Raw genomic sequence first — 53,719 nt, 5'->3', positions numbered from 1 at the left:
TCCACCGCCTATATCGACGAACCCGCCGTCAAACCGCTCTGCGACGACGAGGACGACATCGAGATCCTCAACCGGCTGGAGGCGCTGACATCGGCACGGCTGAGCCCGCTGGCGCTACCGGCCGGCGTCAACCCGGCAGAGCTTCTCAACGATAGCTTCGGCTATGGCTGGTCGCTGATCAACGCCGCCTTCTGCCATGCGCGCCCGCCGGGCAACCGCTTCAACACCGAGGATCGCGGCGCCTGGTATTGCGCCTTCGGCGACACCGCGCTCGAAACCTGCCAGGCCGAGATCGTCTATCACCGCACCCGGGCGCTGGTCGATGCCGGCATCTTCGAGGACATCGGCGCCTACCGCGAACTGATCGCCGGCTTCACCTGCCGCTTCCACGATGCGCGCGGCGAAACGGGGGCTGCCTATCTCGGTCCCGACCCTGCCCTCGCATACCCCGCCGGCCAGGCGCTTGCAGCCACTATCTACGCCGAAGGCGGCAACGGCCTGATCTACCCGTCCGCCCGCCATCTCCAGGGCGAGTGCATCGCCGTCTTCCGCCCCGCCGTCATCCAGAACATCCGCCAGGGCCGCACCATCACCTTCGAGTGGAAGGGCACGCCGGAGCCGACGATCCGTCGGGAAGACTGAGGGTGCCGCAGCAGTGCTGCGGGAGCAAAGTCATGTGTGATGCGGAAGAATCTAAATCCACCGACTGCCAAAAAACGTCCTCATTCCGGCCTTGTGCCGGAATCCAGCCAGCCCAAACCCTTGGGCTGAAAGGTCTTTTGACCCGACCGACGTCAGGTCGCTGGATTCGGGCACAGGCCGGAATGAGGGAGGCTGAGTCGCGCGCTCCGCCCTGAGCGGAATGGTCCGTCAGAACCAATCACTCAGAACCGGGGTTCGGAAGCACGTCAAAACGCCATCAACCCGTCCGGTTGGAAGGCCGGGAACGCACGCGACATCGATAAGCAAATACGCCATGCCCCTGCCCGCGTCCCCTTCGCCGGGGTGCCGTTACTGAGCGGCCTGGCAGGCCCTCAGCGCCTTGAAGGCAGCGTCGGTTCCAGCCAGCTTTACGACGATGGGATTGCCGCCTGCGGGCGTAATCGTCACCGCCGTCTTCTTGGCCAGGTCGTAGATGAAGTCAGGATTGTTGACCCAGACAAACGCGCCGCGATAGCCGTCTATGGCCTGACCCTTCGCCTCGCCACTGAATTTCTGGCCATCGACATCGAACAGGACCGCAAGCTTCTCGTTGGCTGCAACGTTGGCGTCAGCTTTTGTGTAGAGCGCCATGTAGCCACGCAGCGCCGCCGTTGCATCGATGCCCATCTGAACTTGCGTGCCGTCTGCGTTTGATTTCGTGATCAAGCATCCCGGTCCCATATTCTCCTTGACGAGAATGTCCCAACCGGCTTCCGAGCCGTATTTACTCTGGGCCATAGCACCCGTTGCAACGAGGGCGGTGAAAGCCACTGTCAGTCCAATTGCAATCTGCGTTTTCATAGCAATCTCCTTCTGGTTAGCAGGAATTACCAAGCCAAGCGCGGAGGACGCCGTCGATGAGGGCGCACGACAGGGTGCGCTAGAACGGCTTCAACACGAGTTTGCGAGCGAGAACAGAGACTGCAACTGCGGCTTTCTAATGGAAGCGAGAGAAATACTGTCGGCATTGCCGCCTGGATTGCACCAGCCATGAAATAATGCCGTGGATTAACCGTTCATTAAACTTGGAATCACCGGAAAGTTGATAACGTGAACGTGGCGGCGTGCTCTCGGGCATTGCCGCCAAACGCAGAATACGCAGGCAACCCTAGGGCGTTCGGCAACGAACGCCCTTTGCGTTTTTCAGTCGGAAGGGCTGAGCAACGAGGCCCGACGGGATGACCTGTGCCGCGGACCGCGATACCTCAGTGCATCGGCAACCAGCGCGAAGGCGGGTGAGGTCTGGCGCCGGCTTGGGTAGTAGAGATGGTAGCCGGCAAAAGGCGGGCACCAGTCTTTAAGCACCTGCACCAGCCGACCCGAGGTAAGATATGCTGCCACGGCATCCTCCGGCAGATAGGCGAGCCCCAACCCGCCAAGCGCCGCGCTCAATCTCAGCGCGATAGTGTTGAAGACGAGCTGGCCCTCAACCCGCACCTTCACCTCACGCCCGTCCTTTTCGAACTCCCAGGCATAGATGCCGCCATGGGTCGGCAGGCGCAGGTTGATGCAATTGTGCTCCGTCAGGTCCTGCGGCATCAGCGGCATTTTTCGCGTGGCGAAATAGGATGGCGCGCCGACCACCGCCATGCGCATGTCGGGCCCGATGCGCACGGCGATCATGTCTTTGGCCACCTGCTCGCCAAGGCGCACGCCGGCGTCGTAGCGCTCGGAAACGATATCGGTCAGGCCATAGTCGACGATCACCTCGACATGCACATCCGGATACTCGGGCAACAGCCGTTGCAGCGCCGGCCAGAGGATGCGGTCGGCGGCATGCTCGCCGGCGGTAATGCGGATCGTGCCCGCCGGCTTGTCGCGAAATTCGCTGAGGGCTGCCAGTTCCCGGTCGATCTCGTCCAGGCGCGGGCCGATCGACAACAGCAGCCGCTCGCCGGCCTCGGTCGGCGACACGCTGCGCGTCGTGCGCGTCAAAAGCCGCAAGCCCAGCCGCGCCTCGAGCCCGCGGATCGTGTAGCTCAGTGCCGATTGCGAGACCCCGAGCTGCGCTGCCGCCTTGGTAAAGCTGCGTTCCCGTGCGACAGCAAGGAAGGCGATGAGGTCATTGATCGGCTGGCGCGGCATTCATGAATTTCCCTCATAAGATCTTGCGATATTTACCACCTAATTCTGATCAATCCCACACGCTAAATTGCCTTGAAGATAGCAACGACGTCAGGGCCGACCACGGCGGCGTCGTCATTTGCAAAGGATCGACGCCATGAACATCAAACGCAGCGGCTCAGCGCCCTCGGCCAGAGGGCCGGCGGATTATTTTTCCGGCACCGTGCGCATCGATGCCCCCTTCAACGGCTCGGCTCCTGCGCGCGTCGGTGGCGCCACCGTCACCTTCGAGCCCGGCGCGCGCACCGCCTGGCACACTCACCCGCTCGGCCAGACGCTCATCGTCCTATCTGGCCTCGGCCGCGCCCAGCGCGAAGGCGGGCCGGTCGAGGAGATCCGCCCTGGCGATATCGTCTGGTTCGAACCGGGCGAGAAACACTGGCACGGCGCCTCGCCGGCGTCCGCCATGACCCATATCGCGATTGCCGAGGCCCTCGACGGCAAGGTCGTCGACTGGCTGGAGAAGGTCAGCGACACGGACTACGGGGCCGAAATCAAGGCCGGCTGATCGCCAGCCGGTGGCGCCCCCTCGCCGACCCGATCGCGCGCGCCATCTCTGCTCCAACGGCATCATCATTCGAGACAGGAAAACCTCTCATGGAAAAGCGCACACTCGGCAAAAGCGGCCTTGAAGTCTCGGCCCTCGGCCTCGGCTGCATGGGCCTCAGCTACGGCTATGGCCCGGCCACGGAAAAAGAGGCGGCCATTACCCTCATCCGCACCGCCTTCGAGCGCGGTGTCACCTTCTTCGACACCGCCGAGGCCTATGGCCCCTATAGCAACGAAGAGCTGCTCGGCGAGGCACTCGGCCCCATCCGCAACAAGGTGGTGATTGCCACCAAGTTCGGCTTCGACTTTGACAGCCAAGGTGGCCAGAGCGGCATGAACAGCCGGCCGGATCAGATCCGCAAGGTCGCCGATGCGGCGCTGAAGCGCCTGAAGACCGACGTGATCGACCTGTTCTACCAGCATCGCGTCGACCCCAATGTGCCGATCGAGGACGTGGCAGGCACCGTGCAGCGGCTCATCAGCGAGGGCAAGGTCAGGCATTTCGGCCTTTCCGAAGCCGGCGCCGAGACCATCCGCAAGGCGCACGCGGAACAGCCGGTTGCAGTGCTGCAGAGCGAGTATTCGCTGTGGTGGCGCGAGCCGGAGGCTGAAATCCTGCCGCTGCTCGAAGAACTCGGCATCGGCTTCGTGCCCTTCAGCCCGCTCGGCAAGGGGTTCCTCACCGGCGCCATCAAGGCCGACACCACCTTCGATGCCAAGGATTTCCGCAATGTCGTGCCGCGCTTCACGCCGGAAGCCCGCAAGACCAACCAGGCGCTGGTCGATCTCCTGGGTCAGATCGCAGCCCGCAAGGAAACAACGCCAGCACAGGTCGCGCTCGCCTGGCTTTTGGCGCAAAAGCCCTGGATCGTGCCGATCCCCGGCACCACCAAGCTGCACCGGCTCGAGGAAAACATTGGCGCTGCGGCCGTGAGGCTGACATCAGGCGATCTCGGCGAAATCGACAGTGCACTTGCCGAGGTCACCATCGAGGGCGACCGCTATCCCGCCCACCTGCAGGCGCGCGTCGGTCGCTGATCCCGGTTGCCGGAGGCGGCAAGGTCGTTCTCGCGGCAAAGCGAACGTCCGGTCCGACGGCCCGATCCTGATCAAGCTCGGCCGGCTGCATGACACATGACACGGCCGGCGCGATGCGCCGGCCGTTGATATCCCCAGGAGCAGTGTAGAAAGGCGCAGCCTTACCGCGGTGCCAGTCTTTCCAGCTCGTTCAGCCGCTTCATCGCCGCCTGCTGCTGCAGCAGACTATAGTTGATGCCGCTGGCGTTCAACGTGCTGCCTGTCTGGAAGGGATACTGATCGAAATCCTGGAAGAACTCCTTGATCTTGCCCTGAATCGGCACCAGCAGCCACATGTTGCGGCCGAGGAACTCCATCGCACCGCCCCCTTCCTTCATTCCCTTCTCATAGGGGTCCATGCGCAAGTTGGTGATCATGGCCCAACTGGTTACCTCACGGGTCGCCGTTGCGATGTTACCTTCGCTGGATTGGGCGAAAGCGAGTTTCCAGTCATTCCAGCGGATGGCATTCAGGTTTCCGCCCTGGTCGAAATAGTAGACCGACTCCCGTGGCGGCGCTTTTGCCTCGCCCTTGAGCAGTTCCGTCAGGTCGAAGCCGTCGAGATGCACCTTGAACGTCTTGGTGCCTGCCTGGAACCCTTCCTTCATCTGGCCCTTGACGTCGGAAATGCCGGCAGCCGTCGCAAAGGTCGGAAGCCAATCCATCAACGTCACCGGTTCGTTGATCTGCGTGCCCGGCTTTACCACGCCCGGCCAGCGCACCATCATCGGAATGCGGAAGCCGCCTTCCCAGGTCGTGCCCTTTTCGCCGTGGAACATCGTCATCGCGCCATCCGGCCACAGCGCCAGCTCGGCACCGTTGTCGGTGGTGTAGAGCACGATGGTGTTGTCGGCGATGCCGAGATCGTCGAGCTGCTGAAGCAGTTGGCCGACATGGCCGTCATGCTCGGCCATGCCGTCGGCATGGATGCCCTTGCCGGTCTTGCCCATCGAGTCCGGCTTCAGGTGGGTGAACACGTGCATGCGCGTCGAGTTGAACCAGCAGAAGAACGGCTTGTCGGCCTTGGCCTGCCGGTCGATGTAATCCTTGGCGGCAGCAAGAAATTCTTCATCGATGGTTTCCATGCGCTTGGTATTGAGTGCGCCGGTATCCTCGATCTTGCCGTCCGCGTTGGACTTGATGACACCGCGCGGGCCGTACTTCTTCTTGAACTCGGTATCCTTCGGATAGAAGTAGCCCTCCGGCTCTTCCTCGGCATTGAGGTGATAGAGATTGCCGAAGAATTCGTCGAAGCCGTGATTGGTCGGCAGATGCTGGTCCTGGTCGCCCAGATGGTTCTTGCCGAACTGGCCGGTGGCGTAGCCCTTCGACTTCAGCACATCGGCAATCGTCGGCATCCAGTCCTGAATGCCATGCGGGTCGCCCGGCATGCCGATGGTCAGAAGCCCGGTGCGGAACGGTTCCTGGCCGAGGATGAACGAGGCGCGACCGGCCGTGCAGCTCTGCTGCCCATAGGAGTCCGTGAAGATAGCCCCCTGGGCGGCGATGCGGTCGATATTGGGCGTGCGATAGCCCATGAGGCCCATGGTGTAGGCGCTGATCTGCGGAATGCCGATGTCGTCGCCGAAGATGACGAGGATGTTCGGCGGCTTGCCGCTGCCGGCGGCAGGCTGCTGCTGCGCCTTTGCCGTGTTCAGCGGCGTGGCTGCGCCTGCCATGGTCGCGGCCGCAAGGATAGTGCCGCCGAGAAGCAGGCTGCGACGATCCACGTCGATAGAAGGAATGGTATCGTTGCTGGATGGCTTATCGACATTCTGAACCATGCTCATCGTCTCCTGTTCGTGAGGACTGCAATAGTCGATTGCTCTGAAACGCCTCTATGAGAACCTTCTTGAAATTGTCGCGGGAACTGCCTGAGACCGCCTTCGCAATTGCCGGCTTTCTCGTTGCTGACCGATCACCGACCGCACGCGAAAAAACTACCACGCGAGCGCGCCCGCTCAGGAGTACGTAACAGTTACGTAGCGCCGATTAACTGTCGAGATCGCCTTGCGTCGCAGTGCCGCAGGCCCATAGGCGGCGGCGATGCGGTTGCGCCACGCATGGGGCCGTGGCGAACATCACGTTCTCATGGCCACGCGCAATGTTGCCGCAACCCGGATGGGCGATGTCTCCATCGTCATTTCAAACCGGGTTTCAGACTTGCCATTGAAAGCGAGGCCGCGACCAAGAGGACGTGAATGCCGATATCCCTGCTGCCGGCCGAGGCTGTCGAAGCTGATGCCATCCGCAATCTGACGGTCGATGAAAGCCAGATGGATTTCATCGCCAGCAATGACGAATCTCTGGAAGAACTGACGGAGCGCCCGGAATGCGTCGGCTTTGCCATCATGGCCGAGGGCCAGCCCGTCGGCTTTGCCATGTACGCGCTCGACCCTGATGACGGCAACCACTGGATCTACCGCCTGATGATCGACGCCCGCCATCAGGGCAAGGGGTTTGGCCGCAAGGCACTGGCCGCCTTGGTCGAGACGATGGCAGCCATCCCCGGATGCAACGCGATCTATCTCGGCGTCTACCCGGACAACACTCGCGCCCGCGCGCTTTATCAGCGCGTCGGCTTTCGCGAGACGGGCCAGATCATCGGCGGAGAAACCGTGCTCCGTCTCGGCCTTGCCGGCAGCAACGCCTGGATGAGCCCTAGAGATCCGCGATTCGATGAAGGCGTCAGCTACAACCTCCAGTAAGCCAAAGTGGACAATGTGAGATTTTGCCGCACGCCGGAAATCAGCAAATATGAAGCAATTATAATACATTGAAACACGAATGGATACAAAGCTTTACAAGCGCGCATTGCCGACGGAGAAAATTCACATAACTTGAAGTTGTGTGCTGTGATAAATTTGTGACAGCAACCCTGATCACTGCTTGCTAGAAGCGTGCACCGCATAAGTGGTGCAAGATTCTACGGAGCATTGACATGTCGCATAAGCTTATCCTTTCAGCCGCCATCCTGGCCGCGCTCGCAGCACCGGCCGTCGCAGCCGACGCCGTTGCGGATATCGCGCCCGCTCCGGAAGCGCAGGCAGCCGAGGCATTCACCTGGACCGGCGGTTACCTCGGCGTTCAGGGCGGCGGCGGCTGGCTGGACGGCAAGTTCAGTGTCCCGGGCGCAAGCGTCAACGAAGACTTCAACGGCGGCCTCATCAGCGGCTTCGTCGGCTACAACTACCAGTTCGGCGATTGGGTCATCGGCGCTGAAGGCGATCTGACCTACAACTGGAACGACAACAAGTACGACATCTTCGGCACCGACGTGAAGGTCGGCACCGACCTCGCCGGCTCGGTCCGCGCACGCGCCGGTTACGCCCTCGACAACGCGCTCATCTACACCACCGCCGGCTGGACCGCGACGAGCGGCTACATCGAAGTCCCGGGCATCGGCGACGTCGACCGCACCTTCAGCGGCTACACCGTCGGCGCCGGCGTTGACTACGCCTTCACCAACAACATCTTCGCCCGCGCCGAATACCGCTTCAACGACTTCGGCAGCAAGACGATCGAAGACGTCAAGGTCGACCTCGACCAGCACCAGTTCACCGTCGGTATCGGCGTGAAGTTCTAATCCTGCCCCACCGAAAGCCTTTTTGGCCTTTGGCTCGCGCCGCGTCTCCCTCCGAGACGCGGCGTTTTTCTTGCTGTTTGCGCAAAGAGCAGAGCTTTTCGTGAAAATGCCCGGTCTCGACAGCAGGTCAGGCCGATGCCACTGTTCCGCAGCGGACTACCTGTTGCTGTCCAGGCGCTTGGAAGCGGTGCCGAAATTCCCCAGCTGATACACGGCAATGCCTTCTGCCCCGAACGTAAAGGTGCTGAAGGATTGTTTCTCAACGTCCTCAAGCCACCCAAGCGGCGCGATGCCGATGGTGACGTGCGGATTGAACTTGTCGCCAGTCTGGTTCGGAACAAACGTTTCCACATACTTGAACAGTTGCGGGTCAAACGGCGTTCCTGTTGTGTCGGGCATGAAGGCTGATGCGCCGCCGCCCGTCCGCGCGAAGCGATTGACCGCATCTATCACGGCCCCCTGCAGCGACTTCAGCTCGTCGGACGGCTCCACGACGATCCCCGCGAGACCAATTTTGCCGGAAGGTATGTGATAGAGGCCGGTTGCCGTCATGTGCATCGCGGCAGGGTTGAATTTCGACCTGACCTGCTCGACTGCAGCAAGCAACGAGCCCAAATCGCTCTCGGCGACGAAACGTTGGACGAGCGTGATATGAGGGGCGTGTTCGTCGTCCAGCTCAAAACCCTCCGGACTTTGCTCGCGCATCCTCGCATTCCAGTCGGCTGCCCTTTCCAGCATCACGCCATCTGGCTGCAACAGCACATCGATCGCGATGAGGCGGTCTTCAGATCGCCCCGGCATCGCCATCAGCGAAATGACGGCGGCCAGAAAGAGAGAGCGAGTCAAGCTCATTGGAACATCCTCCTGCGATCACGGCACGATCGCCAGACCGGCGCGCAACTGTCGTCGCTGGCCGCGATGGCCGCTTCCGGCGCGTCTTCCGAACGTAACCAGAATGGCCACGCCAAAGGATGCGGTCAAGCGACAATGGCTCGCGGCATCTGCCGTGCATTCCGGACAAGCCGCGTTGTCAAAGAGCAGACTGCTGCATAATTTAGTGCCTATCAGCCCTGGCGTCATTTTTCACGCGAGGGCCACGGCGGCAGCTCACTCCACACCACATCTATGAATTGCAATCCCGATTTCTCCACGCTATCCCAGTGCCATGGAACAGCTCATCGAAATCGCAAACACGCGCATCCTGCAATGCGCCGACGAAGGCACACCGCTCAGGGCAGCAGGCGACGCCAATGATTTTCTTGGCGATGCCTGGGCCCACACGGCCGATATGCTCGCGATCCCGGTCGCACGCCTCGGCCCGGATTTTCTCGATCTCAGTACCCGCGTTGCCGGCGAGGTTTTCCAGAAGTTCGTCAACTACCGTATGAAATGCGCCATCGTCGGCGACATCTCTGTAGCGCTCGAAGGCAGCAAGGCGCTGCGCGACTTCGTGCGCGAAACCAACAAGGGCAACGCCCTCTGGTTCGTGCGGGATTTCGACGAACTTCGAATCAAGCTCGCAGGCGCAGCCTGATCGCTCCGCCCGACCGATCAAGGCGGAACAATCTCGGCGCCGCGACCTTCGATCTGCAGACCTTGCCGCCGGCGATTACAGTGGCGCGCTTTGCGGAACGCCAGCCATCATGCCGCAACACCGGCTATTCGAACTTCTCGGTGCTGTCAGCCTTGCCCTTCACCCAGTACCCCGATGCCTTGATCCAGGAGATCGGATAGCCCCGTTCCTCGGTCAGATGCGCGCGGATCGCCCGCGTCACTGTCGCTTCGGCCGCAACCCAGATGAAGGTGTTCGGCTCGATGACGACGGAGCGCAGGACGGCGAGAAGCGCGGCAGCATCCGTCGCCTGATGCAGCGGGCGATAGGCCCAGTGGCATGTGAGCTCGGCCTTCGTGTCGAACGCCTGTTGCTCGGCGGCGTCGGTGATCGCAGTGATGCTGGTGATGCGGGCGCCTGCGCCAGCCTCCTCGATGCGTCGGCCGATTGCCGGCAGCGCCGTCTCGTCGCCGATCAGGAGCCAGCGCTCGACATTGGAAATGACGGCCGAACCGCGCGGCCCGGCAATGTTCAAGGCGTCGCCCGGGCGGGCGTTCATCGCCCACTCGGTGATCGGCCCGGCCTCGTGCAAGGCAAAATCGATCACCAGCGTGCGGGCGGCAGTGTCGTAGCGGCGCGGCGTGTAATCCCGCCGCTCCTCGGTGCCGTCGGCCGCCGGCACCAGGATCTTGACGTGATCATCGGCCCCAAGGCTGACGAAGTCGGCAAGGTCATCGCCCGCAAGCGTGATGCGCAGCATGCCGGGCGTAATGCGCTCAGCCTCGGTGACCACAAGCGAACGTCGCTTGAGCTCATGGCGCACGCGCTCGATCCGGGGGAGCGTTGCATTGTCAGCGGAGGTGTTAAGGGTATCCATCGGTATCCTTTGGGGGCTCGTAGATCTCGATCCGCAGGACACAGTCGCGCAGATCGAGGCCTGAGAACCGTTCGATCATACGCGTTGAGTGACGTTAACGCTTACGTGGCCGGACAGTGCCCGGCCATTTCGACCGTTGTAGCCGACAAGAAGCGCCAGTGCAATGCGCGCCGAAAGCGCTTCGTCACTGCGGTCAACGGGCGCAACACAGCAAAGGAAAAGGCGCGCCCGCTGCTGCGGCCGCGCCTCTCGATGAAGAGCCTCGAATGGCTGGCGATCAGGCGGCCAGTGCCGCCGCTTCGCCGCGCACAAGATCGCCGAGACGGCGGATGCCCTCTTCGATCATCTTGTCGTTGGCGCAGGAGAAGGAGAGACGCAGCGTGTTCTCGCCGGAACCATCGGCAAAGAAGGCGCGGCCGGGCACGAAGGCGACCTTGGCGGTCTCCAGCGATTTGGCGAGAAGTGCGGTGCCGTCCATGCCCTTCGGCAGCGTCACCCAGACGAACATGCCGCCTTCGGGCTTGGTCCAGGTCACGCCATCAGGCATGTACTTCTCAAGCGCTGCCAGCATGGCGCTGCGGCGATGCTTGTAGACCCGGTGGATCTTGGCGACCTGGGCGTCGAAACCACGCTCGGCAACAGTGCAGATCGCCATCTGGTTGATGGTCGAGGAATGCAGATCGGCCGCCTGCTTGAGGAGCACGAGCTTGCGGATCACCGTTTCCGAGGCGCAGACCCAGCCGACGCGCAGGCCCGGTGCCAGCGTCTTGGAGAACGAACCGCAATAGACGGTGCGGGTGTGATTGATGTCGCCCTTGCGCGCGATTTCCAACGCCAGGATCGGCGGGATCGCCTCGCCGTCGTAGCGCAGCGACTGGTAAGCCGCGTCTTCGATGACGGCGATGTCGAGCTCTTCGGCAAGGTCAAGCACGCGCTCGCGCCCTGCCCGGTCCACCGTCTCGCCCGTCGGGTTGGAGAAGTCTGCCGAGAGATAGGCGAACTTGACGCGGCCGCCGGCAGCTTTCGCGGCTTCCGCATAGGCCGCGGGCGTGCGGTTGCCGCCCGGATTGAGCTGGTCGTAATGCGGCTCATAGGCGTTGAACGCCTGCAGCGCGCCGAGATAGGTCGGCCAGGTCACAAGCGCCGTGTCGTTGGGCGACAGGAACAGCTTGCCGATATAGTCGAGGCCCTGCTGCGAACCCGAGGTGATGAAGATGTTGTCGACCCCGGCGGGAATGCCGATCTTCTCCATCTGCTTGGCGAGCCACTCGCGCAGCGGCTTGTAGCCTTCGCTGACCGAATACTGCAAGGCGGCGCTGACCGCCGGACCCGAAAAGATCTCCGCATAGGCATCCTTGAATTCCACATCCGGAAACAGCTCGGGATCGGGAATGCCGCCGGCAAACGAGATGATGTCGGGGCGATCGAGCAGTTTCAACAGTTCGCGGATTTCCGAGGCGCGCATCCGGCTGGAGCGCGTCGCGAATACATGGTCCCAGTCGAGCATTGGGTCGTTTCCTCAAGGATTTTTGCAGCGGGCAGCGCCTTGGGGCTGCATTCCGCATTCATTGTCTTTGTCCTTCGACAGGATCACGGCGGCTAATTTATGTCAACGTTATTGACCTAAATCGGCAGCAAATTCTGTCCGTACAGCGTCTCACTTTAAGTCAATTGGGTAACGTTGCGTAACCCGTTGCTCCACCGCGCAAGGCGGGCCTTCGTAGCCCTGATGTTACCGTTACATCCTTGTTCGCCCCACGCACAGGGCGCAGACTTCTGCGAGCCATCGATTGCAGACCCCAGGCCGCATTCCCTCCCCCTTCAATGACGGAGAAAGACGACATGAGCATGCATCCCGAAGACGACGATCAGCAGCAGAACGGGCACCCCCTTGGCGTCAGCCGACGCAACCTCCTGCTTGCCGGCAGCGCGCTGGCGGCAGCGGCGCTGACCACTTCAGGCGGGGCAACGCCGGCAGCCGCGCAGCAATCCACCCAGCCGGCCGCCGGCGGCGCCAAGCCGAACATCCTCATGATCATGGGCGACGATATCGGCTGGTTCAACCCGAGCATCTACCACCGCGGCATGATGGGCTATCGCACGCCCAACATCGACCGTATCGGCAATGAAGGCGCGATGTTTACCGACTGGTATGGCGAGCAGAGCTGCACGGCCGGCCGCGCCGCCTTCATCACCGGTCAGTCGCCGATCCGCACCGGCCTCACCAAGGTCGGCCTGCCCGGCGCCGATGTCGGCCTGCAGCCGGAGGACCCGACGGTCGCCGAGCTCCTCAAGGCCCAAGGCTACGCCACCGGCCAATTCGGCAAGAACCACCTGGGCGACAAGGACGAGTTCCTGCCGACCAATCACGGCTTCGACGAGTTCTTCGGCAACCTCTACCATCTCAACGCCGAGGAAGAGCCGGAGAACCCCGATTATCCGAAGAGCCCCGAATTCCGCAAACGCTTCGGCCCGCGCGGCGTCATCCACTCCTATGCCGATGGCCGGATCGAGGACACGGGAGCGCTGACCAAGAAGCGCATGGAAACGGTCGACGAAGAATTCCTGACCGCGGCGCTCGATTTCATCGATCGCCAGCACAATGCCCAGAAGCCGTGGTTCTGCTACTTCAACTCCACCCGCATGCACGTCAACACCCACCTGAAGCCCGAGTCCGCAGGCAAGACCGGCAAGGGCATCTATGCCGACGGCATGGTCGAGCATGACGGCATGGTCGGCCAGCTCCTGAAGAAGCTCGACGATCTCGGCCTCGTGGAAAACACCATCGTCGTCTACACCACCGACAACGGCGCCGAGGTGATGACCTGGCCGGATGGCGGCAACACCCCCTTCCGCGGCGAAAAGGCCACCAACTGGGAAGGCGGCTACCGCGTGCCGACCTGCATCCGCTGGCCTGGCGTCATCAAGCCGAACACCATCTACAACGACATCGCCTCGCACTACGATTTCATCCCGACCTTCTGCGCGGCCGCCGGCGAGCCGGATATCGTCGACAAATGCAAGGCCGGCTACCAGGCGGGAACCAAGACCTTCAAGGTGCATCTCGACGGCAACAACCTCATGCCCTTCTTCCGCGGCGAGGTGAAGGACGGGCCGAGGCGCGAATTCCTCTACTGGAACGACGATGGCGAACTGGTCGCCGTTCGCTTCCAGGACTGGAAGGTGGTGTTCAAGGCACAGCAAAGCACCGGCATCGGCGTCTGGCGCGACGAGTTCACCACGCTTCGCGTCCCCAAGCTATTCAACTTGCGGGCCGACCCCTTCGAGCGTGGCGACGAGTCGATCGAATACGAATCCTGGTACTTCGCCCGAGCCTTCGTCGTGGTGCCGTCGCAGGCGATCGTGGCGAACTGGCTTTCGAGTTTTCAGGAATTCCCGATCCGCCAGAAGCCCGCGAGCTTCAACCTCGACGACGTGATGAACAAGCTGTCGAGCGCCGGCAAGCAATAGGCGGCAGGTCCACACGGTCCGGGCTCAAGGGCCCGGGCCTCCCGTCCTTGCGAGCGACATTTGTCAACCGGCAGCCTCTAGGCTTGCAAGCGCATCGGCGATCCGCGGCGGCGCCTTCGGGCGTGCATACATCCGCTCGATATAGGCCTTGAGATTGGGCAACCCGTCGATCAGCCCGACCTCATTGCCCCAGTCGATCACATAGACCGTGACGCAATCGGCGACGCTGATGCGGTCGCCGACGATGAACGTGCGCCCGTCCATGTGACGCTCGAGCACCTCAGCCATCGCCGCGAAGTCCTCCCTGGCAAGAGCGATATCCTCGGGCAGACGCTTGTCTTCGGGATAGAGAAAGCTGTGCTTGGAGATCCGCCACAGCGGCTGCTCCAGTTCGGTGACCGCAAACAGCGACCAGCGATAGGCCTCAGCCCGCTCGGTCAGGTCGGACGGCATCAGCCCCTTGTCGGGGTATTTTTCCGCCAGGTAGAACACGATCGCGGCGGATTCCGTCAGCACCATGTCTCCATCGACCAGGACGGGAACCTTGCCCGCAGGATTGAGGCGCAGGAAATCGGGGTGACGGTTTTCTCCGCCCAGCAGGTTGACCGGCACGAACTCGAAGTCCGCATCCAGTTCCTGAAGTGCCCAGAGCGCGCGAAGCGAGCGTGTCGGACCCAAACCATAGAGTTTCATCATCTCGGCGTTCCTCCGTTTCAATCCGATTGCAGCGTCGCTCCGCGATCAGAACGGCGGCCCCGAATGGCTGATCTCATGCTTGCGGACATTCCCTGCATCGAATTTTACACCAGTTTTCGGCGGCTTCGCGATCTTTCGCCACGCTTTGAGAGCGGCCTCCGACTGCCAAAGTTCCATCATGTTGACGCGCACTGGGTCGACGGGGTCCTCGCTGATCGACAGATCGAGGCAGCCAGGATGAGCGCGCGCACGCCTGATCAGGTCCGTAAAGGCATCGACGAACGCCTTACGGCGCGCGGCCGGAACGTTGTAATGGCCCCGCAATAACCAGCATCATTCTCCTCCATCAAATCGTATGGTCATGCTCCAAGGACGTTGAAGAGAACGGGGATCCGACAGAAAGTCGCAGAAATGTCGACTGCCTCGACGGATTCGCGCGCCCGAAGGCAGCGAGCGCTGCGGGGATATCGCTCGGCAAAAGGCAGGTATCCGGCAAGAGATTGACTGCGCGCAACATTGGCGCAATCCCATCGCCGCATGTCAGCCAATCGGCAGAGCATTTCCACGAAACGCCCGACGGGGCTTTTCATGAGGAAACGCTTGGAAATGAAGCGATGACGCGGACACGCAAGAGGAACATCACGTGACGACAACCGGCAACGACACCATGGCCTTTTACCGCGAGAATGCCGACGCCTACGCGGCACGCGACCGCAAGCCGCCGACCGAACGCCTCGCCGCTTTCATCAGCAGGCTTTCGCCCGGTGCTGCGGTGCTCGATCTCGGCTGCGGCGGCGGCCACGACAGCCTGCATCTGCTCAAGGCCGGCCTTGATATCACGCCCTGCGACGGATCCGCGGAACTGGCGCGAGCCGCAGAACAACGAACCGGCCGCAAGGTCGAAGTCGTCACCTTCCAGCAGATCGAGTGGAACCGGAAGTTCGACGCCGTCTGGGCGGAAGCCTCGCTGCTGCACGTGCCGCGGGCCGAACTGCCGGATGTGCTGGTGCGCGTGCACAGAGCGCTGCGGCCAGGCGGCCTCATCCAGGCAAGCTTCAAGGCGGGCGAACGGGAAGGCCACGACCGCTTCGGCCGATACTTCAACTATCCCTCGGCCGAATGGCTGCAGACCTGCTTCGAATGGGCGGGATGGTCGGACATCCGCATCGAAGAAGCCGAAGGCGGCGGCTACGACAACGAGCCAACCCGGTGGCTGCATGTAACGGCCAAGGTCGATGCGGATTGAGGCGCTCGCGCGCGGACGATAGCAGTGACAGCAACCGGCGACGGTGGGGTTCGGCATTCGCGGGTTCGTCGGCTCTGACAACCTGTCGCGTGTCCGTTCGCCGTTGCGAACCCAGGGGCAAGCATCGCCCATCACCAGATACCAGCCAGAGCGCCAGCCATGGATCACCTTCGGCAGGCTTCTCGGGCTTTCCGCCGGCGTCCGGATCCGCGACCGACGCATGAGCGCGTCGCTGCGCGGATCTCTCCTCGCCACAAAACCCGATCGGGCCTGGCCTATCGGTTCCAACCAGCGAGACCTGGTATCAGGCCTCGCGGCTGAAGTAACTGAGGATCAAAAGCGTACAGATGGCCGCGATGATCAGGGCATCGAAAAGTGCAAAGTGCTCCAGAATGCTTGACATGGCACATCCTCTTTCCCACTAAACCTATGAGAGCATAGATTTGCTCCGATTGGAATGTTTTGGGGAAATATACTTTTTGAATCAGAGGATATTCCTGTTCGACGCCTTGCAATGCAGCAATAAAATACTGCAGCGCACAAGGATACAACAGAACAACTGAGCCGGATCCACAACCGGAAAGCGTGCAGACGACATCAGCAATCATCACGCAACGGTCATCAAGGCTGGGCACACCTGCGCCCCTCCCGGCCGCGCGAGACGACAAGCGCTCCATGGGCGGGCGCGAAAGCAAGGGTTGGGAAAGAGCCCGCGGGCGCTTGTATCAGGCCACCGGCTGGACCGATCTGACGCTGCCATTGTTGTCGACGATGCAGTTGAACTTTTGCCCACCGGCATCGAGATCGACGCTGTAGGACGTCGCGTCCAGCTGGCGCGAGCTTGTGGGCAGAACCTTGGTGCTATCGACCTTGGCGGTGCCCGCTGCCGCATTGGCGCAGATCAATTGCAGATCGGCCGGCGCCGTCTGCAAGCTGGTGCGCGCCATTTCCTCAGGCTTCGGCGGCGCCGACTGGCAGCCGCCGAGAATGGCAAGGCCAACGCCCGCCGCTACAAACAGGTTCCTCGAACGCATCATCCCCTCGATCACCAAAAGTCCTCCCCTTCCAGATTCTGTGGCTTGCTGCCCAGCCTGCCCTTGTCCCAAAGGCCGGCTGAGATCAGACACCTGTCGCAACGCGATTTCCTGAACAGTCCGGTTTTCATGAAGGCTGCGCGGCGCACTCGCCCGACACGCCGTCCGGTCCGCTGCCGCCTGCCTGCCGCGTCAGACACCCTTGTAGAGCGCGGCCCCCTGCATCAGCACGATCACCTTCGCACCCACCTCGACCCGCGAATGCAGGTCGGTGACGTCGTCATTGTTCATGCGGATGCAGCCGGACGACACGTCGAGCCCGATGGTCCAGGGCTCCACCGTCCCGTGGATGCGGTAGATCGTGTCCTGGTCGCCCTCATAGAGATAGAGCGCACGGGCGCCGAGCGGGTTGTCCGGGCCGCCGGGCATGCCGGCCGCCCATTTTGCCGCATTGGGATCGCGGGCCACCATTTCGGGCGGCGGCGTCCAGGTCGGCCACTCCGCCGTGCGCCCGACGCGAACGATGCCGGCCCAGCCGAAGCCCTCGCGGCCGACGCCAATGCCGTAGCGGATCGCCTGCCCGCCGGGCTGCACCAGATAGAGAAAGTGCTGGTTGCCGTCGATGATGATCGTGCCCGGCTTTTCCGCCGTGCGGAACGGCACCACCTGCCGGCGAAAGGCCTCGGGCAACTGATTGTTGCGGGCAAAATATTGCCGCGCTTTCTTCTTGTCGTAGTTGACCCATTTCTTGGTCTTGGCGTCATAGATCTGGGTCTGCGCCAGCGCCACCAGGGGGCCGAGACAAACGCCTGCGGCCAGCATCACCAGCCCGAGCTTGCGCGCCCGGGTCATGAACCTGGCGCGTCCTGTATCGGCTGCGTTTCGATCCGGTGTTGTCTTCATGGTTTCGCCCACCCGTCGATGCGTGCCGCGTTGTCATCCACCCATTTCTTCGCGTAGTCGGCCGGCGCCTGGCGCTCGACCTCTAGAGCGTAGCTCATCTTCGTCACTTCCTCCGGCGAGAAATCCACCTGGTCCAGGAACTTGGCGATCTCAGGATGTTTCTTGCCGAAGCCCGTGGCATAGGCGATCTGGAAATGGGCGGCGTCCCACGAAGTCGCGGCCGTGGACTTGGTGATCCACAGGGGGTCGTCGGCGCCGACGATCTTCCACTTGGCCGGATCGTGCGGCGGCTCCTCGATGCGGGCGATCTTGTGCAGTTCGAAGACGTGGTGCGGCGCATAGCAGTAAAACACCATTGGCCGCGCCGTCGCGATCGCCGCATCGACGCCGGCCATCGCCACCTCTTCCTCCGCCTCGAACAGCGTCAGGTTGGCGCCATAGCCGTAGCTGTTAGCCCGGGTGCGCTCGATACCGGTCGAAAGCCAGGTCGGGGCGCCGATCCACAATTCACCCTTGCCGTCGCCATCCGTGTCGAGGATCTTGGTCTTCTCGGGGTCGCTGAGGTCGGCGATCGTCTTGATCGTCGCTGCCGCTTCGGGCGTGGCGCAGAGCCCCTGCCAGGCCGGAACGCTGCGCGCGCTCAGCGTCGCTACACCCTTGTCGGTCACATATTTCTTGACGATGTCGCCGAAATTGGGCTGCCAGACTTCGGGCTGGATATCGACTTCGCCGGTCTCGAAGCCGACGAAGGCGTTGAGCGTGCCCAACTCCTTCACCTCCGCATCGAGGCCGAATTTCTTGGCGATACTGACCTTGAGGATGTTGGCCGTCGCCTGGCCGGACGGCCAGTTGGGCATGGCGATCACCAGATCCGCCGCCGTGACGGGAGCCGCCGAACCCAAAAGCAGCACCAGGCAGGCAGGCATGCAGAACTCTAGACGTCTCTTCACAGTCCCCTCCGAACAGCATTGACCGATCGACTTGAATGACATGCGAATGCGTATGAAAGGCGGTGCGGGTAGCGGGCGATGCCCGCACCCTATCGAATGCAACTGTTCCCGTGGCAGGGCCTTCCCGGCCCCGGCAGCGTTGTCCGCCGCCCTGTCTTCTTTGGCCGGCAGGATGCCTACAGGATCGGCATCCGTCAACGCCCGGCTACACCGGACGTTGAAACGGCTGTGATTTTTTCGATCAGCCGGCAGTTGTCCCCAGAACCGGCAGGGTCTGGCCCACCGGCTATCTGATCGCCGGCGCTGCCAGTGCCCGTCCGCGCCAGCGCCGCCAGTCGATCGCGGCGGCGACGGCGGCCGAAAGAACGATCAGCAGCTCAGCCACGAAGGTCCAGTGAAAGAGGAAGTTGAGATACCAGGGTTTGTAGAGCGCCGGAACATGCACGAGGTTCATGCGCAGATCCGAAAACGGACGCAGCCAGCGGATATCGGCGGCAACCGAATCCATCAGCAGATGCAGCATCACGTTCGCCAGCCCCACCCAGGCGAGAACAAGTGGATTGCGTCTGCCGCTCATCGTCAGCATTAGCGCCAGAACCGCTACGACAACCAGCCAGAACAAGGGCGTGTGCGTCCAGTAGTCATGGTGCGGCGTCTGCCGGCCGTCGACCAGATAGATATAGGCGAGATCGAAATCAGGCAAAACCGAGCAGATGATCCCGGTAGCAAGGATCGCACCGGATTGCGCCGGCCGGCCGCGCGCGATGAAACGGCTGATGAGATAGCCGGCCGGCAAATGGGCAATGAACATCGACGGTCTCCAGAAGCATACAGGCGCGACCTGCATGACGCGAACCGGAGCGAGATTGCAACTCACTTGGCCAAATTCGTGATGACCTTGCATAAGGCGTAATTAAGGCTCACAGTGTCTCATCGACATTGGCCAGCTTGGCTTTTCGCGGCGTCAGAGGCTTTCGACCCGCCATTTTCCCCATTTTCGACCGTTGAAGTGTGCGCGCCGCGCATGCTCGGCATTCCTCAAACGCCGTGTGCTGACATGATCATAGGTACGATCATGCGTTTCGACTTCAACCGCGGTTACGGCTTTGTCCAGCCGGAAGACGGTAGTCGCGCAGTCTACGTCGACGCGCGGGCGCTTTATAAATCTGGCATCAAATCGATCTTTCCGGGCCAGACGTTCCGCTTCGAGATCTGGAAAGACGAAAAGGGGCGCATCGCCGCCCGCAACCTACGGCTATGACGCAGTCGACACCGTACCCGACTGCCATGACCGCAACGCCGAGCATGGTCCGGCGTCGGAAGGAGACGTCATGTTCAGCCGAACAAAGCACCGCACCGTCCACTTCAGCGAACCCTTCCAACTGCCCGAAGTCGAAGGAATGCTCGCGGCGGGAGACTATGAGGTTGATGATGACGAGGAACTGATCGAAGGCATTTCGTGGCTCGCCTATCACCGGGTCGCCACGTTTATCAAGGTGCCGGCAACGACGGACAATCAGCAGTGCATGCGCATGGTCGCGATTGCGCCGGACGAGCTCGACCGCATCATCGCTGTCGACCGCGCCAAACATGCCTTCGCCCCGCCGTCCAAGCCCTGAAGGACAGGAACCAATGCCCGCACACCGCTTCACTGTTGGATTGTCGGTTCGCCTCAAGGACCGCAGCCATATTTCGCCGAATGCGGCAGAAACCTACCGCATCACCGCAATCATGCCCGTTCGCGACAGCCAGCCCCAGTACCGCATCCGCAACGACGAGCTTGGCCAGGACCGCGTCAGCAAGGAGGAAAACCTCGAACCGATCGAGTGGGGCATGCCCCGGCACTGAAATACGCAATGACAGGAACTTGAGGCGCAGCAACCGCCCGCCTGAGATCGCCACGCACTTTGGCAAAGGAACCACTATGACCTACTACGGAAAACTGAAGCAGTTGCTCCAATGGAGGGGCGCGCCGGCAATTGCCGCCACCAGCAAACCGATCACCCGAAAGACCTCTGCCCGAAAGCCGAAATCCCTCTCTGATGGCGAGCAGAAAGGTGTCAACGTAAGCGCCGTCAAATTGCGGCGCGGTCGCGAGACCCTGGAGCGACATCGCCTTTTGTGATCGGCCTCACCCGCCGCAAAGCTCGTGCAGAACAGCCGGCACCGAATCCAGATTCGATGCGTCTCGAAAGCGGGCTCCCTGCACGGCGGTCCAGCGCCAGCATTTTCGTGCCGTCCCGCAACCGGAGAAGATCCATGCGTCGCGTTCTATGGGCCTTCGCCCTGGTGCTGGCCGGCACGGCACCAACTCTTGCCGCCTGCAATGACGACCTGCTGACAATCTCGAGATGGTCGATAAAACCGGTCGACAGCCATATGAACGAGCTGTCCTTTACCGTCCGCTCCAGCGCGGGAAAAGGCATTCGCATGCTCGATGCGCAACTGGGCTTTACCGACGCGCTGGGCGCCACGATCGGCCCGCTGGAAATCGACAGGGACATCACCATTCCCGCCGGCGGCACCTTTACCGGCAAACGCGTCTGGGGACCCTTCACGATCGAACGGCTTTTAAAGATCAATGCCGACGACATCACCGCCTACACCTGCGTGCGCGCGGTCATTTACGACGACGGCTCGAAAGAGACATTCGAATAGAGTCTTTCGGGGAAAAGCGCGCAGCGGTTCGAAGTCCGGAAGCGCGCAAAGAAAAAGGCCGGGAAATCCCGACCTTCTCAATATCGTCTCAATGGCCGATGCCAGTACATCCGTGGTCAAAGACCAGAGACGAAATATCGGTGATTACGCAGCAGACAGGTTGTCGGCAGCGCTCTTGCCCGAACGTGCATCGCGAACGATGTCGAAACGAACCTTCTGGCCTTCTACGAGCGAGCTCATGCCGGCGCGTTCAACAGCAGAAGCGTGCACGAAAACGTCGGTTGCGCCGTCGTCCGGAGCGATGAAGCCAAAACCCTTGGTGGTGTTGAAGAACTTTACGGTTCCAGTATTCATAAGAATTTCCTTTCAATCAAAAAGTTCGCCGCCCGGATTTGCGCCGGACACGGCAGTAAGATCGATTTTGATAGGAAAGGTCAGCTTGAACGCCGGTCGGCGAGAAAACAAAGCTCAGCAAGCAAGATCGATGGCAGACCCTTTACAGGCACATTGTGTTCTTAGCAAGGAGCGATGTCGACTACGGAAATACGTAAGGCCTCCATACATCATTTTCGACAGCATAATGCGTGTTGTCGCCCCTCGGCAAAGATCTTCGCTGGCGGAACCTGCGCCGTGCGTCTCGCTCCAGCCCGGCTCCGCGATCAGCGGGCATATGGGGTCGCGAAGAAGGCCTAATTTTCCTCATGCCTCGCCCCAATATTCGCCCTTTGTCGCCGCGATGAAACCGCTGCTATCTGCCCCGGAAATTGCAGAGCAAAGGAACCAACCATGAAACTCACCCTCCTCGCCGCCGGCCTGCTGCTGGCGATATCCACGGCCTCGACGGCCGAGGCTCGCACGATCTGCACGCTGATTGCGGATGCGGGCGGCGACGGCACCGTGCTGCAAGAGGGCGATTGCGATGGCCGCGTCACCCCTGCATCGACATTCAAGGTGGCGCTCAGCCTGATGGGCTATGACAGCGGCTATCTCAAGGACGAGCACGAGCCGACGCTTGCTTTCCGCAAGGGCTATGTGGATTGGGGCGGCGACAACTGGAAACAGCCGACCGACGCGGTGCGCTGGATGAAGCACTCCGTCGTCTGGTTTTCCCAGCAGATGACGAAGTCGCTCGGCGAGAAGACGCTGCACGACTACGCCACGAAATTCGACTACGGCAATGCCGATTTTTCCGGCGATCCCGGCAGGAACAACGGGCTTGAGCGCGCCTGGATCGCCTCGTCGCTGAAGATCTCGCCGCGCGAACAGGTCGCCTTCCTGAAGAAACTGGTCAATCGCCGGCTGCCCGTGAGTGCCCATGCCACCGCCATGACGCTGAAGGTGGTGGAAGAGCGCGAAATACCCGGCGGCTGGACCGTGCACGGCAAGACCGGCGCCGCCTTCCCGCGCCGGGCCGATGGCAGCTTCGACGAGGCGCGCGGCTGGGGCTGGTTCGTCGGCTGGGCGGAAAAGGACGGCCGGACCTTCGTCTTTGCCCGATTGATCCAGGACGAGAGGAAGGAGCCCGGCACCCCTGGCGTGCGCGCCCGCGATGCGTTCCTCGGCGAACTTCCGGCACTGCTTGCCGGCAGATAGACCTACTTGATGGTGCAGATGCCGTTGGCGCCGCCCTTGCCGGTGTAGGATATGGCGGGCGAGCCATCCGGGTTGATGCTGAGCGAGATCGTCACGCCGGCGCCCTTGGCCTCGAAGTAGTTGTCGTTGAACTTCTTCAGCTTGCCTTCCTTGCCGTTGATATAGATCGGCCCGCCCTCGTCGGCGTGCACCTCGATCTTGCCCGGGCAGGAGGCATTGACCTGTGGAATACCGGCCACCGCCTCTCCGGCCAGAACAAATGCAGCGATTGCGGCAGCAGCACGCAGGCCCGTCTTCATGACACTCTCCTTGGGAACCGACATCGACAGAGCAGGGTCACAGACCCCGCGGCCGGATCGTGACAGGATCGGGATTGGTGTCAAGCGAGCGGCGGCCTGCCGGACGGTGGCGGGAAACTTTGGCCCAGACGAGAAAAGACCCGCCGCGGTCAGCACGCGACGGGTCTTTGGCAGATGCGGATCACCAACGGGGAGGCTCGTTGGGATCACGTGAACCAACTGACTGGGAGGCTATCAGTTGGTTCGCATTGCTCTTGGCAAAGGTCATTGCCTTGCATGTGTTGGATACTAGCCCACGTACGAGGCTACAGGTGTTCCCAAGGTAACAGGCTCGCGAAAATCACCGGAGACGGTGAGGCTCGCCCTCACCTCTCAACCGCGGCCCATCGCCTCAGACAACCACCGCATCGTCGACCACAGCCGAAGAACCATCGGCGCCCCTACCGCCCGCTTCACCCCAGGCGCACAAAGCGGCGGCCGCCACGTTCAGCGCCGCTCCGCGCTCCGTCAGCGAATAGACGACCTTGGCGGGCAGCGAGGAATAGACGGTGCGATCGACCAGCCCATCCGCCTCCAGTTCGCGCAGTTGCTGGGCCAGCATCTTTTCGCTGATCGCTGGAATGGCCTGGCGAAGGCGGCCGAACCGCCGCGCCGCTCTTCCAAGCTCGCAGAGGATATCGACCTTCCACTTGCCCTCGATCGCCTTGAGCGCTGCGGCAAAGCCACAATTTTCCATCATCGGGTTCACGTCATCCTCCTCGGTCCATGGTGGAAAGCGCTTACTTCGCGGTAAGCGCTTACCACTAGGTGCGTATTGCGCGCATCCAGCACCACCATACCTCTGGCCCGCGACGGCAAAAAATGTGCGTCGCGCCAATGGATATGGAGATCTGCAATGAAGCCTTCAATCAGTGTCCTGGGAACGGGACGTATGGGATCGGCGCTGGCGCGTGCCCTCCTCAAGGCCGGATATCGCACCGTCGTCTGGAACCGGACAAGCGAGAAAGCCGTAGCGCTCGGCGCACACGGCGCCACCGTTGCGCCGACCGTCCGACAGGCGATCGACGCGTCCGAGATCGTCATCGTCAATGTCAGCGACTATGCCGCCACTTCGACCCTGCTGCGCGCAAGCGACGTCACGCCCGGTTTGGGCGGCAAGCTGATCGTCGAGCTGACATCCGGGACGCCTCATGGCGCGCGTGAAACGAGCGGGTGGGCCGCGGCCCACGGTGCCCGCTATCTCGATGGCGCCATCCTGGCGACACCCGACTTCATCGGCACGGACGCGGGCACGATCCTGCTTTCGGGCGCGCTTGAACCCTTCACCGAGAACGAGGACGTGTTTCGCGCACTCGGCGGCAATGTCCAGCACATCGGCACCGAGCCGGGGCTCGCCAACGCGCTCGACAGCGCCGTGCTGGCGCTGATGTGGGGGGCGCTCTTCGGCGGGCTGCACGCCATCGCCGTCAGCAAGGCCGAAGGCATCGACCTTGGCGAGTTGGGCCGGCAATGGACGGCGACCGCACCTGTCATCGAAGGGCTGGTCGTCGACCTGATCAAGCGGACGAATGCCGGGCGGTTTGAAAGCGACGCGGAAACGCTTTCGTCGATCTCGCCGCATTACGGCGCCTTCCAGCATCTCAAGGAACTGATGGAAGCGCGCCGGATCGATCGGACCGTTGTCGATGGTTATGAGGCGGTGTTCCAGCGGGCCATTCAGGCCGGCCATCTGCATGACGACTTTGCCGCCCTCTCCCGGTTCATGGGCGAGACATAACGCTGACTTCGACGGAGCCTCCAGACCTTTTCGGCCTGGCAAGGGCTCCGTCGGCCGTCCACCGTGGAGCGCCTAGCCCGCGGCCGCAACCGCCTCCGAGACGATGCCCTTCGACACCACGCATCGCCACGGCACGCTTTTCGCCCCGACGCCGACCATGACGACCGTGCTCGCGCCGGACGGTTGGGCGCTCAATGTCGTGACCGTGCTTTTCGCCTGACGGCCGACCATGGCAAGGCATGCCATCTCGTCGGTTTTGTCGCCGGCCCCAGCCGCATCCGTGCTGGCTTGCGCGGCCTCGGGCGCTGGCGCCGGCTGTTCGAGCGGCTCCGTCTGGGAGCAGGCAGCCAGCCCGCCTGCGACGAGCGCCACGGAAATAATCGTCAAAACCTTCTGCATCGTGCCATTGTCCTCCTGTTTGGCTCGAACAAGGAAACCTGGAGCAACGCCACGTCGACACTGCTCCGACGGTCGGGAACGACACGCGACAACGAAAAGCGGCCGGCGCCTCGCCCCCTCAGGTCGATGCGCCGGTCTTGCCGCCAAACTCGTCTCTTGCCCCACCCCTTCCGGCTCCTGCACGACGTCTTAAATCGGTTCCGACATAAGGAAAAGATTATGCAGCAACTTTAAAGCGTTGCAGCGTCGTTTGCGCGTCATGTCTGACGCGCGGAGCCGTGGCCCACCAGCGGCCCGTTTGCCTTTTTCCAGGCATCGATGCCGCCTTCGATGTGGCAGGCGCTGATCAGCCCGGCGGCTTGCGCCGCCTCGACCGCCATCGCCGAGCGTTCGCCGAAGGCGCAATAGAAGACGATGCGCTTGCCGGTCGCAAGCGCCAGTTCGTGCAGCATGCCGCCGGTGCCGATGTTTTCCCGCAGCTCCGGATAGGGCGCATGCAGCGCGCCGGGAATGGCGCCGTGTTTTTCGCGCTCCGCCCTTTCGCGCAGGTCGACGATCGCCACGTCCGCACGGCCGCTCAGCGCCATGGCTTCGACGGCCGAAACCGCCCAGCCCTTGGCGGCGATCTCGTCCTGGTGCAGGCCGACATGGATGTTGGCCGGCACCGCCACATCCATCATCTTCGGGTTCGGCAGGTTGAGATTGTTCATCAGGTCGACATATTCGTCGACCGATCGGACCCTCAGGCGCGGATTGAAGCGCTTCTCCTCGCCGATGGTCGAGACCGTGTCGCCCTTGTAGTCGTGGGCCGGATAGACCAGCGTGTCGTCGGGCAGCTTCAACAGCTTGTTGAAGATCGAATCATACTGCTGGCGCGGGTCGCCGTTCTGGAAATCCGTGCGGCCGGTGCCGCGGATCAAAAGCGTGTCGCCGGTAAACACGCGCCCACCGGTCAGGAACGAATAGCTGTCGTCCGTGTGGCCGGGTGTGTAGAGCACGTCGAGGCTCAGGCCCTCGATCGAAACCCGGTCACCCTCGGCCACCCGCATGGAAACCACATCGGCGGCCGTCTGCTCGCCCATGACGGTGATGCAGTGGGTGCGATCGCGCAGCGCCCCGAGCCCGGTGATGTGATCGGCATGCAGATGGGTGTCCACCGCCTTGACCAGTTTCAGGTCGAGCTCGCGCACCAGCTGCAGGTAGCGGTCGACCTTTTCCAGAACCGGGTCGATGATCAGCGCCTCGCCACCCTGTCGGCTGGCAATCAGGTAGGTATAGGTGCCGGAGGTGCTGTCGAAGAGTTGACGAAAGATCATCGGCTTCTCCCTTGCACGGACCTGCAGCATCCCGCACGACAGATCGCACCCGCAGGATGCTGCAAAGCTTGAAGAACGAGTGCATGTTCCGCCTGAAACCGGCTCCGATTTAAGGCATGGCGCCCGAAAGGGCGCGAGCGGTTTCGCGCGACGGCGACATGCGAAAAATCAGAAGCCTGAAGCCGTCGCACGACTGCGTTCTCGTGCAACGTGCCTCAGGCAGTACGCATTGGCGCGCGGCGAGCCCCGCGCCAATGCTGTTACTTCGGCTGCGGCACGATCCGGATATAGGGTTTGGGCGCACGCCAGCCTTCCGGATACTTCTGCTTGGCTTCCTCGTCGCTGACCGAGCCGGCGATGATCACGTCTTCGCCGTTCTTCCAGTTCACCGGCGTCGCCACCTTGTGCTTGGCCGTCAGCTGCAGCGAATCGATCACCCGCAGCACCTCGTCGAAGTTGCGGCCGGTGGTCATGGGATAGATGAGGATCAGCTTGACCTTCTTGTCCGGCCCGACGACGAAGACGTTGCGCACGGTCTGGTTATCGGCGGCGGTGCGCTGCGTCGGGTCGCCCGATACCGGCGCCGGCAGCATGCCGTAGAGCTTCGACACGTTGTAGTCGACATCGGCGATCATCGGGAAGTTCGGCGTAGCCCCTTGCGTTTCCGCGATGTCGCTGACCCAGCCGGCATGGCGGTCGAGCGGATCGACGGAAAGCCCGATGATCTTGACCCCGCGCCGGTCGAATTCCGGCTTGATCTTGGCCATGTAGCCAAGCTCGGTGGTGCAGACCGGCGTGAAATCCTTCGGATGCGAGAACAGCACGGCCCAGGAATCGCCGACCCAGTCGTGAAACTGGATCTTGCCTTCCGTGGTCTCCGCCTGGAAATCCGGTGCGATGTCGTTGATTGCAAGTGTCACGATAGACCCCATGATTTGAATAGGCTGACTTGCGCCAGACAAGGCAGCGAGTTTGCCACTTTTGGGGCGATAGGCAACTTCTAAAGAAGAGGTAGAGAGACGAGAGGCGCAGGCCTTCTCGCTATGGTAATCTGGCGTAATATAAGACTATTCTGATATTAGCCGATTGCGTCGAATCATGCACGGTCGTCCTGTGAGGAGCGGGCTTCAGAGCGACGCCTTGGCATGGGTGAGGATTGCGGCGCGACCGGTGGCCGACACAAGGCCCACCCGATGGGAAGGGCGCCTTTGGCCTCATGACGGCGTCGACAATCCTCATCGGCCCCCATGGCCGCGTTACGGTTTTCTGATTGCCGAAAACCAAACGCGGTCCGGCGCGATCGGTCGATATGAGTGAAGGTTGGCATCAGGCCGGAGCTGGCGTCCATGAGCGATATCAGGAAGATTGCGGCCATCCTTGTCGCTGACGTCGTCGGCTACAGCCGGCTGGCCGGCGCCGACGAAGAGCGCATCCTGGCGCGGCTGCGCACGCTTCGCAGCGATCTCATCGACCCGACCATCGCCGTCTACAACGGCCGCATCGTCAAGCGCACCGGCGATGGCAGCCTGATCGAGTTCCGCAGCGTCGTCGATGCTGTGCGCTGCGCCATCGAGGTGCAGAGCGCGATGCTGGAGCGCAATGCCGGCGTGCCGCAGGATCGGCGCATCGAGTTTCGCATCGGCATCCACCTTGGCGATGTCGTGGAGGAAAGCGATGGCGACCTGATGGGCGATGGCGTCAACATCGCCTCGCGGCTGGAGGGCATCGCCCGCCCCGGCGCCATCTGCCTTTCCGAGGATGCCTACCGTCAGGTGAAGGCGCGGCTGGATCTGGTCGTGACCGACCTCGGCGCCATGCAGCTGAAGAACATCGTCGAGCCGATCCGGGTCTATGCGCTGGAGATCGCCCCTTCCCATGCGGCGGATGGCCCGGCCCCCGCCCCCTCGCCGGCCCCGTCACCGAAAGGCACGCAGCCGCCGAGCCCTTACCACCTGCCCGAAAAACCCTCGATCGCCGTGCTCGCCTTCGACAACATGAGCGGCGATGCCGAGCAGGCCTACTTCTCCGACGGCATCAGCGAGGACATCATCACCGATCTCTCCCGGTTGTCGGAGCTGCACGTCATCGCCCGCAACTCCTCCTTCGTCTACAAGAACGCCGCCGTCGCCGTGCCGGAGATCGCCAGGGCGCTCGGGGTGCGCTACGTGCTCGAGGGCAGCGTCCGCAAGGCCGGAAATCGCGTGCGCGTCACCGCGCAATTGATCGACGCCAACGATGGCGGCCACGTCTGGGCCAATCGCTTCGACCGCGATCTCACCGACATCTTTGCCGTTCAGGACGAACTGACGCGCGAGATCGTGACCGCGCTGAAAGTCCAGCTGACGGGCCGAAACCAGAGCCCGCTTGCCGGCGGCCGCCCGGTCGACGTCAGGGCCTACGAGCTGCTGCTGCGCGGCCGCGAGCAGGCATCGGCGCACACGCACCCTGCCAATGCCGCCGGCCGCAACCTCGCCGAAGCCGCTGTTGCCATCGAGCCGGATTATGCCGCCGCCCATGCGCTCATCGCCTTCACCCACGTGCTCGACTACATCAACGACTGGAGCACGGATCCCGAACAGTCGCTGCGCACCGGCCGCGCGCTTGCCGAACGGGCGGTCGCCATGGCGCCCGACCAGCCCGAAGGCCACTTCGCGCTCAGCATCGCCTGCATGTGGATGAGAGAGCTCGACCGGGCGCAGGACGAGGCGCATCTGGGGCTGGCGCTGGCGCCCAATTCGGTGCAGCTCCACATGGCGCTCGCCCACGCGCTGATCTTTTCCGGCGACCCGAAGGCAGCGCTTTCCGAACTCGATATCTCCATGCGGCTCGACCCGCTCTATCCCGAACTGCTCTTGCAGTTCCTCGCCGACGCCCACTTCTCGCTCGGCGCCTTTGAGACGGCGATCCTGGCGATAGAAGCGCGGCTGATGCGAAACCCGCAATCCGACACCGCCTTCGCGCTGCTTGCCTCCTGCCACGGCCACCTCGGCCATCCCGACCAGAGCCGCCAGGCCTGGAACCGCGCGCTGGAGCTCAACCCCAATTTCTCCATCCCCCGCCGTCGCCGCATCCTGCCCTTCCGCAACCCGGAGGATTTCGAACGGCGGGTGGAGGGCCTACGCAAGGCGGGGTTGGTGGAGTGAGGTTTGGGGAGGCATATTGTCGGCTTGGCCCCCATCGCATGCCAGTTCCATTCAAGATGCACAGACCGAACGCGAACGGAGCGGGCCGTTCGGGTCAACGCCCTGTGACGGCCATCTCTTAAGCACGCCGAACAGTGGGAGTGCGTGAAGAGCGGTCGCGCTTCACTTCCGGTGCGCCTCCGCGATCATCCACGCAACCACCATGTCGATCGAGCTGGAGTTGCGATAGCGCGGCCATACCAAATAGAAATGAGACGGCCCGAAAAGCGATCCCTCCAGGGCGAGAATGAGGCGACCTTCCTCCAGGTCCCGTTGGACGAAATCCCGGTTCGCGAGAACGATGCCCTGTCCCGCGATCGCTGCCTCGATCGCATGCGATGTCTGGCTGAAGCTGATCCCCTTGAACGACGTCAGCTCCAGTTTTCCGAGATGTTTTTCGATGAACTCCGGCCAAAAATTGTGGGCATCGTGCAGGAGCGTGTAGCCGGAAAACGCGCCTGACGTCTTTGGCGGCGGCCGCCCGGACAGCAGCATCGGGCTGCCAACGGCGACAATCTTCTGCTCGAACAGCAACTCGGTCGCCAACCCCGGCCCGAAGGGCGGCCGCCCGTATCGGACAGCAAGATCGACACCATCAGCCTGGAAGCTGGACATGCGTTCGGTGGCGAGAATATGCAGGTCGAGTTCCGGATGTCGGGCCGTGAAGTCGGGCAGACGGGGGATCAACCATTTGGACGCGAATGTCGGGGTGGTGCTGATCGTAAGACGGACCGGCTGCGGTGTCAGCGCATCCGTCGCTCTTGCGATAATCTCGAAGGCCCGTCGGATATCCGCGATATAGGCACGCCCTTCGCCCGTCAGCGCCAATGTCCGCGGCAGCCGCTCGAACAGCTTCACACCGAGTTCGCCTTCAAGTCCCCGAACCTGCTGCGCGACCGCTCCCTGGGTGACGCCGAGCTCTTCGGCAGCAAGCCTGAAATTCAGATGTCGCGCCGCAGCCTCAAATGCTTTGAGGGCGTTCAGTGACGGAAGCTTTCCGGGAGCGTCGAGCATTCAATAGTTTTTCTACTGCCAGATAAAAGTTGAACTGTTTCGTAAGCCCACCGAAGAAATGGTATGGCAATGCGCAGGAATAGGCAATTCGTGTGATACTTCCGTGTGAGAGGAGCAAAAGATGTCAGTAGAAAAAGTGGCTATCGTTACGGCTGGCGGCAGTGGCATGGGCGCCGAGTGCGCCAGGCGTCTGGCTGCCGATGGATACAGAGTGGCCGTGCTTTCTTCTTCAGGCAAAGGCGAAGCGCTTGCGGCTGAACTGGGAGGCCTCGGCATCACGGGCTCCAATCAATCCAACGACGATCTCAAGCGCCTGGTCGACGCGACCGTGGAGAAATGGGGTCGGATCGATGTCCTCGTCAACAGCGCCGGACACGGCCCGCGAGCCTCCATCCTCGATATCACCGACGAGCAGTGGCACACCGGCCTGGACGTCTACCTGATGAATGTCATTCGCCCGGTGCGGCTCGTCACGCCGATCATGCAGGCACAGAAGTCCGGCGCGATCATCAATATCTCCACCGCTTGGGCGTTCGAGCCTTCGGCAATGTTCCCGACATCGGCTGTATTCCGCGCTGGCCTGGCTGCCTATACGAAGATTTTTGCCGACACCTACGCTGGCGACAACGTCCGCATGAACAACGTTCTGCCCGGCTGGATCGACAGTCTTCCGGCCACCGAAGAGCGGCGCGAGGCGGTACCGATGAAGCGCTACGGCACAAGCGCCGAAATCGCTGCAACCGTTGCCTTCCTCGCTTCGCAGGGTGCGGGCTACATCACGGGACAGAACCTCAAGGTCGATGGTGGCCTGACACGATCCGTGTGACGTGAAAAAGCTGGCCTAACTCGCCTTTGCGCTTCGGGGCCTCATCTGGTGAAGCAACGTCATCTTCGTCAAGCGGGCTCGACGGCAACAGCCTCCGCCACCGCCAGTTCTGCCATCGCCAGTGCCGCCTCGCGCGTCCTGGCGGCGGCGATGAAGCGGCCGTTGTGGCAGAAGGTGGCGCCCGCGACGCCGCAGGCGGCCTCGAGCGCGTCGTTGGTGAGGCCGGCCCAGGCGGCCGGCAGGTCGGCGCGCAGCTCAAAACCTTCGTCGGCGCGGCGGATGCCGGTCAGGCACCAGTCCTTGTCTCGCGGGTGGACGACGAACAGCAGGTGATCGGCGCCGGCTTTGACGATGGCGGGGCGGAACGGCATGCCCATCGGAAGCTCCAGCACGCGGCCCTCGCCGGTCGCAACGATCGCCTGGTGCACGACGGCTTCCGCGCGCAGTTTTGCGGCGCTGCGGCCGATGCTGGCCTCGACGAAGCTGCGGGCAATCGCGAGTGCCGAATGGAAGGCGCGGTCATCGGCGCCGGGATCGGTCTCGTCGAAGACAGGCTTCAGGGATTCAAGCAGCGCCGGCAGCGTCAGGCTGGCGAGCGGCCCAGCGACGGAAGGGCTGAGCGCGCCATTGTCGACCAGATCGACCGGCAGCACGAAGCTCCGGTCGAAGGAGGCGTGCACCGCCTCGACATGCTCTTGCGGGACATTGGAGGCCACGAGATAGTCGCGGCCATAATGCTTCCAGATCAGGCCGAACGAGCTGTAAGGCTGGCCGTCGTCACGCAGCGGCGCGCCGCGCTGGTGGTGATCGAAAATCCGGGTTTCGGCATCATAGGCGCCGCCGACGTCGTAGATGATGCGGTCGCCACCGGGCGTGATCCACTCCGGCGCGCGGCTGCGCACGATCTTCGCGTCGGGGAACAGTCGGGTCAGGATGACGCTCGACATCAGCTCATCGGCATGGAAGCCACCGGAATGGGTGACGAGGAAATCTGGGGTCATGCCGGGATGCGCCTTGTGGTTTTTCGATGGGTGTCCGCCCGAGGGGCGTCAGTGGTTGGCACCAGATAACCCTTGCCCGGCGCCATCTCAACCCATCAAACGCGTATTCCGGCGTGTTCGCCCTCACCCCGGCGGGTCCGCGCCTCGCACAGAGGCGCTTTCGTTGCCAATGCGCAGCACCATCCGGCGGGTCGATCCGGTAAAGGCGGTTGCGACCGGATAGGCCATCGCCTGCCCCCCGAAAGGGCCTACCGCCGGTTCGGAACGTACCGCCAATCCTCCCTGCGGATCGAGGGATCGGAACCGTCTGGCGCCAAAGGACGGCAGCCGGATATCGGCTGCGAGCCGCTTGCCGTTTCACGCCTGCCCGAGGTCGAGCGACCAGGTCTGGCCCACCAGATCCTTGCCGAAGGAATGGTGCGGGGCTTCCTCGGTCAGCGTGAAGCCGGCGCGCTCGTAGATACGGCGGGCGGAGGTCAGCACGCTGTTGGTCCACAGCACGAGCGTCTCGTAGCCGACCGCGCGGGCGCGCTCGATGCAGGCGGCAACGAGCGCCGCCCCGACGCCGCGGCCGCGCGTATCCGGCTCCACGTAGAGCAACCTGAGCTTGGCGACGCCGGACTTGTCGCTTTCAACGAGGAAGATCGAACCGACGATCCGCCCGTCGATCTCGGCAATCCAGGCGGCCTCGCGGGCCGGGTCGAAGGATTTGACGAAATCCGCAAGGATGCCCGCCGCAAGCGCCTCATACTCCTCGTTCCAGCCATATTCCTGAACATACAGCACAGTCTGGCGGTGGATGATCCAGCCGAGATCGCCCGGCTTCAGATCGCGCAGCAGCAGCGCCCCGCCTGCCTTTTCCCCCAGGACTTCACTGACGATGCCGGTGGCCGCGATCAGCCGCCTGCGCTCGGTGGGGGCCAAGGTATCGAGTAGCGCGCCGATGGCCGTGCAGGTGTTCTGCTCCAGCGCCGCGAAGGTCGTGCGCCCGACGGGGGTGAGCGAGATCGGCTGGCGGCGGCCCCCCTCCGGATGCTCGGACTTCTCGACCAGCCCACGATCGGCAAACCGCTTCAGCGTGCGGCTCAGCTGGGCACGATCCACTTGAAGCGTCCGCATGAGGTCGGCCGCGGTCTGCTCGTCGCGATGGGCAAGCTCATAGAGGATGCGCGCTTCGGTGAGCGTGAAGGGACTCTGGTCGAGATGGGCGTTCAACAGGCCAAGGCGGTTGGTATAGAGCCGGTTGAAGGCGCGCAGCGCCGCCACGTCGGGGTGGTCGTTAGTGAGTGTCATCGCGGCGATCCAGCCTTAAGTTGACTCAATCAACAACGATTTGTTGATTGAGTCAACATTGGAATCGGGCTCGGGACGACCTGATCGGATATTGCGGGCGCTAGCCCCAAACCGGGCATGCGGTGAATCAGTTCCTTGCGCCGACCGCCAGCCGGCAGGCGAGCCCGGCAAAAACGCCGGCGAGCAGATATTGCGGCAGCCTCTTGAACCGGCCTGGTGCGGAAAGCCGGCTGCGGATCTGCCCGCCGAGCAGGATCACTGCTCCGTTGACGATAAAGCCGATGCCGTTCAGCACGGTTGCCAGCACCAGCGTCTGCACGATGATCGCGCCGTTTTCCGGCCGGATGAACTGCGGGAACAGCGCCAGCACGAACAGCGCCATCTTCGGGTTGAGCAGGTTGGTGAGCAGCCCCTCGCCGAACATGCGCCGAAGCGGCAGCCGCTTCAGCGAGGCGGTTGGGGAAAAATCGAACGCCTGCGCGCGCAGCGTCTTGAAAGCGAGATAAAGGAGATAGGCGCAGCCGGCCCAGCGCACGATCTCATAGGCGACCGGCACGGTGGCAATCAGCTGCGACAGCCCCAGCGCTGCGGCAAGCGCATGGCAATAGGTGCCAAGCGCAATGCCGGCATAGGTGAGAAACCCCGCCCCTTGCCCCTGGCTGACGCTGCGTGACGCAATCAGCAGCATATCGGGACCGGGCGTCGCGGTCAGCACCAGCGAGGCGGCGGCAAAAAGTGCGAGTGTGGAAAAATCCGGCATGACATCTCCCTTTGAGGTGGCCGGAATTTCGGTTTAGCCGGATTCGCGGGAATGGCAAGGCCGGAGCAAAGAACAACACGACATGCCATTTCCTCAAGGAAGCGTCGGCGCGAAAGACCACAGATTGACGGACTGCAGGATCGGCAAAAACAGGCGCGTCAAGCGGTTGCGCGCAGGCGCCAGCGTTGCGGAAAGTGAACCGGCATTGTCACGATCGTGCTTGTCGCCACCGCCTACCCCCTCGCTTCGTTGCCGCGTGACCGCAGAACCAATCGCCCAAGCCGTTTTCAGCGTTAAGCAACGCGACAAATCCAAGTTGCGCTCGCCGTCGCTGGAACGTAGAGCAGGTTGCATACAATAATCAGGGGTTGAAATTTCATGTCCATTTCAGTCAAGACATTGCTCGCCGCCGCGGTCATCGGCTTTGCCCTCATGCCGGGCCTGGCCAAGGCTGAATCCCTGGCCCAGCTCGAAAAGCAGGGCTATAAGGTCAGCAAACTCACGAAAAACAAGGCCGGCTCGCAGGGCTGGGTGGCGTCGAACGGCGACAAGCGGTTTTTCTGCCGCATGAATGTCAGCATAGCCGTGGTGAGCAAGAAAGAACTGGTGAGCATCACCACGGCCGGGCGCCTGGTCAAGCTGGATCGGGCTACCTTCGAAGCGACATTGGGCGGTCCCGATCCGTCGCTGCCGCTCTGGAGCGACCTTCAGGCAGGCCGCGTCAAGGCGCCTCACGTCAAGGGTTGCACGCCGCTTCGCTAATCGACATAGGCGGGCCTGCGCCTTGTTTTACACGCAGGCCTCCCGGTCGCAAGCGACCTCAGCCTCAGCGATAATCCACCCAGATGCCGCCGGCGTCCGCCGAGCGCACGCAGTTTGCCACCCAGCGCACGCCCTCGAGCCCAGCGTCGATACCGGGAAAGACGAGATTTTCGAGCCCTTCGGGCGCAAGGGCGTGCGTACCGCCGATCACCAGCCCGAAACGGCGATAGAGATTGGCCCAGGCCTCGAACAGGCCTTCCGGATGGCCGCCGCCGATGCGGTCGTCGATACGCGCCTCGGGGTAGAGATAGTCCATGCCGCGCTCGAGGATGCGCACCGGCTCGCCCTGGACCTCATAGGAAAGCTGGTTCGGCCGCTCGTCCCACCATTCGATGCTGGCCTTCGAGCCGACGATCCGTACCTTCTGCCCGTGCATCGAGCCGGCATTGACGGCGCTCGACCAGATGTTGGCGATGGCGCCGTTGTCGTATTCCATCAAGGTCATCGCGTTGTCTTCGAGCGGCGCCCGGCTTTTGACGAAGCTCTGGCGGGCGCACATCAGCCGCTTGATCTTCAGGTGCGGCAGGATCACCTCGGAGAGGTAAAGCGGGTGCGTCCCGACATCGCCGAGCACATAACTTGGTCCTGCAAATTTCGGGTCGACGCGCCAGCGGGTCGACGGGTTCTGCTCCTCGACGGCGGCACTGTGGAAGCCATGGGCAAACTGCAGGTTGACGATGCGGATCTCCCCGAGATCGCCGTGCCGCACCATGGCGCGGGCCTGCTCGATCATCTGGTGGCCGGCATAACCATAGGTGACGCCGACGATGCGGCCGCGCGCCGCAGACAGCGATTTCAATTCCTCCGCTTCTGCCACAGTAAAGCAGAGCGGCTTTTCGCAGACCACATGCAGGCCGTGCTCCAGCGCCGCCTTGCAGATCGCAAAATGCGTGTTGTTCGGCGTGGCGATCGACACCGCCTCGATGCCGTCGGGCCGCGCGGCCTCGGCGGCAAACATCGCCATATAGTCCGCATAGCTGCGCGCCGCATCGAGGCCAAGGTCGACGCCGAAGGCGCGGCCCCGCTCGGCATCGATATCGAAGGCGCCAGCCACCAGCTCGAACATGCTGTCTCTGAGCGCTGCCGATCGGTGGATCGAGCCGATCTGGCTACCGCGCCCGCCCCCCACCATCGCCCAGCGGATCGGCCTTCTCTTCGTGTCCGTCATGGTCTCGTTTCCTGTTCAAAGGGGCATGGCGTGCGAGGGCAGCAAGGTGCCAGCGGCAACGACATGCGCAAAATCAGATGCGTGCGCCGCCATCTGGTGCGAATCGCACTTCAGAAGCCGACCGAGCGGAGGTAGTCTCGGCTTTCCCTGACATCGGCGAGGCTGCCCGCAACGCTTCGCGGGTCGCGCTCCTGCTCGACCGTGATGAAGCCGTGGTAGCCGATGTCGGCAAGCACTTGTCTGATGGCGGGATAGTCGAGCACCCCTCGTCCGATCGGGCACATCACGCCTTGAGCGCAGGCCTCGAAGAAGCGGATCCTTTCGCCCATCACACGGTTGAACACCGCTTGGTCGATATCCTTGAAATGGACGTAATCGAGCCGGCCGGCGTAACGTCTCAGCGTCTCCACCGGGTCCATGCCGGCATAATAGGCGTGGCCGGTGTCGAGGCAGAAGCCGGCGATCTCCTGCGGCACGTCGCGGGCGATCCGTTCGATCTCGTCGGCAAATTCGATGTAGCCGCCGGCATGGGGGTGGATCACGGCGCGCACGCCATAGGTGCCGGCACGCTCGGCGATCGCCTTGATACTGGCGACCATGCCGGCCCAGGCCTCAACCGAAAGCCGCGGCGCGCGGTCGAAATGCCCGGCCGCATAGTCCCGTTCGTCGTGCCCCCAGTCCATGACGGTCAGATAGGGCGTTGCAAACCTCTGGCCGGCCACCTGTGGTGGCTGCGGCAGCCTGGTGATCACGGCGCAGATCTCGTCGGTCTGGCGCAGCAGGCTGTCGCGATTGTCAGGCGAAACCAGATCGTCGAAGATCGTGCCGGCAACGATGAAGAGGTTGCGCTCGGCAAGCGCTGCGGCAACCAGCCGATCGTCGAGCGGAACATAGCCGTATGGCCCGAGCTCAAGCCCGCCATAGCCGGCAGCCGCCGCCTCGTCGAATACGCGGCTCCAGGCCGGCAGGTTGGGATTGTTGACGTCGTCCACGCCCCAGCAGCATGGGGCGGTCGTGATCGTGATGCTCACGGCTTCATTCCTCAATCGATGGGGTGTTGGCAGGCTTCGGCTCAGCCGCGCTTCCAGTATTTGTCGACGTATTTCTGGATCTCGGCGCGCATGAAGCGGCCGGACTGGTCGGCCCTTTCCTCCCAGCCGAAAACGCAGGCCGTGACGATGCCGTCGAAGCCGACGTCTGCGAGCGAGGAGAAGAACACGTCCCAGTCGATCTCGCCCTGGTACATGTCCATATGCTGGTGGATCGTCACCTTGGCGCCCGGCGGGTTGACGATGTAGCGCAGGCCCGAGGAAGCCTTGTGATTATAGGTATCGGCGACGTGCACGTGGTTGATCAGCGGTCCCGCGTCACGGATCATCTTCGCCATGTCGTCGCCGAAGTAGAAGGTATGCGGCGCGCAGTAGAGGAATTTGACGTTGTCGGAGCCGATGGTCTTCAGCATGTCGATCGCCGGATGCAGCGTCTCGCACCAGTCTTCCGGGTGCGGCTCCATGTTGAGCGTCACACCTTCCTTTTCGAACACCGGCACAAGCTCCTCGATCGAGCGCCACCAGGCGGCTTCGCTGTGCTCGTGTGTGTGCATCCCGCCGCAGCAGCTGGAGCGATGGCCGCGATCGGGTGAAGGCCCGCGACCGAACTCCGAATTCATCGTGTCGCAATCCATCTCGACGGCGATGCGGATCGCTTCCTTCCAGTAGCGCACCGCCGCCTGTCGCTCGTCCTCGTGCGGGCTTGCCCAGCGGTACATCGGCAAGAGCGATGCGAGCTTGACGCCGTGGTCGGCCAGCGCCTTCTTGAATTCACGGATGCGCTCATTGTGCGCCCTCGGGCGCACCCACCAGGGCAAAAAATCGTCGCGCGGCGATAGCTCGATATGGTCGTAGCCAAGGTCGGCCGCCTTGCGGCAAAGCTGATCCAGCGGCAAGTGGCGATGCATATGGGGGTCGAGTGCGATTTTCATGGGGGCTCCTCCATCATCCCTTGGCCATGAGCGCGGCGGGATGATCCTTCGCGGGATCGTTTCGAACTTCGGTGTCTCCTCCCGAATTGCCAATACGATATCCCTGCCCCACAGCCCGATTCCAATGCTTCGATGATCAAATTTGATCATTGACCGCGCGCGCCGCGGGTGCTGATCTGACATTGCGGATCTGGAGGTGAAGGTGGCGAAGAAGACGTTGAAGGATGTGGCTGATGCAGCCGGCGTCGGCACGGCCACGGTCGAGCGCGTGCTGAACGGCCGCGGCGGCGTGCGGCCGGAAACGGTCGAGAAGGTCCTGCTTGCCGTCAGAAAACTCGGCTATGGCCGCACCCTGCCCGAACCCCATCGCGGCGTCATCCGCATCGAGGTCATTCTCGTTCGCCCGGAAACCAGCTTCTACTCGCGCATGAACGAGGCCTTCGAGCGTATCGCCGCATCGCTCGACCACAGCATCGCCGTCCACCGCACCTTTGCCCGCGAAAACGACCCGGCGGACTTCGCCCGTATCATCGCCAACCCGAAGCTGCGGCGCTCGGCGCTGATCGTGGTGGCGCCGGATCATCCCGACGTGGTCGAGAGTGTCAGGAAGGCAGCAAGCCTCGGTATTCCCGTTGTCCAGATCATGACCCGTCCCGCACCGGAACTGCCCTATGTCGGCATCGACAATTACGCCGCCGGGCGCACCGCCGCCCACTTCATGTCGCAGATGCTGTCGGCACGCGCCGGCGCCTTCGTCACGCTTTGCCACAGCGGCGCCTACGAGAACCACAAGGAGCGCATCCGCGGCTTTTCCACCTATCTCGCAGAGCGGGGCAGTTCGGCGCACCGCTTCACCGAAGTGATATTCGACCGCGATGACGAACACGATGCGATGGAGCTTCTGGGCAAGGCCCTTGCCCGCGACCCCGACATTATCGGCGTCTACAGCGCTGGCGGCGACAACAAGGGTGTCGCCAAGGTGTTGAGCGGCAGGGCCAGAGACAGGATCTTCTGGGTCGGCCATGAACTGACCGACCAGACGCGGCGCTATCTGCGCCAGCGGCTGATGGCGATCGTGCTCGACCAGGCGCCGGAGATCCAGGCCCGGCGCTCGATCGACCTCACCTTGAAAAGCCTCGGCCTCATGGAGGTTGAGGTCAGCACCGAGCCCGTACGCTTCCTGACCGTGACATCTGAAAATCTTTGATCGTAGAGCCGCTTACCGGTGGCATTTTCGTCGGAACGGGCGCTATTTTCCATCCAGATCGGGCCCTCAGCATCACTTTTTTTCGGGCGCGCCCGTCTCGCCCGGCAGCCTGTATCGTAAGGTTTACAAACGATTTTCCCTCGGGTTGACCGCCCCCCTACTGGCCGGTGACGCCGCTCTATCCACTCAAAAACGCTCTGGCCAACTTGCCTTGACGATCGCCCTGGCTATATTAGCGAAGCCTGAACGCCACTCATTGTTCGAGTCGCACGATATTTTCGGGCTCCCTTCACCCGACAAAACTCCTTGTCGGTGGACCAACGAAGGAGACACTTCATGTCCTTTAAGAAAAATCTGAATAAGGCTACCGACGCCACCGTATCTCGCGTCAGCATCGGAGCCGCTGTAAAGCGTTCGCGTGAATCCCACGGCTACACTGTCGATGAAATGTCGGTGACCACAGGCCTGACGGAAACGGAAATTTCCAAGGTCGAACTCGGCGCAGATACCGATCCCGTCAAGCTGCAGCGCATCGCCGCTGCCTTGCAAGTACCGCCTACCACCTTCACAGCCATGCGATAACGGCGGTGCCGGGCGCACATTGCCCAAACCGGGCGCACTGCCCACCCCGAAATGCAGACTTCGAAAGACCATTCTCTTGCAGCAAGGCGTAAGCGCTGCTGCTTCAAGCCAAGAGTCTGGACTGAAATCTGGCCTTCACGGCCATTGGCTCAAAAGGGAAAGCCGGGGCGGACGCCCCGGCTTCCTTCGTCTTGCGAAGGGCGTCAGCGTCAACGCGCGCCGCCATGCGGTCTTCACTGTCGCGACAGATACACCTTCATCTTTGCCGCCATATCCTCCGTTGACCAGCGCCTTCTTCATCGTGCCGAAGGAGGCCTCGGAAACTGCGTCGAACGCGGATTGCGGACGGCCTAACTTGCTGAAAAGATCTGCCAGCGATTCACACTGTCGCGGAATGCCCATTTTCGCGACAGTACGAAATTCGAGCGCGAACCTCCCGCTTTAATTGAGATTTGTTGCGAGACCGACATCGGGCGTGAACGTGAATGGAAGCGAAATCACATGAAGTTTGAGAAGCTTTTCATCCCCTCAAGCGAGCCGGATGTCCGATTGGAAATTGTTGTTGCCAAGCCTCAAACCGAGGGGCCTTACCCAACGATCATTTTCAATCATGGCTCTACCGGACGGGGCCACAACAGGTCCCTTTTTTCACGGACGATATGCCCTTCTGTCGTCGAAAACTATTTCGCCGAACGGGGCTGGATGACCCTTTTTCCGCAACGCCGAGGGAGAGGAAAATCGGGCGGAAGCTATGGGGAGGGTTTGGCTTCCGACGGCTCCGGCTATTCATGCGATGTCGACATAACGATTGCCGGACTCGAACGGGCTGTCGAGGATATGGATGCCGTCGCGCGCCACCTGCACGGGCGGTCCGATGTGGATCAAAGCCTGCTTGCCATCGGGGGTGTTTCGCGCGGCGGCATCTTGTCGATAGCCTATGCGGGCATGCGCCCTGCCACTTTCCGGGGCGCTATCAATTTCAACGGCGGTTGGCTCGGCAGGGGTTGCACCACCCATGAAATCGTAAATCCGATGATCTTCGAGCGTGGCGCAACGGCCGGAATTTCGACGCTTTGGTTGCACGGCAGTTATGACCAATATTATCGAATAGAGCATTGTCGACGAAATTTTGAACGATTTCTGTCGGCGGGCGGACAGGGAACGTTCATTGCTGCCCCCATGGGCCACGCCTTGCTTTTCAAGCCCGCATTGTGGAAGAACCACCTCGATCAGTACATCGACGGCCTTGCCCCGTCGCACAATTTCCCACCTTCACAACAGGCTCACCGGCTCTAGCAAGCTCCGACGGTTCATGCCGCGAAACGCAATCGCAAAATGCGGGAATTTGGCGACAGATGTTTGCCGGCATGCGCCGGACGTGGATCGCCCGAGCCCGGTTCCTATCATATGGCGCCAGTTGAATACCTATGGGAACAGAGCCGAAATCGGGTAAGGGACCGCGAGCGGTGGCATGTCATCCCGCGCGAAATAGCCAAGCGATCGTGTCTCGCAATCTGCCCACGCCCCCTTGTCTTCCAGTATTTGGCATCTGAACAATGTGACGATGTATTCGACCTGGTCGCCATTCGGGTAGGTGTAGCGAAACGCGTGCCCGCCGAAGACGCCCAGAATGACGGCAGGTGTGACTGCCATGCCTGTCTCCTCCATCACCTCTCGAATGACGGTCTCCTGCGGCGTCTCGCCGGGCTCGATCGCGCCGGCGGGCAGGCTCCACCCCTCGCCTGATGATTTTTCCTGCAGAAGCAGATTGCCCGCGGGATCATGAATGACGGCGGCAACAGAGGGAAGCAGGAGCAGGCGGTGTCCGATCAAGCCGCGCAGTTCCGTCAGGTAGGATTTCATCGAGGCTCTCCTCCGGTGGGGAACCTCTGTTGAATAGCGAGAAGAATGGCGTCTATGAGACGCAGCCGCCCGCCGGCGGACGTTCCTGCGACGATCGTCGGATACGCCATGCCTCCAACGAAAAAAGCCGGAGCATGTGCCCCGGCTTCCTTCGTTCGACTGTTCGCTACAGCGCCGCGCGTCAAAGATGACGCGCAAAGGACGCTGTAACACTTTGGACTTGCTGCATAATTTCCTCCTTAAATCGATTCCGATTTAAGGAATGATGCAGTAAGGCTTAGTTCTTCGCCTTGTCGACCAGCTTGTTCTTGCCGATCCACGGCATCATGCCGCGCAGCTTCGCACCGACTTCTTCGATCTGGTGGTTGTCGTTGACGCGGCGGATGCCCTTGAAGCGGGCCGCACCCGACTTGTATTCCTGCATCCATTCCGAGGTGAACTTGCCGGTCTGGATGTCGGTGAGGACGCGCTTCATCTCGGCCTTTGTTTCTGCCGTGATGATCCGCGGGCCGGTGACGTATTCGCCCCACTCTGCCGTGTTGGAGATCGAGTAGTTCATGTTGGCGATGCCGCCTTCATAGATCAGGTCGACGATCAGCTTCACCTCGTGCAGGCACTCGAAATAGGCCATCTCCGGCGCGTAGCCGCCTTCGACCAGCGTTTCGAAACCGGCGCGGATGAGCTCGACGAGACCGCCGCACAGAACGGCCTGTTCGCCGAAGAGGTCGGTTTCGCACTCTTCCTTGAAGTTGGTTTCGATGATGCCCGAACGGCCGCCGCCGACGCCGCAGGCGTAGGAGAGCGCGAGGTCAAGGGCGTTGCCCGAAGCGTCCTGGTGAACAGCAACGAGGCAGGGAACGCCGCCGCCCTTCTGGTACTCGCCGCGAACCGTGTGGCCCGGGCCCTTCGGCGCGATCATGACGACGTCGAGCGTCGCCTTCGGCTCGATCAGGCCGAAGTGAACGTTGAGGCCGTGGGCAAATGCGATGGCAGCGCCGTCGCGGATGTTGCCGGCGATGTCGGCCTTGTAGATTTCGGCCTGCAGTTCGTCAGGCGTCGCCATCATGATCAGGTCTGCCCACTTGGCAGCTTCAGCGACCGAGAGAACGGAAAGGCCATCGGCCTCGACCTTGGCAGCGGTTGCCGAACCCGGCTTCAGCGCGACGCGGATTTCCTTGGCGCCGGAATCCTTCAGGTTCAGCGCGTGGGCGCGGCCCTGGCTGCCGTAGCCGACGATGGCGACCTTCTTGGACTTGATGAGGTTGATGTCGGCATCACGATCGTAATAGACGCGCATTTGAATGGTCCTTCCCGTTAGTTGTCTGTTGTTTCCGCTGCATGGCGCCTGAACCGCAATCGGTCCATGCGCCATACAGCAATTCCGTGTTCTGCAGCACTGCGCCTCTTCGGCACGCGGCGCTGCAATTCCAGTGCTGCAGCGACCATTGCGCGTCTTCGACACGCGGCGCTGCGGGTGAGGTCTTCCCCCGCCGTTAAACCGTCTTGCCGTAGAGCGTGAGGAAGGCGCTGACCGCCTGCTCCGCCTTGCGGCCGAAACCCTTCTTCATCTCGCCGGCTTCTTCGCCGAGCAGCATCTTCAGATGCCAGTCGGAAACGACCAGCCCGTAAAGCGCGCCATAGGCCTCGTCGGCATCATCGAACGCCAGAAGCCCTGCCTTGCGGCCGGCTTCCAGCAGTGCGGCAGCGCGCCGCCCGATCTGCCGGCGGCCGCGCTCCTGCAGCATGTGGCCGAGCTTGGAGCCTTCGCGGCTCGCCTGGCCGATCGCCAGCCGGTTCAAGGCCAGCGACACGTCGCCGGAGAGGACTTCGAGCAGATCCTTGGCAAACACCACCAGATGGCGGCTCAGGCTTTCGGCGTCGAGCGCGCTTGCGGCCACATCCAGCGTGCGAACCTTGCTCGCCTGGAAGCCGATCATCGCCGACAACAGCCCGTCGCGATCGCCGAACCACTTGTAGAGGCTTTCCTTCGAACAGTTGGCCGCCCGCGCGACACCGGCCGTCGTCAGCGCCTTCTCGCCGCCATCGACCAGCAGACGCAACGCCTCCTCGAGAACGACGCCCTGACGCTCGGTCAGGCCGTTCCCGGCATTCGTCTCTCTTGTCGCAGCAACGCTTTGCACTTGGCTCCACCCAATTCAGTACCGTACGGTACGGTTCGCATTCTTCTAGTGAAGCGCGGCGGAAGCGTCAAGGCGATTTTGACGGATGAGCAAAATTTCGGCGCGGATGGCAGTGATGCACATCACCGCCATCAACCAGCGAGCGCCAACCCTCCCTGGCGGCCGACGTCTCTCTCGATTTCCCGAACCAGGCTGTCGAGCGCCGGGTTTCTCGATTTGCGGGCGCGCCTGATGACATAGGCGAGCGATGGCGGTAGCGGCAGGCGCTCGGTCATGATCTGCATCTCGCCCCGGATATGGCGGTCACTCAGCAAGGCCACACCCATGGCCGCATTGACCGCGGAGACGATGCCGGCGGCGCTCGAACACTCGAAAACGGTTTCGAGAGCGGCATCGTCCTGGCCGATGTCGAGCGCCCATTGTCGATAGAAGCACTCGTCATGAAACGACAGGAACGGGATCGGCCCGCCCTCAGGGAGCATCAGCTCGGGATGCTTGACCCAATGGAGACCTTCCCTGAAGAGAACCACGTCGGTCGGACGCACCTCATGGCCAAAGACCTGAACGATCGCAGCATCGAGCTCGCCACGCTCCAGCATGGCGCGAAGCACCAGGCTCATGCGCACCTTGGTGCGCACGGCGACGTTCGGATGAAGCCGCTTGAAGCGACCGAAGATGCGGGCAAGATCAGTGCAGGCCGTGTCTTCGGTCAGCCCGAGGGCAAGTCTTCCCGCAAGCGGTGTCTTGGAAAGACTTAGCAGCGCTTCGTCGTGCAGCCCGATGATGCGCCCCGCGTAATCTAGCAGGTCTTCACCGGCAGCCGTAAACACCGGCCCTCCCGATTTCCGGACGAGCAGCTCGCAGTCGAGGCTGACTTCCAGTCTTTTGATCTTGTGGCTCACAGCCGACTGCGAGAGGCCAAGGGCGGCTGCCGCCCTGGTAACGCCCCCATGTTGGCGGATTGCGACAAGCGCCCGTAAGGCATCGATCTCGAGGCGGCGACTGTTCAGTTCGTTCATGGCGATGTCCGTTTCCTTCTCGCGAGCGAGACCGTATCACGGACCACGCCACCGATGACATTCATTTGCGCAATGTCATGCTTCCATCCAAATTTGTCATGTGCGCCGATGAGGCGATCCGCCTATCGGTAGAGCGTATTCCTCGCTGCAGAGACCTTGATGACCGACATCTCGCTTCCTTCCGCCACCGCCAACCGCCACCCGCTGCTCTGGCCCGTCCTCGCCACACTGCTGATCATCGGATGGAGTTCGGGCTTTGTCGGCATCCGCTATGCCAATCAGGAGGCGAGCGTCATGCTGCTCCTCTTCTGGCGCACGCTGCTTTCGGGTTTGATCCTTCTGCCCTTCGCCCTGGCGATCGGGCCGCGCCTCACCCTGCGTGCGGTCAGGGATCAGGCCCTGTTCGGCATCATGGCCGTGTTTCTGTATCTGGGCGGCTTCGCGCTGGCGATCGAGCAGAAGGTGCCGACGGGCCTGGTCGCGCTCATCGCCGACCTGTTGCCGCTGGCGATCGCAGCGCTTTCGCAGCCCGTCCTCGGCGAACGGCTGACCCGACGGCAATGGCTGGGAACCGCGATTGCCGTCATCGGCGTCTTGATCGTGTCCTTCGACAGCCTCAGTTTCGGCACCGCCCCGGTCTGGGCTTACGGGCTGACCGTCGGTTCGATGCTGATCTTCGCCGTCGCCTCGGTGCTCCACCGGAAACGCAAGACGCAAGCCATGCCCGTCCATCAAAGCCTATGCATCCATACACTGACGGGTTCGGTTCTCTTCGGCCTGTGCGCCTTGACACAGGGCAGCCTTGCGCCGCCGATGACCCGCGATTTCGCGGTGGGGATGATCTGGCTGGTGCTGATCGCGACGTTCCTCGCCTACGCCGTCTATTACACCAGCCTGCGGCTGTTCCCGGTCGCCAAGGTCAGTGCTGCGATCTATCTCAGCCCACCCGTGACGATGCTGTGGGCCTGGATGCTGTTTTCGGAACCGCTGACGGGCGCGATGTTCGCGGGGCTCGCGGTGACGCTGGTTGGCGTGTGGATGACGTCGCGCGGCTGAGCACTTGCTTGTTCCGGGCCGGAGGGACGACGACGGCAGGTTTTTCGCTATCGTCTCCACTTGAGAGGAGACGACGGCCGCGCCGCCTCTCACCGCCGGAGCCGGCAATCTTACGAAGCTCGCCGTGTGCAGGCCCCACTTTTGGCGCTGGTGCGCCTTTGAACCGGAACGAAGCTGCCAAGCACATCGCGCACCATGGCCGCATTTTATGGCAGATCGACCATGAAATCTGGAAATTTCCAATAAGTACAGCTATTCAACAGAAATAGCGCGGCACCGGAATCGTCTAACTCGTGGCGGAACAGCTCCACCTCGAAAGTATCTTCGTCACCTGATCCGAAGATGGCCGCCATAACGGCCAGTTCCCTGATCGGTCCGGGGGCAAAGACTGATCCGTATAGGATTGCCTCCTTTGCGGAGTACTCACCTTTGATGACCCTCTTAATCTCCAAATCTGCACGTATCATTCTCGTGGGTATCCCCTCGCCAAGGAGCAAACCGGAGTCGTTGATCAAAAACGACTTCACGCGCGCCTCGACCACAATCCGCGCCTTCGCAAGAAGCTCTTTCTCGCTGGGGCATGGCTGCATGCCTGCTGCCGGGCGCAAGCAAACAACAAGCGAAAGAAGGACAGACAATGCGGCCCTTTTCAGCGCCGAGGGCTTCAACAGCTTCTCAGCCATCTTGTAGTTTGGTCGTGGGAGCGCGTGATTGATCGGTGCCATTTTGGTGGGTCAAGTTGGGCCAGGTCAGCTTGGCTGTTGGATGTACGGCAACGTGCCGTAGATGGCGCCACACCGCAAGGTGGTGGACCCTAAATAGATCGGGTTTGCGTCGTCATTGGCCACAGATGGCATTTGCCACCAATACCGCATTCATGGCATTCGGGATTGAGCGTTTGGCCCCTCATCCGCATGCCGGCATCTGCTCTCGACAGGAGAAATGGACGACCGCGGCAGACTTTCCGCTGAATCGTCTCGACTTGGGTACAGACGACGGCTCAGGATGATCGGCACTTTCCTGACCGTCTCGAGGCTGAAGGACCAACCTCGAAAGCATGTTGGCCGCAGGTAGCATTCCATCTCTCCGCAGCCAAAACATTACAATAATATAATGATCTCAATGCTTCCCGCTCGGGCCGTTTGTGCCTATTTGCTGCTAGGATGAAGTGCGCCTTCCACGTTGGCGCAGGCAAGGCCGGGAACGGGAATGAACAAGACAGGCAAGACGGCACGCACCGAGACGACCGCACGCGAGGAAGCGACGCCCAACGTCACCTTCATTCCCGGTGCTGCACCCATCAAGCGCAAGCGCCGAACGCGCGCCTGGCTGTGGATCCCCGTTGTCCTTACGGTCATCGGCGCCGGCTATTACGGCTGGACGCGTTATGCGACGAACCCGACCGCTGCCGCCATGGTCACAGAGGTCGTCGCGCGCGGCGATATCGAAAACAGCGTCACCGCCGTCGGCACGCTCGATGCGATCAAGTCGGTCGATGCCGGCGCCCAGGTTTCCGGCCAGCTGAAGGCGCTGCACGTCGATATCGGCGACAAGGTCGAGCAGAACCAGCTCGTTGCCGAAATCGACCCCGCCACCATCGAAAACCGCATCGAGATCGACCAGGCCGAGTTGGCCAACCTTCAGGCGCAGTTGATCTCGAAAAAGGCCCAGCAGGTGCTGAAGCAGGCCAATATCGACCGCCAGCGCAATCTGGTCGCCGCCAACAGCATTGCCCAGTCGACGCTCGACCAGGCAGTCGCCGATCTCGCCGCTGCCGAGGCCGACGTCAACGCCATCGAGGCACAGATCCGCAAGCAGCAGGCGACGCTTGCCGGCGACAAGGTCGATCTCGGCTACACCAAGATTTTTGCCCCCATGGGCGGCACCATCGTCGCCAATCCGGCCAAGGAAGGCCAGACGCTCAACGCCAACCAGACGACGCCGACCATCGTCACCATCGCCGATCTCTCCACCATGACCGTCAAGGCGCAGGTGTCGGAGGCAGACGTCGGCAAGCTCAAGGTCGGCATGGACGCCTATTTCACCCTGCTCGGCCAGCCGGGAAAACGCTTCGAAGGCAAGCTGCGCCAGATCCAGCCGATGCCGGACACCGCAAACAACGTCGTGCTCTATTACGCCCTCTTCGACGTTCCCAATCCGAATGGCGAGCTGATGATGTCGATGAGCGCCCAGGTGTTCTTCGTTCAATCATCAGCCACGGACGTGCTGGTCGTGCCGAGCGCGGCACTGCGCATGACCGGCGGGAAGGAAGGCGGCCAAGGAAGCGACAGGACCGCGGGCAAGCGTAGCGGCCAGACAGGCGCTTCCGGCGGTAGCGCCGAGGTGACCGTTGTCACCGCCTCCGGCGCGCTTGAAACCCGCGCCGTCGAAGTGGGCATCCGCAACCGCGTTTATGCCGAAATCAAAAGCGGCTTGAACGAGGGCGACACCATCGTCGTCGCCACAGGTTCCGATACCCCGGCGGCGAGCACCCGTGGTGGCCAGCGCGGCATGCGCATGCCGCCGATGTTCTGAGACCGGCCATGACCCCGCTCCTCTCGCTCCGGCACGTCAGCAAGACCTATTTCAACGGCGATCTCGCTGTGGAAGTGCTGCACGGCGTCTCGCTCGACATCGAGGCCGGCGAATTCGTCGCGATCATCGGCCAGTCCGGTTCGGGCAAGTCGACGCTGATGAACATTCTCGGCTGCCTCGACCAGCCGACCGAGGGGGACTATCTCATCGACGGCGAGCGTGTCTCGGGCTTCGATACCGACGAACTGGCAGCGCTCAGGCGCCGCACCTTCGGCTTCGTCTTCCAGAGCTACAATCTCATTGCGACCGCAAGCGCACAGGAAAATGTCGAGGTGCCGGCCGTCTATGCCGGCATGTCGGCGCGCGACCGCCACGACCGCGCGGAAGCCCTGCTGCACCAGCTGAAGCTCGGCGAGCGGCTCGACCATCGCCCCAACCAGCTTTCCGGCGGCCAGCAGCAGCGCGTGTCGATTGCGCGCGCGCTGATGAACGGCGGCCGCGTGGTGCTGGCCGACGAGCCGACCGGCGCGCTCGACAGCCAGAGCGGCTCCGATGTCATGGCGCTCCTGCGCGACATGAACGACAAGGGCCACACGGTCATCGTCATCACCCACTCGCGCGAGGTCGCCGAACAGGCCGACCGGCTGATCGAGATCCATGACGGCCGCATCGTTGCCGACCGCACCAAGAAAGGCCGCGCCAATCCCGAGGCCGCGCGGGCGCTGAGCCAGACGGTGAGCGAAGGCTCGGCGGCGATCGCCGACGTGACCGAAGCGATCAAGATGGCGTTGCGGGCGCTGCGCGCCAATCTCTTCCGCACCATCCTGACACTGCTCGGCATCGTCATCGGCGTCGGCTCGGTGGTCGCCATGCTGGCGATCGGCACCGGCGCGCAGGATTCCGTGCTCAACCGCATTTCGTCCATGGGCTCCGACCTGCTGGTGGTCAGGCCGAGCATGGCCAATTTCCGCGGCAGCGCGGGGGGAAGCAACGTCACCCTTGTGCCTGCCGATGCCGACGCCATTCTCGAGGTGCCGAACGTCGCCTTCGCCGTGCCCGAGTTGACCAGCAACGTCACGGTCCGGCGCGGCAATGTCGACTACCAGACCAGCGCCAACGGCACCGTGCCGCAGTTCACCACCGCCAAATCCTGGAAGATGCAGCAGGGCGAGTTCCTCACCCAGGACGACATGGATACCTATGCCCCGGTGGCAGTCCTCGGCCAGACGGTGGTCAAGACGCTGTTTCCCGACGGCGATAGCCCGCTCGGGCAGTATGTGCTGGTCAACAAGATCCCCTTCCAGGTCATCGGCGTGATGGCCGAGATGGGCGCTACCTCCTTCGGCAACGACCAGGACGACGTGGTGCTCGTGCCGCTGACGACGGGCAGCATGCGCCTCTTCGGCCAGCGCAACGTGCGCACCATCACCGTGCAGGTGAAGGACGCCGCCGCCATCGACATCACGCAGCAGACGATCCAGGCGCTGCTCGACCAGCGCCACAAGCGCCAGGACACCCAGATCACCAACATGTCGTCGGTGCGCGAGGCCTTCACCGAGACCTCCAATACGATGAAGCTGTTTCTCGGCTCGGTCGCCGCCATCTCGCTGCTGGTGGGCGGCATCGGCGTGATGAACATCATGCTGGTCTCGGTCAGCGAACGCACCCGCGAAATCGGCGTGCGCATGGCAACCGGCGCGCGCCAGCGCGATATCCTGCTGCAGTTCATCATCGAGGCACTGGTCGTCTCGGCAATCGGCGGCACGCTCGGCGTCGTGCTCGGGCTTGGTGTCGGCGCGCTCGCCGGCCAGTTCGGCATGCCCGTCGCCTTCACGCTCGGCCCCGTGGCGCTTGCCTTCGCCTGCGCCTTCCTCACCGGCCTCGTCTTCGGTTTCCTGCCCGCCCGCAACGCCTCGCGGCTGCAGCCGGCGGTGGCGCTGAGCGCCGATTGAGGCAACACACGGCGGCCAATGGACAAAGCGCGCAGCGCCACCCAAGATGGCATTTTTCAGCCTGTGGGTGTGATTCGCCATGTGGAAGGTGTTTGCGGTTCTCTATAGTCTGCTTGTTGCTTTCGGCATGGTATTTGTCGGCTACCTCATAGCGACCGGCGCGTTGTCTCGTCTGACACCTGTCGGCTGGGCGACGGTTTACACGAGCTTCTTCATGGTGCTCGGCACGACAATTGGCCTCGTTGCCTACGCCTTCAACGTGAACGTCCCTCCAATCGCACTCTGGCGGCCATTCAGCTGGCTTGCCGGCGCTTGGGCGCTCTATGCGTCCTACACCACCTTCGCGAAGGTTCTGTCGGTGGTTGCGGGTTCATCCGGCGACGCTATCATCACCAATATTCTCTGGCTGTCCTTCGCCCTTGCCGTCAATTACTTCAGCTGGCTCGGCGTCTGGCGTTATGGCCGCCGTGTGTCGGCCGCCGCCTGATATGGTCGTGGATGGTTACAAAGCTCTCTGCACAGCGTGATGGCGAATCGGCGCAAATCGGACGGCGCCCCGACGCAAGAGGCCAAGTTGCTCAACCTCATCCTCTACAGCGATCAGATTTTCCCCGGCTGTTCGGCAATTGACCGCAGGCTTGCGGACATACTGAAGGTGCGAGGAATCGGAAATCGGCTTGCCTATGTGGCCTCTGGCCCGGAGCCGGATCACACCTTTTTCGTCAACGCTCAGGCCTATTACCGACGGTTCGGCCTCGATCTCGCGCTGTTCTTCGATCTCGACGAACCGCATTCTGCCGAAGACATCGCCGCACTCTTCGCCTGCGACGCCATCCACCTGTCGGGCGGCCATACCGGCAGCTTCCTCGATCGGCTGAGACGAAGCGGCATGATCGGGCCGCTGCGGGATTGGGCGCTGTCCGGTGGCATCCTGATCGGCGTCAGCGCCGGCGCCATCCTCATGACACCGACGATCGCGACGGACGCTCTCTTTATCGGACGAAGACCGGAGGACGTAACCGATGGCGATGCGCTCGATCTCGTGCCGTTCGAGTTCTTCCCGCATCTCGGTGACGACGCGACGTACCTGCCCGAACTGCTGCGCTACAGCACGCATACGGCACATCCGATCGTCGCCTGCAACGACAGCGACGGCATCGTCGTGACAGGCCGGCGGATCGAGTGCGTGGGAAATCCACTATGGATCTGCGGTGGCGTCGTGCGCGCACCAGGCGAAATCGAGCTTGGCGGGTTTTCGGTCGTTTAGCCCCGAGCGCGATGCATGCTCTGGCCCCCGGCGCTACGATGGGTCTCTCAGCACCGGGCGGCGAGAAAGTCATGGAAACCGCCGCGCCCTTTAACGCCAGAGCGATCTTCAGCGACGCCTCCGTCAGCTACATCGCTCCGGCCCGCGCCGCTTCGGCATATCGCGCGGTCGCCGCGGTTTCTCGCAACAATGTCGGCGCGCTTTCCGCGCACCTTCCGCGCGACGCCTCGGCAGGGGTGACGCCAATGTCTGATAGACGTTCCGCGTCCAGTGCACGTAGTTGCTGCAACTGCCAATACCGCGAGCGCGGCGAGGCGGCGAGATAGAGGCCGAATTCCCTGATCATGTCGAACACCCATGTCTTGTTGCTAACCATGGGCACAGTCTGCGCCTCGACATTTCATAAAAGAAAATTAGCCTTCATATCCAACGCATAAGAGAAACTTTGATATGAGTGCTCTCAATCTCGATTACCTCAAGACCTTCACGCTGGTCGCCGAACTCGGCAGTTTTTCTGCCGCCGCCGAGCGCCTGGGGCTGACGCAGCCGGCCATCAGCCTGCAGGTGCGGGCGCTCGAAAAACAGCTCGGCGTTCGCCTGGTCGAGCGCGTCGGCCGCACGGCAAGGCCAAGTGCTGCCGGCGACGAATTGCTGGCGCATGCCGGCCGCATCGAGGCGGCGACCAACCAGGCCGTTGAAGCGGTGGCGCGTCATGCGAAAGGCGTTCTCGGCCGCGTGCGGCTCGGCACCGGCGCCACCCCTTGCGCCTTCCTGCTGCCGCCGCTTCTCGCCGATCTCAAGCGCCGTTTTCCCGACCTCGACATCACCGTGACGACGGGCAACAGCGCCGATATCGTCAGGGCTGTTGATGACAATCTCCTCGACATCGGGCTGGTCAGCCTGCCCGTCTCCGGCCGCATTTTCGACATCACGCCGCTCTTCGACGAGCGTTTCGTCGCCATCGCCCCGCCGGAGACCGCCCTGCCCGACACCGTCACTCCCGAGACCTTGGCGCAGCGACCGCTGATCCTTTACGAACCCGGCGCCAATACCCGCCGGATCACCGATGAGTGGCTGGCTTGCGGCGGCACACCGGTCAAGCCGGTCATGGCGCTCGGCAGTGTCGACGCGATCAAGGAAATGGTCGCCGTCGGTCTCGGCGCAGCCCTCGTTCCGGAAATCGCGCTGCGCGCCGCCGATCGTCAACGGCTGGTCGTACGCCCGCTGTCGCCGCCGCTCTC

At 62.4% G+C, this 53,719-nt stretch carries 59 protein-coding genes (2 of these 59 only partly in view); 28 read left to right on the top strand and 31 right to left on the bottom strand.

What is annotated here, in order from left to right; genetic code table 11:
• On the top strand, positions 1-642 hold the 3' portion of the coding sequence (locus tag BLJAPNOD_RS11405; protein WP_115419886.1) for an RES family NAD+ phosphorylase. It extends 48 nt beyond the left edge of the window; 642 of the gene's 690 nt are visible here — the last part of the coding sequence; its start codon lies beyond the left edge, outside the window; its stop codon occupies positions 640-642.
• 369 nt (positions 643-1,011) lie between these two features.
• Here BLJAPNOD_RS11405 and BLJAPNOD_RS11400 read toward each other — a convergent pair whose 3' ends face one another.
• Together BLJAPNOD_RS11400 and BLJAPNOD_RS11395 are read right to left on the bottom strand one after the other, a co-directional pair.
• Positions 1,012-1,503: a hypothetical protein gene (locus tag BLJAPNOD_RS11400; RefSeq protein ID WP_077504948.1), complete on the bottom strand. Its 492-nt coding sequence runs from the start codon at positions 1,501-1,503 to the stop codon at positions 1,012-1,014.
• A gap of 342 nt (positions 1,504-1,845) precedes the next feature.
• On the bottom strand, positions 1,846-2,787 hold the full coding sequence (locus BLJAPNOD_RS11395; protein ID WP_115419885.1) for a LysR family transcriptional regulator: 942 nt from the start codon (positions 2,785-2,787) through the stop codon (positions 1,846-1,848).
• A gap of 136 nt (positions 2,788-2,923) precedes the next feature.
• Between BLJAPNOD_RS11395 and BLJAPNOD_RS11390 the strand changes: the two genes are divergently transcribed.
• Positions 2,924-3,334 (top strand): cupin domain-containing protein, encoded by a 411-nt coding sequence (locus tag BLJAPNOD_RS11390; protein WP_115419884.1) that lies wholly within the window; start codon positions 2,924-2,926, stop codon positions 3,332-3,334.
• 89 nt (positions 3,335-3,423) lie between these two features.
• Positions 3,424-4,413, top strand: coding sequence for an aldo/keto reductase (locus BLJAPNOD_RS11385; protein ID WP_115419883.1), 990 nt, complete (start codon positions 3,424-3,426; stop codon positions 4,411-4,413).
• A gap of 161 nt (positions 4,414-4,574) precedes the next feature.
• Here the strand turns inward: BLJAPNOD_RS11385 and BLJAPNOD_RS11380 are convergent, their stop codons facing one another.
• Positions 4,575-6,236: an arylsulfatase gene (locus tag BLJAPNOD_RS11380; protein ID WP_115419882.1), complete on the bottom strand. Its 1,662-nt coding sequence runs from the start codon at positions 6,234-6,236 to the stop codon at positions 4,575-4,577.
• A 417-nt stretch (positions 6,237-6,653) separates the two neighbouring features.
• On the opposite strand from BLJAPNOD_RS11380, the gene BLJAPNOD_RS11375 reads away from it, so the two are divergent.
• On the top strand, positions 6,654-7,160 hold the full coding sequence (locus BLJAPNOD_RS11375) for a GNAT family N-acetyltransferase (protein ID WP_115419881.1): 507 nt from the start codon (positions 6,654-6,656) through the stop codon (positions 7,158-7,160).
• Between the two features lie 233 nt (positions 7,161-7,393).
• Positions 7,394-8,038: an outer membrane protein gene (locus BLJAPNOD_RS11370; RefSeq protein ID WP_077504942.1), complete on the top strand. Its 645-nt coding sequence runs from the start codon at positions 7,394-7,396 to the stop codon at positions 8,036-8,038.
• A 156-nt stretch (positions 8,039-8,194) separates the two neighbouring features.
• Here BLJAPNOD_RS11370 and BLJAPNOD_RS11365 read toward each other — a convergent pair whose 3' ends face one another.
• Complete coding sequence (locus BLJAPNOD_RS11365) at positions 8,195-8,890, bottom strand: 2'-5' RNA ligase family protein (RefSeq protein WP_115419880.1); 696 nt, start codon at positions 8,888-8,890, stop codon at positions 8,195-8,197.
• Positions 8,891-9,203: 313 nt separating this feature from the next.
• On the opposite strand from BLJAPNOD_RS11365, the gene BLJAPNOD_RS11360 reads away from it, so the two are divergent.
• On the top strand, positions 9,204-9,572 hold the full coding sequence (locus BLJAPNOD_RS11360; protein ID WP_115419879.1) for a DUF4180 domain-containing protein: 369 nt from the start codon (positions 9,204-9,206) through the stop codon (positions 9,570-9,572).
• 124 nt (positions 9,573-9,696) lie between these two features.
• On the opposite strand, the gene BLJAPNOD_RS11355 is transcribed toward BLJAPNOD_RS11360, so the two are convergent.
• Both BLJAPNOD_RS11355 and BLJAPNOD_RS11350 read right to left on the bottom strand, forming a co-directional pair.
• Positions 9,697-10,467 carry a siderophore-interacting protein gene (locus BLJAPNOD_RS11355; RefSeq protein WP_115419878.1) on the bottom strand — a complete coding sequence of 257 codons (771 nt, stop codon included), beginning with the start codon at positions 10,465-10,467 and terminating at the stop codon, positions 9,697-9,699.
• Between the two features lie 277 nt (positions 10,468-10,744).
• Positions 10,745-11,974, bottom strand: coding sequence for a PLP-dependent aminotransferase family protein (locus BLJAPNOD_RS11350; protein WP_115419877.1), 1,230 nt, complete (start codon positions 11,972-11,974; stop codon positions 10,745-10,747).
• Between the two features lie 335 nt (positions 11,975-12,309).
• Here BLJAPNOD_RS11350 and BLJAPNOD_RS11345 point away from each other — a divergent pair, with 335 nt between their 5' ends.
• The gene (locus BLJAPNOD_RS11345; protein WP_199565931.1) at positions 12,310-13,938 is read left to right on the top strand and encodes an arylsulfatase; all 1,629 of its coding nucleotides are present in this window, start codon (positions 12,310-12,312) and stop codon (positions 13,936-13,938) included.
• 63 nt (positions 13,939-14,001) lie between these two features.
• Here BLJAPNOD_RS11345 and BLJAPNOD_RS11340 read toward each other — a convergent pair whose 3' ends face one another.
• Complete coding sequence (locus BLJAPNOD_RS11340; protein ID WP_115419876.1) at positions 14,002-14,634, bottom strand: glutathione S-transferase family protein; 633 nt, start codon at positions 14,632-14,634, stop codon at positions 14,002-14,004.
• A gap of 63 nt (positions 14,635-14,697) precedes the next feature.
• Between BLJAPNOD_RS11340 and BLJAPNOD_RS35925 the strand changes: the two genes are divergently transcribed.
• Positions 14,698-14,961, top strand: a complete 264-nt coding sequence (locus tag BLJAPNOD_RS35925; RefSeq protein ID WP_244610921.1) for a hypothetical protein — start codon at positions 14,698-14,700, stop codon at positions 14,959-14,961.
• Between the two features lie 340 nt (positions 14,962-15,301).
• Positions 15,302-15,880, top strand: coding sequence for a class I SAM-dependent methyltransferase (locus BLJAPNOD_RS11330; protein ID WP_115421251.1), 579 nt, complete (start codon positions 15,302-15,304; stop codon positions 15,878-15,880).
• A gap of 725 nt (positions 15,881-16,605) precedes the next feature.
• On the opposite strand, the gene BLJAPNOD_RS11325 is transcribed toward BLJAPNOD_RS11330, so the two are convergent.
• The 4 genes from BLJAPNOD_RS11325 to BLJAPNOD_RS11310 all read right to left on the bottom strand — a co-directional run bounded on the left by BLJAPNOD_RS11325 (position 16,606) and on the right by BLJAPNOD_RS11310 (position 19,578).
• Positions 16,606-16,914, bottom strand: a complete 309-nt coding sequence (locus BLJAPNOD_RS11325) for a hypothetical protein (RefSeq protein ID WP_115421250.1) — start codon at positions 16,912-16,914, stop codon at positions 16,606-16,608.
• A gap of 192 nt (positions 16,915-17,106) precedes the next feature.
• Positions 17,107-17,736, bottom strand: coding sequence for a L,D-transpeptidase (locus BLJAPNOD_RS11320; RefSeq protein ID WP_244611013.1), 630 nt, complete (start codon positions 17,734-17,736; stop codon positions 17,107-17,109).
• Between the two features lie 77 nt (positions 17,737-17,813).
• Complete coding sequence (locus BLJAPNOD_RS11315; protein WP_115419874.1) at positions 17,814-18,743, bottom strand: glycine betaine ABC transporter substrate-binding protein; 930 nt, start codon at positions 18,741-18,743, stop codon at positions 17,814-17,816.
• Between the two features lie 310 nt (positions 18,744-19,053).
• Positions 19,054-19,578 (bottom strand): metal-dependent hydrolase, encoded by a 525-nt coding sequence (locus tag BLJAPNOD_RS11310; protein ID WP_115419873.1) that lies wholly within the window; start codon positions 19,576-19,578, stop codon positions 19,054-19,056.
• 264 nt (positions 19,579-19,842) lie between these two features.
• Between BLJAPNOD_RS11310 and BLJAPNOD_RS11305 the strand changes: the two genes are divergently transcribed.
• The 5 genes from BLJAPNOD_RS11305 to BLJAPNOD_RS11285 all read left to right on the top strand — a co-directional run bounded on the left by BLJAPNOD_RS11305 (position 19,843) and on the right by BLJAPNOD_RS11285 (position 21,425).
• A complete protein-coding gene (locus tag BLJAPNOD_RS11305; RefSeq protein WP_158556112.1) occupies positions 19,843-20,028 on the top strand; it encodes a cold shock domain-containing protein in 186 nt (61 codons plus the stop codon).
• 70 nt (positions 20,029-20,098) lie between these two features.
• Positions 20,099-20,386 carry a hypothetical protein gene (locus tag BLJAPNOD_RS11300; protein WP_077504932.1) on the top strand — a complete coding sequence of 96 codons (288 nt, stop codon included), beginning with the start codon at positions 20,099-20,101 and terminating at the stop codon, positions 20,384-20,386.
• 13 nt (positions 20,387-20,399) lie between these two features.
• A complete protein-coding gene (locus BLJAPNOD_RS11295) occupies positions 20,400-20,615 on the top strand; it encodes a hypothetical protein (protein ID WP_077504931.1) in 216 nt (71 codons plus the stop codon).
• A 76-nt stretch (positions 20,616-20,691) separates the two neighbouring features.
• A complete protein-coding gene (locus tag BLJAPNOD_RS11290; RefSeq protein WP_115419871.1) occupies positions 20,692-20,892 on the top strand; it encodes a hypothetical protein in 201 nt (66 codons plus the stop codon).
• A 134-nt stretch (positions 20,893-21,026) separates the two neighbouring features.
• The gene (locus BLJAPNOD_RS11285) at positions 21,027-21,425 is read left to right on the top strand and encodes a hypothetical protein (protein ID WP_115419870.1); all 399 of its coding nucleotides are present in this window, start codon (positions 21,027-21,029) and stop codon (positions 21,423-21,425) included.
• A 144-nt stretch (positions 21,426-21,569) separates the two neighbouring features.
• Here the strand turns inward: BLJAPNOD_RS11285 and BLJAPNOD_RS11280 are convergent, their stop codons facing one another.
• Positions 21,570-21,779 (bottom strand): cold-shock protein, encoded by a 210-nt coding sequence (locus BLJAPNOD_RS11280; RefSeq protein WP_025427573.1) that lies wholly within the window; start codon positions 21,777-21,779, stop codon positions 21,570-21,572.
• 432 nt (positions 21,780-22,211) lie between these two features.
• Here BLJAPNOD_RS11280 and blaOXA point away from each other — a divergent pair, with 432 nt between their 5' ends.
• The gene (blaOXA, locus tag BLJAPNOD_RS11275; protein WP_115419869.1) at positions 22,212-23,018 is read left to right on the top strand and encodes a class D beta-lactamase; all 807 of its coding nucleotides are present in this window, start codon (positions 22,212-22,214) and stop codon (positions 23,016-23,018) included.
• A 2-nt stretch (positions 23,019-23,020) separates the two neighbouring features.
• Here blaOXA and BLJAPNOD_RS11270 read toward each other — a convergent pair whose 3' ends face one another.
• Complete coding sequence (locus BLJAPNOD_RS11270) at positions 23,021-23,317, bottom strand: hypothetical protein (RefSeq protein WP_115419868.1); 297 nt, start codon at positions 23,315-23,317, stop codon at positions 23,021-23,023.
• Between the two features lie 391 nt (positions 23,318-23,708).
• Complete coding sequence (locus tag BLJAPNOD_RS11265) at positions 23,709-24,056, bottom strand: helix-turn-helix domain-containing protein (RefSeq protein WP_343215816.1); 348 nt, start codon at positions 24,054-24,056, stop codon at positions 23,709-23,711.
• A gap of 75 nt (positions 24,057-24,131) precedes the next feature.
• Between BLJAPNOD_RS11265 and BLJAPNOD_RS11260 the strand changes: the two genes are divergently transcribed.
• Positions 24,132-25,094, top strand: coding sequence for an NAD(P)-binding domain-containing protein (locus BLJAPNOD_RS11260; protein ID WP_256372315.1), 963 nt, complete (start codon positions 24,132-24,134; stop codon positions 25,092-25,094).
• A 72-nt stretch (positions 25,095-25,166) separates the two neighbouring features.
• Here the strand turns inward: BLJAPNOD_RS11260 and BLJAPNOD_RS11255 are convergent, their stop codons facing one another.
• From BLJAPNOD_RS11255 to BLJAPNOD_RS11245, 3 genes are all read right to left on the bottom strand, one after another.
• Complete coding sequence (locus BLJAPNOD_RS11255; protein WP_115419865.1) at positions 25,167-25,493, bottom strand: hypothetical protein; 327 nt, start codon at positions 25,491-25,493, stop codon at positions 25,167-25,169.
• 257 nt (positions 25,494-25,750) lie between these two features.
• On the bottom strand, positions 25,751-26,809 hold the full coding sequence (locus BLJAPNOD_RS11250) for an MBL fold metallo-hydrolase (RefSeq protein ID WP_115419864.1): 1,059 nt from the start codon (positions 26,807-26,809) through the stop codon (positions 25,751-25,753).
• Positions 26,810-27,069: 260 nt separating this feature from the next.
• Positions 27,070-27,729, bottom strand: coding sequence for a peroxiredoxin (locus BLJAPNOD_RS11245; protein WP_115421249.1), 660 nt, complete (start codon positions 27,727-27,729; stop codon positions 27,070-27,072).
• Between the two features lie 426 nt (positions 27,730-28,155).
• Here BLJAPNOD_RS11245 and BLJAPNOD_RS11240 point away from each other — a divergent pair, with 426 nt between their 5' ends.
• Positions 28,156-29,952: an adenylate/guanylate cyclase domain-containing protein gene (locus tag BLJAPNOD_RS11240; protein WP_115421248.1), complete on the top strand. Its 1,797-nt coding sequence runs from the start codon at positions 28,156-28,158 to the stop codon at positions 29,950-29,952.
• 162 nt (positions 29,953-30,114) lie between these two features.
• Here the strand turns inward: BLJAPNOD_RS11240 and gcvA are convergent, their stop codons facing one another.
• A complete protein-coding gene (gene gcvA / locus BLJAPNOD_RS11235) occupies positions 30,115-31,005 on the bottom strand; it encodes a transcriptional regulator GcvA (protein WP_115419863.1) in 891 nt (296 codons plus the stop codon).
• Between the two features lie 121 nt (positions 31,006-31,126).
• Between gcvA and BLJAPNOD_RS11230 the strand changes: the two genes are divergently transcribed.
• On the top strand, positions 31,127-31,831 hold the full coding sequence (locus BLJAPNOD_RS11230) for an SDR family oxidoreductase (RefSeq protein WP_115419862.1): 705 nt from the start codon (positions 31,127-31,129) through the stop codon (positions 31,829-31,831).
• A gap of 68 nt (positions 31,832-31,899) precedes the next feature.
• On the opposite strand, the gene BLJAPNOD_RS11225 is transcribed toward BLJAPNOD_RS11230, so the two are convergent.
• The 4 genes from BLJAPNOD_RS11225 to BLJAPNOD_RS11210 form a co-directional block, all read right to left on the bottom strand.
• Entirely contained in the window at positions 31,900-32,832 is a 933-nt protein-coding gene (locus tag BLJAPNOD_RS11225) for an MYG1 family protein (RefSeq protein WP_115419861.1), read from the bottom strand.
• Positions 32,833-33,189: 357 nt separating this feature from the next.
• Complete coding sequence (locus tag BLJAPNOD_RS11220; protein ID WP_115419860.1) at positions 33,190-34,125, bottom strand: helix-turn-helix domain-containing GNAT family N-acetyltransferase; 936 nt, start codon at positions 34,123-34,125, stop codon at positions 33,190-33,192.
• 127 nt (positions 34,126-34,252) lie between these two features.
• The gene (locus tag BLJAPNOD_RS11215) at positions 34,253-34,885 is read right to left on the bottom strand and encodes a LysE family translocator (RefSeq protein ID WP_115419859.1); all 633 of its coding nucleotides are present in this window, start codon (positions 34,883-34,885) and stop codon (positions 34,253-34,255) included.
• A 93-nt stretch (positions 34,886-34,978) separates the two neighbouring features.
• Positions 34,979-35,239 carry a hypothetical protein gene (locus BLJAPNOD_RS11210; protein ID WP_115419858.1) on the bottom strand — a complete coding sequence of 87 codons (261 nt, stop codon included), beginning with the start codon at positions 35,237-35,239 and terminating at the stop codon, positions 34,979-34,981.
• A 24-nt stretch (positions 35,240-35,263) separates the two neighbouring features.
• Between BLJAPNOD_RS11210 and BLJAPNOD_RS11205 the strand changes: the two genes are divergently transcribed.
• A complete protein-coding gene (locus BLJAPNOD_RS11205) occupies positions 35,264-35,647 on the top strand; it encodes a hypothetical protein (protein ID WP_115419857.1) in 384 nt (127 codons plus the stop codon).
• A 64-nt stretch (positions 35,648-35,711) separates the two neighbouring features.
• Here BLJAPNOD_RS11205 and BLJAPNOD_RS11200 read toward each other — a convergent pair whose 3' ends face one another.
• The 3 genes from BLJAPNOD_RS11200 to BLJAPNOD_RS11190 form a co-directional block, all read right to left on the bottom strand.
• The gene (locus BLJAPNOD_RS11200; protein ID WP_115419856.1) at positions 35,712-36,875 is read right to left on the bottom strand and encodes a Gfo/Idh/MocA family oxidoreductase; all 1,164 of its coding nucleotides are present in this window, start codon (positions 36,873-36,875) and stop codon (positions 35,712-35,714) included.
• 110 nt (positions 36,876-36,985) lie between these two features.
• Entirely contained in the window at positions 36,986-37,906 is a 921-nt protein-coding gene (locus BLJAPNOD_RS11195) for a TIM barrel protein (protein ID WP_115419855.1), read from the bottom strand.
• Positions 37,907-37,947: 41 nt separating this feature from the next.
• Positions 37,948-38,856, bottom strand: coding sequence for a sugar phosphate isomerase/epimerase (locus tag BLJAPNOD_RS11190; protein ID WP_115419854.1), 909 nt, complete (start codon positions 38,854-38,856; stop codon positions 37,948-37,950).
• 202 nt (positions 38,857-39,058) lie between these two features.
• Between BLJAPNOD_RS11190 and BLJAPNOD_RS11185 the strand changes: the two genes are divergently transcribed.
• From BLJAPNOD_RS11185 to BLJAPNOD_RS11175, 3 genes are all read left to right on the top strand, one after another.
• Positions 39,059-40,063, top strand: coding sequence for a LacI family DNA-binding transcriptional regulator (locus BLJAPNOD_RS11185; RefSeq protein ID WP_115419853.1), 1,005 nt, complete (start codon positions 39,059-39,061; stop codon positions 40,061-40,063).
• Between the two features lie 336 nt (positions 40,064-40,399).
• The gene (locus BLJAPNOD_RS11180) at positions 40,400-40,645 is read left to right on the top strand and encodes a helix-turn-helix domain-containing protein (RefSeq protein WP_077505834.1); all 246 of its coding nucleotides are present in this window, start codon (positions 40,400-40,402) and stop codon (positions 40,643-40,645) included.
• A gap of 501 nt (positions 40,646-41,146) precedes the next feature.
• Complete coding sequence (locus tag BLJAPNOD_RS11175; protein ID WP_115419852.1) at positions 41,147-41,941, top strand: prolyl oligopeptidase family serine peptidase; 795 nt, start codon at positions 41,147-41,149, stop codon at positions 41,939-41,941.
• A 129-nt stretch (positions 41,942-42,070) separates the two neighbouring features.
• Here BLJAPNOD_RS11175 and BLJAPNOD_RS11170 read toward each other — a convergent pair whose 3' ends face one another.
• From BLJAPNOD_RS11170 to BLJAPNOD_RS11155, 4 genes are all read right to left on the bottom strand, one after another.
• Positions 42,071-42,508, bottom strand: a complete 438-nt coding sequence (locus tag BLJAPNOD_RS11170) for an NUDIX domain-containing protein (protein ID WP_115419851.1) — start codon at positions 42,506-42,508, stop codon at positions 42,071-42,073.
• Positions 42,509-42,785: 277 nt separating this feature from the next.
• Complete coding sequence (ilvC, locus tag BLJAPNOD_RS11165; RefSeq protein ID WP_077505830.1) at positions 42,786-43,805, bottom strand: ketol-acid reductoisomerase; 1,020 nt, start codon at positions 43,803-43,805, stop codon at positions 42,786-42,788.
• Positions 43,806-44,001: 196 nt separating this feature from the next.
• Positions 44,002-44,649, bottom strand: a complete 648-nt coding sequence (locus BLJAPNOD_RS11160) for a TetR/AcrR family transcriptional regulator C-terminal domain-containing protein (RefSeq protein ID WP_077505828.1) — start codon at positions 44,647-44,649, stop codon at positions 44,002-44,004.
• A gap of 131 nt (positions 44,650-44,780) precedes the next feature.
• On the bottom strand, positions 44,781-45,668 hold the full coding sequence (locus tag BLJAPNOD_RS11155) for a LysR family transcriptional regulator (protein WP_115419850.1): 888 nt from the start codon (positions 45,666-45,668) through the stop codon (positions 44,781-44,783).
• Between the two features lie 159 nt (positions 45,669-45,827).
• Between BLJAPNOD_RS11155 and BLJAPNOD_RS11150 the strand changes: the two genes are divergently transcribed.
• Positions 45,828-46,724 (top strand): DMT family transporter, encoded by an 897-nt coding sequence (locus BLJAPNOD_RS11150; RefSeq protein ID WP_115419849.1) that lies wholly within the window; start codon positions 45,828-45,830, stop codon positions 46,722-46,724.
• A 206-nt stretch (positions 46,725-46,930) separates the two neighbouring features.
• Here BLJAPNOD_RS11150 and BLJAPNOD_RS11145 read toward each other — a convergent pair whose 3' ends face one another.
• On the bottom strand, positions 46,931-47,407 hold the full coding sequence (locus tag BLJAPNOD_RS11145) for a hypothetical protein (RefSeq protein WP_199565930.1): 477 nt from the start codon (positions 47,405-47,407) through the stop codon (positions 46,931-46,933).
• 526 nt (positions 47,408-47,933) lie between these two features.
• On the opposite strand from BLJAPNOD_RS11145, the gene BLJAPNOD_RS11140 reads away from it, so the two are divergent.
• From BLJAPNOD_RS11140 to BLJAPNOD_RS11125, 4 genes are all read left to right on the top strand, one after another.
• Positions 47,934-49,259 carry an efflux RND transporter periplasmic adaptor subunit gene (locus BLJAPNOD_RS11140; RefSeq protein ID WP_115419848.1) on the top strand — a complete coding sequence of 442 codons (1,326 nt, stop codon included), beginning with the start codon at positions 47,934-47,936 and terminating at the stop codon, positions 49,257-49,259.
• Positions 49,260-49,267: 8 nt separating this feature from the next.
• Positions 49,268-51,211 carry a MacB family efflux pump subunit gene (locus tag BLJAPNOD_RS11135; RefSeq protein ID WP_115419847.1) on the top strand — a complete coding sequence of 648 codons (1,944 nt, stop codon included), beginning with the start codon at positions 49,268-49,270 and terminating at the stop codon, positions 51,209-51,211.
• A gap of 79 nt (positions 51,212-51,290) precedes the next feature.
• Positions 51,291-51,698, top strand: coding sequence for a hypothetical protein (locus BLJAPNOD_RS11130; protein WP_115419846.1), 408 nt, complete (start codon positions 51,291-51,293; stop codon positions 51,696-51,698).
• 87 nt (positions 51,699-51,785) lie between these two features.
• The gene (locus BLJAPNOD_RS11125; protein ID WP_244610920.1) at positions 51,786-52,478 is read left to right on the top strand and encodes a Type 1 glutamine amidotransferase-like domain-containing protein; all 693 of its coding nucleotides are present in this window, start codon (positions 51,786-51,788) and stop codon (positions 52,476-52,478) included.
• Positions 52,479-52,605: 127 nt separating this feature from the next.
• Here BLJAPNOD_RS11125 and BLJAPNOD_RS11120 read toward each other — a convergent pair whose 3' ends face one another.
• The gene (locus tag BLJAPNOD_RS11120) at positions 52,606-52,854 is read right to left on the bottom strand and encodes a DUF1127 domain-containing protein (protein ID WP_115419844.1); all 249 of its coding nucleotides are present in this window, start codon (positions 52,852-52,854) and stop codon (positions 52,606-52,608) included.
• Positions 52,855-52,928: 74 nt separating this feature from the next.
• Between BLJAPNOD_RS11120 and BLJAPNOD_RS11115 the strand changes: the two genes are divergently transcribed.
• Positions 52,929-53,719 carry the 5' portion of a LysR family transcriptional regulator gene (locus BLJAPNOD_RS11115; protein ID WP_115419843.1) on the top strand. The gene runs 106 nt beyond the window's last position, so only the first 791 of its 897 coding nucleotides appear in the window; the start codon lies at positions 52,929-52,931; the stop codon falls past the right edge of the window.

This window comes from Ensifer sp. M14 (assembly GCF_003355565.1).
GTDB lineage: Bacteria > Pseudomonadota > Alphaproteobacteria > Rhizobiales > Rhizobiaceae > Ensifer.
Note: the sequence above shows the minus strand (reverse complement) of the source record. Positions and strands in the feature narration are given on the sequence as shown.

Excerpts from the sequence above, each read along its gene's own strand:
- BLJAPNOD_RS11400 (WP_077504948.1), bottom strand. The coding sequence starts at position 1,503 with ATGAAAACGCAGATTGCAATTGGACTGACAGTGGCTTTCACCGCCCTC.
- BLJAPNOD_RS11395 (WP_115419885.1), bottom strand. The coding sequence starts at position 2,787 with ATGCCGCGCCAGCCGATCAATGACCTCATCGCCTTCCTTGCTGTCGCA.
- BLJAPNOD_RS11390 (WP_115419884.1), top strand. The coding sequence starts at position 2,924 with ATGAACATCAAACGCAGCGGCTCAGCGCCCTCGGCCAGAGGGCCGGCG.
- BLJAPNOD_RS11385 (WP_115419883.1), top strand. The coding sequence starts at position 3,424 with ATGGAAAAGCGCACACTCGGCAAAAGCGGCCTTGAAGTCTCGGCCCTC.
- BLJAPNOD_RS11380 (WP_115419882.1), bottom strand. The coding sequence starts at position 6,236 with ATGGTTCAGAATGTCGATAAGCCATCCAGCAACGATACCATTCCTTCT.
- BLJAPNOD_RS11375 (WP_115419881.1), top strand. The coding sequence starts at position 6,654 with ATGCCGATATCCCTGCTGCCGGCCGAGGCTGTCGAAGCTGATGCCATC.
- BLJAPNOD_RS11370 (WP_077504942.1), top strand. The coding sequence starts at position 7,394 with ATGTCGCATAAGCTTATCCTTTCAGCCGCCATCCTGGCCGCGCTCGCA.
- BLJAPNOD_RS11365 (WP_115419880.1), bottom strand. The coding sequence starts at position 8,890 with ATGAGCTTGACTCGCTCTCTCTTTCTGGCCGCCGTCATTTCGCTGATG.
- BLJAPNOD_RS11360 (WP_115419879.1), top strand. The coding sequence starts at position 9,204 with ATGGAACAGCTCATCGAAATCGCAAACACGCGCATCCTGCAATGCGCC.
- BLJAPNOD_RS11355 (WP_115419878.1), bottom strand. The coding sequence starts at position 10,467 with ATGGATACCCTTAACACCTCCGCTGACAATGCAACGCTCCCCCGGATC.
- BLJAPNOD_RS11350 (WP_115419877.1), bottom strand. The coding sequence starts at position 11,974 with ATGCTCGACTGGGACCATGTATTCGCGACGCGCTCCAGCCGGATGCGC.
- BLJAPNOD_RS11345 (WP_199565931.1), top strand. The coding sequence starts at position 12,310 with ATGAGCATGCATCCCGAAGACGACGATCAGCAGCAGAACGGGCACCCC.
- BLJAPNOD_RS11340 (WP_115419876.1), bottom strand. The coding sequence starts at position 14,634 with ATGATGAAACTCTATGGTTTGGGTCCGACACGCTCGCTTCGCGCGCTC.
- BLJAPNOD_RS35925 (WP_244610921.1), top strand. The coding sequence starts at position 14,698 with ATGGCTGATCTCATGCTTGCGGACATTCCCTGCATCGAATTTTACACC.
- BLJAPNOD_RS11330 (WP_115421251.1), top strand. The coding sequence starts at position 15,302 with ATGGCCTTTTACCGCGAGAATGCCGACGCCTACGCGGCACGCGACCGC.
- BLJAPNOD_RS11325 (WP_115421250.1), bottom strand. The coding sequence starts at position 16,914 with ATGCGTTCGAGGAACCTGTTTGTAGCGGCGGGCGTTGGCCTTGCCATT.
- BLJAPNOD_RS11320 (WP_244611013.1), bottom strand. The coding sequence starts at position 17,736 with ATGCTGGCCGCAGGCGTTTGTCTCGGCCCCCTGGTGGCGCTGGCGCAG.
- BLJAPNOD_RS11315 (WP_115419874.1), bottom strand. The coding sequence starts at position 18,743 with ATGCCTGCCTGCCTGGTGCTGCTTTTGGGTTCGGCGGCTCCCGTCACG.
- BLJAPNOD_RS11310 (WP_115419873.1), bottom strand. The coding sequence starts at position 19,578 with ATGTTCATTGCCCATTTGCCGGCCGGCTATCTCATCAGCCGTTTCATC.
- BLJAPNOD_RS11305 (WP_158556112.1), top strand. The coding sequence starts at position 19,843 with ATGCGTTTCGACTTCAACCGCGGTTACGGCTTTGTCCAGCCGGAAGAC.
- BLJAPNOD_RS11300 (WP_077504932.1), top strand. The coding sequence starts at position 20,099 with ATGTTCAGCCGAACAAAGCACCGCACCGTCCACTTCAGCGAACCCTTC.
- BLJAPNOD_RS11295 (WP_077504931.1), top strand. The coding sequence starts at position 20,400 with ATGCCCGCACACCGCTTCACTGTTGGATTGTCGGTTCGCCTCAAGGAC.
- BLJAPNOD_RS11290 (WP_115419871.1), top strand. The coding sequence starts at position 20,692 with ATGACCTACTACGGAAAACTGAAGCAGTTGCTCCAATGGAGGGGCGCG.
- BLJAPNOD_RS11285 (WP_115419870.1), top strand. The coding sequence starts at position 21,027 with ATGCGTCGCGTTCTATGGGCCTTCGCCCTGGTGCTGGCCGGCACGGCA.
- BLJAPNOD_RS11280 (WP_025427573.1), bottom strand. The coding sequence starts at position 21,779 with ATGAATACTGGAACCGTAAAGTTCTTCAACACCACCAAGGGTTTTGGC.
- blaOXA (WP_115419869.1), top strand. The coding sequence starts at position 22,212 with ATGAAACTCACCCTCCTCGCCGCCGGCCTGCTGCTGGCGATATCCACG.
- BLJAPNOD_RS11270 (WP_115419868.1), bottom strand. The coding sequence starts at position 23,317 with ATGAAGACGGGCCTGCGTGCTGCTGCCGCAATCGCTGCATTTGTTCTG.
- BLJAPNOD_RS11265 (WP_343215816.1), bottom strand. The coding sequence starts at position 24,056 with ATGATGGAAAATTGTGGCTTTGCCGCAGCGCTCAAGGCGATCGAGGGC.
- BLJAPNOD_RS11255 (WP_115419865.1), bottom strand. The coding sequence starts at position 25,493 with ATGCAGAAGGTTTTGACGATTATTTCCGTGGCGCTCGTCGCAGGCGGG.
- BLJAPNOD_RS11250 (WP_115419864.1), bottom strand. The coding sequence starts at position 26,809 with ATGATCTTTCGTCAACTCTTCGACAGCACCTCCGGCACCTATACCTAC.
- BLJAPNOD_RS11240 (WP_115421248.1), top strand. The coding sequence starts at position 28,156 with ATGAGCGATATCAGGAAGATTGCGGCCATCCTTGTCGCTGACGTCGTC.
- gcvA (WP_115419863.1), bottom strand. The coding sequence starts at position 31,005 with ATGCTCGACGCTCCCGGAAAGCTTCCGTCACTGAACGCCCTCAAAGCA.
- BLJAPNOD_RS11230 (WP_115419862.1), top strand. The coding sequence starts at position 31,127 with ATGTCAGTAGAAAAAGTGGCTATCGTTACGGCTGGCGGCAGTGGCATG.
- BLJAPNOD_RS11225 (WP_115419861.1), bottom strand. The coding sequence starts at position 32,832 with ATGACCCCAGATTTCCTCGTCACCCATTCCGGTGGCTTCCATGCCGAT.
- BLJAPNOD_RS11220 (WP_115419860.1), bottom strand. The coding sequence starts at position 34,125 with ATGACACTCACTAACGACCACCCCGACGTGGCGGCGCTGCGCGCCTTC.
- BLJAPNOD_RS11215 (WP_115419859.1), bottom strand. The coding sequence starts at position 34,885 with ATGCCGGATTTTTCCACACTCGCACTTTTTGCCGCCGCCTCGCTGGTG.
- BLJAPNOD_RS11210 (WP_115419858.1), bottom strand. The coding sequence starts at position 35,239 with ATGCAACCTGCTCTACGTTCCAGCGACGGCGAGCGCAACTTGGATTTG.
- BLJAPNOD_RS11205 (WP_115419857.1), top strand. The coding sequence starts at position 35,264 with ATGTCCATTTCAGTCAAGACATTGCTCGCCGCCGCGGTCATCGGCTTT.
- BLJAPNOD_RS11200 (WP_115419856.1), bottom strand. The coding sequence starts at position 36,875 with ATGACGGACACGAAGAGAAGGCCGATCCGCTGGGCGATGGTGGGGGGC.
- BLJAPNOD_RS11190 (WP_115419854.1), bottom strand. The coding sequence starts at position 38,856 with ATGAAAATCGCACTCGACCCCCATATGCATCGCCACTTGCCGCTGGAT.
- BLJAPNOD_RS11180 (WP_077505834.1), top strand. The coding sequence starts at position 40,400 with ATGTCCTTTAAGAAAAATCTGAATAAGGCTACCGACGCCACCGTATCT.
- BLJAPNOD_RS11175 (WP_115419852.1), top strand. The coding sequence starts at position 41,147 with ATGAAGTTTGAGAAGCTTTTCATCCCCTCAAGCGAGCCGGATGTCCGA.
- BLJAPNOD_RS11170 (WP_115419851.1), bottom strand. The coding sequence starts at position 42,508 with ATGAAATCCTACCTGACGGAACTGCGCGGCTTGATCGGACACCGCCTG.
- ilvC (WP_077505830.1), bottom strand. The coding sequence starts at position 43,805 with ATGCGCGTCTATTACGATCGTGATGCCGACATCAACCTCATCAAGTCC.
- BLJAPNOD_RS11155 (WP_115419850.1), bottom strand. The coding sequence starts at position 45,668 with ATGAACGAACTGAACAGTCGCCGCCTCGAGATCGATGCCTTACGGGCG.
- BLJAPNOD_RS11150 (WP_115419849.1), top strand. The coding sequence starts at position 45,828 with ATGACCGACATCTCGCTTCCTTCCGCCACCGCCAACCGCCACCCGCTG.
- BLJAPNOD_RS11145 (WP_199565930.1), bottom strand. The coding sequence starts at position 47,407 with ATGGCTGAGAAGCTGTTGAAGCCCTCGGCGCTGAAAAGGGCCGCATTG.
- BLJAPNOD_RS11140 (WP_115419848.1), top strand. The coding sequence starts at position 47,934 with ATGAACAAGACAGGCAAGACGGCACGCACCGAGACGACCGCACGCGAG.
- BLJAPNOD_RS11135 (WP_115419847.1), top strand. The coding sequence starts at position 49,268 with ATGACCCCGCTCCTCTCGCTCCGGCACGTCAGCAAGACCTATTTCAAC.
- BLJAPNOD_RS11130 (WP_115419846.1), top strand. The coding sequence starts at position 51,291 with ATGTGGAAGGTGTTTGCGGTTCTCTATAGTCTGCTTGTTGCTTTCGGC.
- BLJAPNOD_RS11120 (WP_115419844.1), bottom strand. The coding sequence starts at position 52,854 with ATGGTTAGCAACAAGACATGGGTGTTCGACATGATCAGGGAATTCGGC.